This is a genomic window from Thermus scotoductus DSM 8553, from assembly GCF_000381045.1.
In the GTDB taxonomy this organism is placed as follows: Bacteria; Deinococcota; Deinococci; order Deinococcales; family Thermaceae; genus Thermus; species Thermus scotoductus.
This window is the reverse complement of the sequence record NZ_KB905740.1, coordinates 1-52,275: the sequence shown is the minus strand read 5'-3', so window position 1 is coordinate 52,275 and position 52,275 is coordinate 1. Positions and strand designations below refer to the sequence as shown.

Annotated in this window: 57 protein-coding genes, 3 tRNA genes and 3 pseudogenes; 30 read left to right on the top strand and 33 right to left on the bottom strand. The window is 64.8% G+C overall.

The window, feature by feature from the left end; genetic code table 11:
* The 3 genes and pseudogenes from F604_RS0105945 to F604_RS0105935 all read right to left on the bottom strand — a co-directional run.
* Nucleotides 1-196 (bottom strand): annotated as a pseudogene (locus tag F604_RS0105945) (IS607 family transposase); the annotation flags it as partial.
* 78 nt (nt 197-274) lie between these two features.
* A pseudogene (locus F604_RS0105940) lies at nt 275-508 on the bottom strand (MFS transporter); the annotation flags it as partial.
* Between the two features lie 41 nt (nt 509-549).
* The gene (locus F604_RS0105935) at nt 550-2,295 is read right to left on the bottom strand and encodes a hypothetical protein (RefSeq protein WP_019550834.1); all 1,746 of its coding nucleotides are present in this window, start codon (nt 2,293-2,295) and stop codon (nt 550-552) included.
* Between the two features lie 24 nt (nt 2,296-2,319).
* Between F604_RS0105935 and F604_RS0105930 the strand changes: the two genes are divergently transcribed.
* The 8 genes from F604_RS0105930 to F604_RS0105895 all read left to right on the top strand — a co-directional run bounded on the left by F604_RS0105930 (nt 2,320) and on the right by F604_RS0105895 (nt 13,064).
* On the top strand, nt 2,320-3,075 hold the full coding sequence (locus F604_RS0105930; RefSeq protein WP_019550833.1) for a protein phosphatase 2C domain-containing protein: 756 nt from the start codon (nt 2,320-2,322) through the stop codon (nt 3,073-3,075).
* Nucleotides 3,075-5,030: a protein kinase domain-containing protein gene (locus F604_RS0105925; RefSeq protein ID WP_019550832.1), complete on the top strand. Its 1,956-nt coding sequence runs from the start codon at nt 3,075-3,077 to the stop codon at nt 5,028-5,030. The genes F604_RS0105930 and F604_RS0105925 overlap by 1 nt, the downstream gene beginning before the upstream one ends.
* A complete protein-coding gene (locus F604_RS0105920) occupies nt 5,027-5,680 on the top strand; it encodes a response regulator transcription factor (RefSeq protein ID WP_015717993.1) in 654 nt (217 codons plus the stop codon). Before F604_RS0105925 ends, F604_RS0105920 begins: the two co-directional genes overlap by 4 nt.
* Nucleotides 5,655-6,959, top strand: a complete 1,305-nt coding sequence (locus F604_RS0105915; protein WP_019550830.1) for a sensor histidine kinase — start codon at nt 5,655-5,657, stop codon at nt 6,957-6,959. Before F604_RS0105920 ends, F604_RS0105915 begins: the two co-directional genes overlap by 26 nt.
* A 24-nt stretch (nt 6,960-6,983) precedes the next feature.
* Nucleotides 6,984-7,562: a hypothetical protein gene (locus tag F604_RS0105910; RefSeq protein WP_015717991.1), complete on the top strand. Its 579-nt coding sequence runs from the start codon at nt 6,984-6,986 to the stop codon at nt 7,560-7,562.
* Nucleotides 7,563-7,668: 106 nt separating this feature from the next.
* Nucleotides 7,669-8,106 carry a hypothetical protein gene (locus tag F604_RS0105905; RefSeq protein WP_019550829.1) on the top strand — a complete coding sequence of 146 codons (438 nt, stop codon included), beginning with the start codon at nt 7,669-7,671 and terminating at the stop codon, nt 8,104-8,106.
* A gap of 144 nt (nt 8,107-8,250) precedes the next feature.
* Nucleotides 8,251-10,449: a PD-(D/E)XK nuclease family protein gene (locus F604_RS0105900; protein ID WP_019550828.1), complete on the top strand. Its 2,199-nt coding sequence runs from the start codon at nt 8,251-8,253 to the stop codon at nt 10,447-10,449.
* Nucleotides 10,446-13,064, top strand: coding sequence for a UvrD-helicase domain-containing protein (locus F604_RS0105895; RefSeq protein ID WP_019550827.1), 2,619 nt, complete (start codon nt 10,446-10,448; stop codon nt 13,062-13,064). Before F604_RS0105900 ends, F604_RS0105895 begins: the two co-directional genes overlap by 4 nt.
* Here F604_RS0105895 and rpsI read toward each other — a convergent pair.
* Both rpsI and rplM read right to left on the bottom strand, forming a co-directional pair.
* The gene (gene rpsI, locus F604_RS0105890; protein WP_019550826.1) at nt 13,061-13,447 is read right to left on the bottom strand and encodes a 30S ribosomal protein S9; all 387 of its coding nucleotides are present in this window, start codon (nt 13,445-13,447) and stop codon (nt 13,061-13,063) included. The two genes, F604_RS0105895 and rpsI, sit on opposite strands and share 4 nt — an antisense overlap.
* The gene (gene rplM / locus F604_RS0105885) at nt 13,447-13,878 is read right to left on the bottom strand and encodes a 50S ribosomal protein L13 (RefSeq protein ID WP_019550825.1); all 432 of its coding nucleotides are present in this window, start codon (nt 13,876-13,878) and stop codon (nt 13,447-13,449) included. The genes rpsI and rplM overlap by 1 nt, the downstream gene beginning before the upstream one ends.
* A 136-nt stretch (nt 13,879-14,014) precedes the next feature.
* Between rplM and F604_RS0105880 the strand changes: the two genes are divergently transcribed.
* A complete protein-coding gene (locus F604_RS0105880) occupies nt 14,015-15,664 on the top strand; it encodes a CTP synthase (RefSeq protein ID WP_019550824.1) in 1,650 nt (549 codons plus the stop codon).
* On the opposite strand, the gene F604_RS0105875 is transcribed toward F604_RS0105880, so the two are convergent.
* The 5 genes and pseudogenes from F604_RS0105875 to F604_RS11960 all read right to left on the bottom strand — a co-directional run.
* Nucleotides 15,661-16,686 (bottom strand): DUF815 domain-containing protein, encoded by a 1,026-nt coding sequence (locus F604_RS0105875; RefSeq protein WP_169336153.1) that lies wholly within the window; start codon nt 16,684-16,686, stop codon nt 15,661-15,663. The genes F604_RS0105880 and F604_RS0105875 overlap by 4 nt on opposite strands.
* Nucleotides 16,687-16,733: 47 nt before the next feature.
* Nucleotides 16,734-16,809: transfer RNA gene (locus F604_RS0105870), tRNA-Lys, on the bottom strand.
* Nucleotides 16,810-16,879: 70 nt separating this feature from the next.
* Nucleotides 16,880-17,491, bottom strand: coding sequence for a thiamine diphosphokinase (locus F604_RS0105865; protein WP_019550823.1), 612 nt, complete (start codon nt 17,489-17,491; stop codon nt 16,880-16,882).
* On the bottom strand, nt 17,488-18,438 hold the full coding sequence (locus F604_RS0105860; protein WP_019550822.1) for an ABC transporter ATP-binding protein: 951 nt from the start codon (nt 18,436-18,438) through the stop codon (nt 17,488-17,490). Before F604_RS0105860 ends, F604_RS0105865 begins: the two co-directional genes overlap by 4 nt.
* 54 nt (nt 18,439-18,492) lie before the next feature.
* Nucleotides 18,493-18,833: pseudogene (locus F604_RS11960) on the bottom strand (c-type cytochrome); the annotation flags it as partial.
* A 78-nt stretch (nt 18,834-18,911) separates the two neighbouring features.
* On the opposite strand from F604_RS11960, the gene ccdA reads away from it, so the two are divergent.
* The 10 genes from ccdA (at nt 18,912) to F604_RS0105800 (ending at nt 26,662) form a co-directional block, all read left to right on the top strand.
* Complete coding sequence (gene ccdA, locus F604_RS0105850; protein ID WP_019550821.1) at nt 18,912-19,580, top strand: cytochrome c biogenesis protein CcdA; 669 nt, start codon at nt 18,912-18,914, stop codon at nt 19,578-19,580.
* A gap of 77 nt (nt 19,581-19,657) precedes the next feature.
* Nucleotides 19,658-20,227 (top strand): ABC transporter ATP-binding protein, encoded by a 570-nt coding sequence (locus F604_RS0105845; protein ID WP_019550820.1) that lies wholly within the window; start codon nt 19,658-19,660, stop codon nt 20,225-20,227.
* Nucleotides 20,224-20,946, top strand: a complete 723-nt coding sequence (locus F604_RS0105840; protein ID WP_019550819.1) for a heme exporter protein CcmB — start codon at nt 20,224-20,226, stop codon at nt 20,944-20,946. The genes F604_RS0105845 and F604_RS0105840 overlap by 4 nt, the downstream gene beginning before the upstream one ends.
* Nucleotides 20,947-21,017: 71 nt before the next feature.
* Nucleotides 21,018-21,704 (top strand): cytochrome c biogenesis protein CcsA, encoded by a 687-nt coding sequence (gene ccsA, locus F604_RS0105835; RefSeq protein ID WP_019550818.1) that lies wholly within the window; start codon nt 21,018-21,020, stop codon nt 21,702-21,704.
* Between the two features lie 91 nt (nt 21,705-21,795).
* Complete coding sequence (gene ccmE / locus F604_RS0105825) at nt 21,796-22,224, top strand: cytochrome c maturation protein CcmE (protein WP_015717963.1); 429 nt, start codon at nt 21,796-21,798, stop codon at nt 22,222-22,224.
* A complete protein-coding gene (locus tag F604_RS0105820) occupies nt 22,221-24,152 on the top strand; it encodes a heme lyase CcmF/NrfE family subunit (protein ID WP_019550816.1) in 1,932 nt (643 codons plus the stop codon). Before ccmE ends, F604_RS0105820 begins: the two co-directional genes overlap by 4 nt.
* 20 nt (nt 24,153-24,172) lie before the next feature.
* Nucleotides 24,173-24,709 (top strand): TlpA family protein disulfide reductase, encoded by a 537-nt coding sequence (locus tag F604_RS0105815; RefSeq protein ID WP_026329004.1) that lies wholly within the window; start codon nt 24,173-24,175, stop codon nt 24,707-24,709.
* Entirely contained in the window at nt 24,706-25,131 is a 426-nt protein-coding gene (locus F604_RS0105810; RefSeq protein ID WP_019550814.1) for a cytochrome c-type biogenesis protein, read from the top strand. The genes F604_RS0105815 and F604_RS0105810 overlap by 4 nt, the downstream gene beginning before the upstream one ends.
* A gap of 2 nt (nt 25,132-25,133) precedes the next feature.
* A complete protein-coding gene (locus F604_RS0105805) occupies nt 25,134-26,111 on the top strand; it encodes a c-type cytochrome (protein ID WP_019550813.1) in 978 nt (325 codons plus the stop codon).
* Complete coding sequence (locus tag F604_RS0105800) at nt 26,108-26,662, top strand: QcrA and Rieske domain-containing protein (protein ID WP_019550812.1); 555 nt, start codon at nt 26,108-26,110, stop codon at nt 26,660-26,662. The genes F604_RS0105805 and F604_RS0105800 overlap by 4 nt, the downstream gene beginning before the upstream one ends.
* On the opposite strand, the gene tyrS is transcribed toward F604_RS0105800, so the two are convergent.
* Nucleotides 26,659-27,963 (bottom strand): tyrosine--tRNA ligase, encoded by a 1,305-nt coding sequence (gene tyrS, locus F604_RS0105795; protein WP_019550811.1) that lies wholly within the window; start codon nt 27,961-27,963, stop codon nt 26,659-26,661. The genes F604_RS0105800 and tyrS overlap by 4 nt on opposite strands.
* Before the next feature lie 22 nt (nt 27,964-27,985).
* On the opposite strand from tyrS, the gene F604_RS0105790 reads away from it, so the two are divergent.
* The 3 genes from F604_RS0105790 to F604_RS11955 are packed head-to-tail and all read left to right on the top strand — an operon-like array spanning nt 27,986 to nt 28,808.
* On the top strand, nt 27,986-28,363 hold the full coding sequence (locus F604_RS0105790) for a hypothetical protein (protein WP_015717956.1): 378 nt from the start codon (nt 27,986-27,988) through the stop codon (nt 28,361-28,363).
* Nucleotides 28,364-28,420: 57 nt separating this feature from the next.
* Complete coding sequence (rpsT, locus tag F604_RS0105785; RefSeq protein WP_019550810.1) at nt 28,421-28,714, top strand: 30S ribosomal protein S20; 294 nt, start codon at nt 28,421-28,423, stop codon at nt 28,712-28,714.
* Nucleotides 28,715-28,724: 10 nt separating this feature from the next.
* On the top strand, nt 28,725-28,808 hold the full coding sequence (locus F604_RS11955) for a 30S ribosomal protein THX (protein ID WP_008632889.1): 84 nt from the start codon (nt 28,725-28,727) through the stop codon (nt 28,806-28,808).
* An 87-nt stretch (nt 28,809-28,895) separates the two neighbouring features.
* Here the strand turns inward: F604_RS11955 and F604_RS0105775 are convergent, their stop codons facing one another.
* A complete protein-coding gene (locus tag F604_RS0105775) occupies nt 28,896-29,636 on the bottom strand; it encodes a DUF4388 domain-containing protein (RefSeq protein WP_019550809.1) in 741 nt (246 codons plus the stop codon).
* Nucleotides 29,621-30,499: a homoserine kinase gene (gene thrB / locus F604_RS0105770; RefSeq protein WP_019550808.1), complete on the bottom strand. Its 879-nt coding sequence runs from the start codon at nt 30,497-30,499 to the stop codon at nt 29,621-29,623. Before thrB ends, F604_RS0105775 begins: the two co-directional genes overlap by 16 nt.
* 473 nt (nt 30,500-30,972) lie before the next feature.
* Here thrB and F604_RS0105765 point away from each other — a divergent pair, with 473 nt between their 5' ends.
* Nucleotides 30,973-31,341, top strand: a complete 369-nt coding sequence (locus F604_RS0105765) for a hypothetical protein (protein WP_014515028.1) — start codon at nt 30,973-30,975, stop codon at nt 31,339-31,341.
* A 20-nt stretch (nt 31,342-31,361) separates the two neighbouring features.
* On the opposite strand, the gene F604_RS0105760 is transcribed toward F604_RS0105765, so the two are convergent.
* The gene (locus F604_RS0105760) at nt 31,362-32,810 is read right to left on the bottom strand and encodes a bifunctional ADP-dependent NAD(P)H-hydrate dehydratase/NAD(P)H-hydrate epimerase (RefSeq protein ID WP_026329003.1); all 1,449 of its coding nucleotides are present in this window, start codon (nt 32,808-32,810) and stop codon (nt 31,362-31,364) included.
* Between the two features lie 44 nt (nt 32,811-32,854).
* Between F604_RS0105760 and F604_RS0105755 the strand changes: the two genes are divergently transcribed.
* From F604_RS0105755 to F604_RS0105745, 3 genes are read left to right on the top strand one after another with little or no spacing between them, the layout of a single operon-like run.
* Nucleotides 32,855-33,613: an SIR2 family NAD-dependent protein deacylase gene (locus F604_RS0105755; protein ID WP_019550806.1), complete on the top strand. Its 759-nt coding sequence runs from the start codon at nt 32,855-32,857 to the stop codon at nt 33,611-33,613.
* The gene (locus F604_RS0105750) at nt 33,585-33,785 is read left to right on the top strand and encodes a hypothetical protein (RefSeq protein ID WP_015717950.1); all 201 of its coding nucleotides are present in this window, start codon (nt 33,585-33,587) and stop codon (nt 33,783-33,785) included. The genes F604_RS0105755 and F604_RS0105750 overlap by 29 nt, the downstream gene beginning before the upstream one ends.
* A gap of 36 nt (nt 33,786-33,821) precedes the next feature.
* Nucleotides 33,822-34,121 (top strand): hypothetical protein, encoded by a 300-nt coding sequence (locus tag F604_RS0105745; protein WP_015717949.1) that lies wholly within the window; start codon nt 33,822-33,824, stop codon nt 34,119-34,121.
* On the opposite strand, the gene der is transcribed toward F604_RS0105745, so the two are convergent.
* Nucleotides 34,118-35,416, bottom strand: a complete 1,299-nt coding sequence (gene der, locus F604_RS0105740) for a ribosome biogenesis GTPase Der (protein ID WP_015717948.1) — start codon at nt 35,414-35,416, stop codon at nt 34,118-34,120. The genes F604_RS0105745 and der overlap by 4 nt on opposite strands.
* A gap of 80 nt (nt 35,417-35,496) precedes the next feature.
* Here der and F604_RS0105735 point away from each other — a divergent pair, with 80 nt between their 5' ends.
* Both F604_RS0105735 and F604_RS0105730 read left to right on the top strand, forming a co-directional pair.
* Nucleotides 35,497-36,069 carry a 1-acyl-sn-glycerol-3-phosphate acyltransferase gene (locus F604_RS0105735; protein WP_026329002.1) on the top strand — a complete coding sequence of 191 codons (573 nt, stop codon included), beginning with the start codon at nt 35,497-35,499 and terminating at the stop codon, nt 36,067-36,069.
* Between the two features lie 43 nt (nt 36,070-36,112).
* The gene (locus F604_RS0105730; RefSeq protein ID WP_015717946.1) at nt 36,113-36,478 is read left to right on the top strand and encodes a DUF4870 domain-containing protein; all 366 of its coding nucleotides are present in this window, start codon (nt 36,113-36,115) and stop codon (nt 36,476-36,478) included.
* Here the strand turns inward: F604_RS0105730 and acpS are convergent.
* Nucleotides 36,456-36,833 (bottom strand): holo-ACP synthase, encoded by a 378-nt coding sequence (acpS, locus tag F604_RS0105725; RefSeq protein ID WP_015717945.1) that lies wholly within the window; start codon nt 36,831-36,833, stop codon nt 36,456-36,458. The two genes, F604_RS0105730 and acpS, sit on opposite strands and share 23 nt — an antisense overlap.
* Nucleotides 36,830-36,958: a hypothetical protein gene (locus F604_RS13435; protein WP_015717944.1), complete on the bottom strand. Its 129-nt coding sequence runs from the start codon at nt 36,956-36,958 to the stop codon at nt 36,830-36,832. Before F604_RS13435 ends, acpS begins: the two co-directional genes overlap by 4 nt.
* Nucleotides 36,959-37,015: 57 nt before the next feature.
* Here F604_RS13435 and rsmF point away from each other — a divergent pair, with 57 nt between their 5' ends.
* On the top strand, nt 37,016-38,383 hold the full coding sequence (gene rsmF / locus F604_RS0105715) for a 16S rRNA (cytosine(1407)-C(5))-methyltransferase RsmF (RefSeq protein WP_015717943.1): 1,368 nt from the start codon (nt 37,016-37,018) through the stop codon (nt 38,381-38,383).
* 338 nt (nt 38,384-38,721) lie between these two features.
* Here rsmF and F604_RS0105705 read toward each other — a convergent pair whose 3' ends face one another.
* From F604_RS0105705 to F604_RS0105645, 13 genes are all read right to left on the bottom strand, one after another.
* Nucleotides 38,722-39,756, bottom strand: a complete 1,035-nt coding sequence (locus tag F604_RS0105705; protein WP_019550803.1) for a 3-dehydroquinate synthase — start codon at nt 39,754-39,756, stop codon at nt 38,722-38,724.
* Nucleotides 39,734-40,288 carry a shikimate kinase gene (locus tag F604_RS0105700; RefSeq protein WP_015717940.1) on the bottom strand — a complete coding sequence of 185 codons (555 nt, stop codon included), beginning with the start codon at nt 40,286-40,288 and terminating at the stop codon, nt 39,734-39,736. The genes F604_RS0105705 and F604_RS0105700 overlap by 23 nt, the downstream gene beginning before the upstream one ends.
* Before the next feature lie 17 nt (nt 40,289-40,305).
* Nucleotides 40,306-41,457, bottom strand: coding sequence for a chorismate synthase (aroC, locus tag F604_RS0105695; RefSeq protein ID WP_019550802.1), 1,152 nt, complete (start codon nt 41,455-41,457; stop codon nt 40,306-40,308).
* Between the two features lie 118 nt (nt 41,458-41,575).
* The gene (locus F604_RS0105690) at nt 41,576-43,825 is read right to left on the bottom strand and encodes a secretin N-terminal domain-containing protein (RefSeq protein WP_155984155.1); all 2,250 of its coding nucleotides are present in this window, start codon (nt 43,823-43,825) and stop codon (nt 41,576-41,578) included.
* A gap of 11 nt (nt 43,826-43,836) precedes the next feature.
* Entirely contained in the window at nt 43,837-44,790 is a 954-nt protein-coding gene (locus F604_RS0105685; RefSeq protein WP_026329000.1) for a hypothetical protein, read from the bottom strand.
* Nucleotides 44,787-45,410, bottom strand: a complete 624-nt coding sequence (locus F604_RS0105680; protein ID WP_019550801.1) for a type IV pilus inner membrane component PilO — start codon at nt 45,408-45,410, stop codon at nt 44,787-44,789. The genes F604_RS0105685 and F604_RS0105680 overlap by 4 nt, the downstream gene beginning before the upstream one ends.
* Nucleotides 45,400-46,023 (bottom strand): competence protein, encoded by a 624-nt coding sequence (locus tag F604_RS0105675; protein WP_019550800.1) that lies wholly within the window; start codon nt 46,021-46,023, stop codon nt 45,400-45,402. Before F604_RS0105675 ends, F604_RS0105680 begins: the two co-directional genes overlap by 11 nt.
* Nucleotides 46,016-47,149 (bottom strand): type IV pilus assembly protein PilM, encoded by a 1,134-nt coding sequence (gene pilM / locus F604_RS0105670; protein WP_019550799.1) that lies wholly within the window; start codon nt 47,147-47,149, stop codon nt 46,016-46,018. Before pilM ends, F604_RS0105675 begins: the two co-directional genes overlap by 8 nt.
* A gap of 179 nt (nt 47,150-47,328) precedes the next feature.
* Nucleotides 47,329-48,333, bottom strand: a complete 1,005-nt coding sequence (locus tag F604_RS0105665; RefSeq protein WP_019550798.1) for a homoisocitrate dehydrogenase — start codon at nt 48,331-48,333, stop codon at nt 47,329-47,331.
* Between the two features lie 72 nt (nt 48,334-48,405).
* Nucleotides 48,406-48,915, bottom strand: coding sequence for a DUF5317 domain-containing protein (locus tag F604_RS0105660; protein ID WP_038031272.1), 510 nt, complete (start codon nt 48,913-48,915; stop codon nt 48,406-48,408).
* A gap of 35 nt (nt 48,916-48,950) precedes the next feature.
* Nucleotides 48,951-50,093, bottom strand: coding sequence for an HD-GYP domain-containing protein (locus F604_RS11950; RefSeq protein ID WP_019550796.1), 1,143 nt, complete (start codon nt 50,091-50,093; stop codon nt 48,951-48,953).
* A gap of 216 nt (nt 50,094-50,309) precedes the next feature.
* Nucleotides 50,310-50,385: transfer RNA gene (locus tag F604_RS0105650), tRNA-Phe, on the bottom strand.
* 1 nt (nt 50,386) lies between these two features.
* Nucleotides 50,387-50,463 (bottom strand) — tRNA-Asp (locus F604_RS0105645).
* A gap of 65 nt (nt 50,464-50,528) precedes the next feature.
* Here F604_RS0105645 and F604_RS13235 point away from each other — a divergent pair.
* Nucleotides 50,529-50,894 (top strand): SRA domain-containing endonuclease, encoded by a 366-nt coding sequence (locus F604_RS13235; RefSeq protein WP_019550795.1) that lies wholly within the window; start codon nt 50,529-50,531, stop codon nt 50,892-50,894.
* On the opposite strand, the gene F604_RS0105635 is transcribed toward F604_RS13235, so the two are convergent.
* The 3 genes from F604_RS0105635 to F604_RS13105 form a co-directional block, all read right to left on the bottom strand.
* Complete coding sequence (locus tag F604_RS0105635) at nt 50,857-51,615, bottom strand: type III pantothenate kinase (RefSeq protein ID WP_019550794.1); 759 nt, start codon at nt 51,613-51,615, stop codon at nt 50,857-50,859. The genes F604_RS13235 and F604_RS0105635 overlap by 38 nt on opposite strands.
* Before the next feature lie 5 nt (nt 51,616-51,620).
* On the bottom strand, nt 51,621-52,049 hold the full coding sequence (locus F604_RS0105630; RefSeq protein ID WP_026328999.1) for an OsmC family protein: 429 nt from the start codon (nt 52,047-52,049) through the stop codon (nt 51,621-51,623).
* 23 nt (nt 52,050-52,072) lie between these two features.
* Nucleotides 52,073-52,275 (bottom strand): hypothetical protein (locus tag F604_RS13105; protein ID WP_019550792.1); only part of this gene is annotated, 203 nt, incomplete at its 5' end.

Below are 52,275 nucleotides of genomic sequence, written 5' to 3'. Positions count from 1 at the left end.
TGGCCTCGTGCACCGAGACCCGGGTGTAGATGGCCGCAGCATCCTGGGGGAGCCTAACCTCTTCCTCTTCCTCAAGAACCAGGATGGTGCCCGTGGGTAGCTGGATGGCCCTGGCAGGCAGAATCCCTTGCTTGAACCACTTCCAGGCGGTGCGGTAGGGAATCCCGTGCTTTCTGGCCCAATGGGACAGCTTCACCCCTATCTCTCCGCCTTTACCTTAACACAGAAGAGGATAGACGTCAATAACAGACCACAACTTTGGCAACCGGTATCAGGACCACACCAGGAGCCGCTTGCGGTCCTGGGTATCAGCCCAGGCAGAAAGGAGGGGGGAGAAGACCACGGTGCCCACAAGCTGGACTCCCAGGACCAAGGAAACCCAAAGGGCCTTTTCTGTGAGCAAATAGACCAGCACCAGGAGGGCCACCCGGTGTACCTTGCTCCCCGCCTGGGAAACCAGGTAGGAGAGGATTAACCGGGCAAAGGCTTTGTGCCCCAAAACTTTCATACTACCCCCTTGCCCGGGAGTATACCAGGAATGGCTTTAAGTCAAGGGTTTTCCATCACCAGGTACGCAAGCCGCCTTCCCTCTCGGGCCAGGATCACGGTTCCTTCAGAGAGGCGGTAGACCAGAAGGTCCTTGAGCCTTTGGGGTATCTCGCCCGCCTGGCCCACGTAAAGGACGTCCTCCTGGAGGTCTCCAGAAGGAGCGTTCCTGGGGCGCAGGGAGAGGACGGTTTGCCCCACCTTGAGGGCCAGGGGCTCGGCCCCGATGGAAAGCAGGTGCACTTCCCCCCCCAGGGTTTCCCGGGTGGGGGGGCGGCGGCCCAGGTACTCCCTTAAGGCCTCCGCCAAAACCAGGGCTTCCCGCTCCTGCCCCAGGGCTTGGCCCACCTCCTTGAGGAGGGGGGTGGGGTCCGCCCCACCCAGGCGCTTCAGGGCGAGCTCCAAAACCTTGCGGGCGAAGTCCTGCAGGGCTTCCCAGGGGGCCTGGCGGTACTTCTCCGCCAGCTCGGGGCCAAAGGCCTGGGGGCTGAACTCCCCCTTCAATCGGGCATAAAGGGCCCTGAGGAGGCGCAGGTAGATGTAGTCCTGGTTGGGGCTTAGGAGGAGGGCTAGCATCCGCCCCTCGGCCAGGAGCTCGTAGAGCCTGATTCCGCTTCGGGCCTCGAGCCTCAGGTGGAGGAGATCCCTCTCCCGCACCGCCAGGACCTCGAGGTCCTCCCAAGGGATCACCAAGGTGTCCTCCAGGACATGGTCCTCGCCTGCCATCCCCAGGTGCCAGCTACCCTCCACCTGGCTTAGGGTGAGGGTAAGGGGTCCTAAGGCGATGCGGCCGGGCTTCAGGGGAAGGGTAACCAGGCTTTCCTCCCCCTGGCCGGGCTCGGGAACCCGGGGCCAGGGGGTTTCCCCTTGCGGGGTGGGAAGCAGGTTCAGGAGGGCGATGACCTTTTCCAGGGCCACGCGGAAGCGGCGCCGCTCCTCTTCCAAGAGGAGTTCCCGCCGCCTTTCCTCCTGGGCCTCTTTCCTGAGGCGTTCTTCCAGCCTGGCAATCTCCAGGGCGCTTGCCCCCAGACGCTTGGCTTCCTCCAGGGCTTTTTTCAAGGGCATGAGGTCCCGCTTGGGGGGAAGGCCGTAGGCGTCGTCCCACTCCAGGATGCGGTTCAGGAAGCGGCGGATGTAGGTGCGGGTTTCCTCAGGGGGCAGGGGAAGGTCCTGAGGAAGGTGCAGGGCGGTTTCCAAAAACTCCATCACCAGGGCCTCGGCCACCTTGGGGTCCTCGAGGTCCATGAGGCTATCGGAAAGAGAGGGGATGGGGTGGGTGGGGTGGAAGCGGGAGAGGTTGAAGTCCCGCTTGAAGGTTTCCTTTTCCCGGTACTCCAGGTAGTTCTGCAAGAAGGCGTGGATGAGCCTGAGTTCCTCCCGCCTCCCCGTCAGAAGGTCCTTGGCCCGGGCTTTGGCCTCCCGCTCTGCCAGGAGGTGCCACACCTTTAAGGCGATGGCCCGCAAGGGGGAAGGCTTGGGGGTGGGTTCTTCCAGGTGCTCCAAGGCCTGGGCAGGAAAGTCCGGGGAAGGGGTCTCTACGGGTGGGGGAGGGTTCGGGCTTTGCCGCAGGGCTTTGAAGCGAGCATCGGCCTGGCGGAAGCGCTTGGCCAAGGGCCCTGGCAGGCGGGTTTGGATGAGGAAGGCCCTCAGTTGCAAAAGGGCCCTCTTCCCCCCCTTAGGGGTGCGGCCTGCGGCCAGGTCCTCCACCCGGTACTCGTAGAGGTCCACCAGGTCGGCCAGGTGCTCCACCCATTCATCACTATAATGGGTCCGATGCGCCTTGCTCCCCGGTACAGCGTGGCCGCGGTCTCCCATGTGGGCCGCCGCCAGAACAACGAGGACTTCCACCGGGTGATGCGCCTCGAGGTCCCCCAGGGTAACCTCCTCCTCCTGGCGGTGGCCGACGGCATGGGGGGGATGGAGGCAGGGGAGTGGGCCAGCAAGGTGGCCATAGAGGCTATTTCCGAGGCAGCGCGGGCCTATGCGGAGCACCTGAAGGGAGGCCGGCCAGCGGTGGGCCTCTCCAAGGTGATGGAAAAGGCCTTCACTCTGGCGGCCAGGCGGGTGGAGAAGGAGGCGGAAAGGCTTGGGAAGAAGGGCATGGGCACCACCCTTACCGCCTTCCTCTATGCGGACTGGCTCAAGGAGGGGGTGGTGGGGCACATCGGGGACTCCCGGGCCTACCACCTCACGGCAAAGGGGCTGAAACGGCTCACCGAGGACCACTCCTGGGTGGCGGAGCGCTTGAGGGAAGGGGTTCTTACCCGCACGGAGGCCGAGCACCACCCTTACCGCAACATCCTCACGCGGGCCCTGGGTTTGCCCGAGGCCCGCTTTGACCTGAAGGAGGTGCACCTTGCCCCTGGGGAAGGGGTGCTTTTGGTCACGGATGGGCTTTACGGCCTGGTGCCCGAGGAGGAGTGGGTCTTGGGCAAGGACCTGCAGGCGAGCCTCGAGGGCCTTCTGGCCGAGGCTTTGCGCCGGGGTGGGGACGACAACGTCACCGCCGTGGCCTTACGGGTGGAGTGATGCAGGGGCTTCTGGCCTTCCTCCTGGTTCTCCTCACCGCAGCCCTGGCTTCCCGCCTTTCCCCGTGGGCCCTATGGTTCCTCCTGCTCCTCCTCTCGGGAGCCGCCTGGGCCACGGGGGCCCGGGCGGAGGTGGTTTTCCCCTGGCTGCTTATGGGCCTGGGGCTGCTGGCCTCACCCCGGGTCTACCTGGGTCCCCGGCGGAGGGTCCAAAGGCGTTCCCGTACCCAGGGACGGGCTTCCTCCGGTTCCAAGACCACGGAGGAGGCCCGGGCTCTGGAGAAGCAGTACGAGATCCTGGAGAAGGTGGGCGTGGGGGGTATGGCCACCGTGTACAAGGCCAAGGATAGGAAAACCGGCCGCCTGGTGGCCCTCAAGGTTCCCCAGGAACGCTTTGTGGGCGACCCCCGCTTCGTGCGCCGCTTCCACCGGGAAGCGGAGGTCCTGGCCAAGATGGACCATCCCAACATTGTTAAGGTCTACGACCATGGCCAGGTGGATGGAGTGCACTTCATCGCCATGGAGTACCTGGAGGGGGAGGGTCTGGACAAGCTTATAGAGGAAAGGCGCCTTTCCCTGAAGCAGGCGGCAGCCATCCTCGCCCGGGTGGCCGATGCCCTTAAGCACATCCACGCCCAGGGAATCGTCCACCGGGACATCAAGCCGGGGAACATCATGGTGCTCAAAGGGGCCCTCAAGGAGGATGGCGTGGACCCCAGGGGGGTGCGGCTCATGGACTTTGGCATCGCCGCCGGCAAGGTGCTCACCCGCCTTACCATCACCGGTGCCCGCATCGGCACTCCGGTATACATGAGCCCGGAACAGGCCAAGGGCCAGAAGCTGGACCACCGCTCGGACATCTACTCCCTGGGCATCGTTCTCTACGAGGCCCTCACCGGCCAGCCCCCCTTCACCGGGGGGTATGAGACGGTGATTCACCAGCAGATCTTCCAGGTGCCCACCCCTCCTAAGCAGCTCAATCCCCAGATTCCCCAGGTTCTTTCCGACCTGGTCTTGAAGATGCTGGAGAAGGACCCAGCCAAGCGCCCGTCCTTGGACGAGGTGATCCGGGGCCTTTCCGCCTCCTGGGAGGAGGAGCGGGGCCTGCCCCACCCCTTCTACCTGCTGTTGGGGGTGGAGGCCAAGAAGGGCACGGTGCGGCTTCTGGACCTTTCCGGTACCGCTGCCCGGCTCCTTTCCGGCATTGGCTCCGGTCCGGGCTACTTCCCGGCCCCTCCCCTCTCCGTGGCCGCCGATGGGGAGGGGGGCATCTGGATCTCGGTTTTTGAGCACGGGGCCAAGCTCCTTCACCGCTTTTCCCCGGAAGGGGAGCACCTCCTTTCCGCCGGGCCTTACGGCATGAAGCCCGGGGAGTTCCTCTTTCCCGCGGCCCTGGCGGTGGCCAACGGTAGCCTGTTTGTCCTGGACTCGGAGACCGCCACGGTGAGCCGGCTCGATTTGAAGGGGCAGTACCAGGAGCGCTTTGGCGGCCAGGGGCCGGGCCGGGGCACCTTCCAGGATCCCAAGGCCCTGGCGGCCACGCCGGAGTTCCTTTTCGTCCTGGACTACGGCAACCGCCAGGTGCAACGCCTGGCCCTGGATGGGCGCTACCTTTCCCGTTATGCCTTCCGCCGTTCCAAGGAAAGCGAGGAGCTGAGGCTTCTCGGTGGGGTGGGGGTGGAGGGGGAGAGGCTTTACCTCTACGATGTGGAGGCGGCCAAGGTGCGGGTGCTGGATCTGGCGGGATCCCTTCTCGCCTCCCACACCCTGCCCCTGTTGGAGGGGGAGGACCGCATGAGCCTGGTGGAGCTTCTGCCCTTTGGGGGCATTCTCTATGCGGCCAGGCGCGGGGCGAGCCGCATCCATCGCATAGACCTGAAGACCGGGGAGGCCCTGCCGCCCTTGGAGGTGTACGCCCCCGTGCGGGCCCTGGCCCTTTGGCGGAACCCGGCATGAGGGTGCTTCTGGTAGAGGACGACCCAGGAGTGCGGGAGGCCTTGGAGCTTGGGCTTTCCCTCGAGGGGCACGAGGTCAAGGCCACGGAAAGCCCAAAGGAAGCCCTAAGCCTCCTTCCCTGGGCGGAGGTGGTGATTTTGGACGTGCTTCTGCCCGAAAGAGATGGCTTTTCCCTGCTTAAGGATATCCGGGCTCGCTCGGAGGTGCCCGTGCTGATGCTCACCGCCTTGGATGCGGTGGAGTGGCGGGTGAAGGGCCTCAAGGAGGGGGCGGACGACTACCTGGTCAAGCCCTATAGCCTCTCCGAGCTCCTGGCCCGCCTCGAGGCCCTCTGGCGCCGCGCCCATAGGGGGAAGGAGGCCCCGGAAGTTTTGGCCTACAAGGACCTGAGGCTTTATCCCAGGCGCATGGAGGCCTTCCGGGGGGAGAGGAGGCTTTCCCTTCCCCCCAAGGCGTTCCTCCTCCTGAAGGCTTTTCTGGAGTCCCCGGAGGAGGTGCTTTCCAAGGAGGCTTTGATGCTGAGGGTCTGGGGGGAGGAGGTGGACCCCGCCACCTTGGAGGTGCACCTCTCCCTCTTAAGGAAGGCCCTGGGGGAGCCCAACCCCATCCAGACGGTGCGCGGCTATGGCTACCGCCTTTTCCTCCCTTAGGGGGAGGCTTTTTGCCCTTCTCTTCCTGGCCCTCTTGCTTCTGGCCCTGCCCCTGGCCTTTCTTTCCGCCAGGGAGGCGGAAGGAGCGGCCAGCGAGGACCTGCGCCGGGCCCTTTACACCCGGCTTTACCTCCTTGGGGAGGAGGGACCCAAGGAAGAGGAGGCCCTTCTTCTTGAGCTTTTCCGCCTGGCCCAGGTCTATGGGGGCGGCACGGGCTTCGTGATAGGGAAGAAGGGGGTGGCCTTCACCGAGGTGCCCTCCCCCGACCTTCCCCCTGGTCTCCTCGAGGCCCTTGCTCAGGGACGAGCCTACCAGGGAGTGTGGCGGGGGGTGCTTTACGTGGCCCTGCCCCGGGAGGAAGGAGGATTCGGCATGGCGGTCCCCTTGGAGGGGGTCGCCGGTCTGGGGCGGAGGCTTCTCCTCCTCTACGCCACCTGGGGTGGAGGGGTGCTTTTGGCCATCTTTCTGCTTTCCGCCCTGGGGCTCGCTTGGGCCCTGCGCCCCCTGGGGCAGCTGGCCAACCTCCTGGAGGCCCGGCGGCCTGAGGACCTAAGCCCCCTTCCCGACCCGGGCCTGGCGGAACTGAGGCCCTTGGTGGAGGCCTTGAACAGCCGCCTGGCCCAGGTGGGGGGGCTTCTTAGGGAGCTTTCCGAGAAGGAGGAGGCGGCCCGCCGGTTTGCCCGCCATGCCTCCCACGAGCTCCGCAATCCCCTGGCTGCCTTGAAGGGGTACTTGGAGGTGCTCCTGCGCAAGCCCGAACCCAGGGCCCTCGCCGGGGCCTTACGGGAGGCGGAAAGGATGGAGGCTTTGCTCTCCGGGCTCCTCAGGTTATCCCGCCTCGAGGCCACCTCCTCCAGGCTCATCCCCCTGGACCTGCGGGCTTTCTTGGGGGGATGGGGCCTGGAGGTGGAAGGGGAAGGCCAGGTTCTGGCGGACCCCGAGCTTCTCGCCCTGGCGGTGGAAAACGTGTTGGACAACGCCCGCCGCCACGGGAAGCTTCCCCTTAAGGCCAGGATCCAGCGGGACAGGGAGGGGGTTTGGCTTTGGCTTGTGGACTCCGGGCCCGGCTTCCCCAACGAGCTTTTGCCCCGGGTCCTGGAGCCCTTTGTCCATGGGGGAAAGGGCACGGGCCTGGGCCTCGCCTTGGTGGCGGCGGTGGCCCGGGCCCATGGGGGAAGGGCGTGGGTGGACAACCAGGACGGGGCGGCGGTGGGGCTCTACCTGCCTTTGGCTTCCCTTAAGGTTTCGCCCGATGCGCCCTTTAGCCAGAGGGAATAGCCTCCAGTTCGGAGGTGATAGGGAATGAAACAGGTGCTCATGGGTTTGGTTCTCCTGATGGCGGGCCTTTCCTTGGCCCAAGGCACGGATTACCAGCAGGCGGCGGTAGCCTCGGCGGCCTTGGCCAGGCTCCAGGCGGTGGCCCAGGGGGCCACGGGGGAGGAAAAGCTTCTCGCCTGGGCCAAGGAGGTGAAGGCCCGGGCGGAGAAGAGCTACGAGGCCAAGGCGTACTTCAAGGCGGCGCGGGAGGCCCAGGCCGCCCTTCTCCTTTTCCGGGCAGCCTCAGGGGAACCCCAGGTGCAGGCCCGGGGGCCGAGGCCAGCCCCCCGTATGGGGATGGGGATGCACCATCCCTTTGGACCCAGGGGCCATGCCTTTGCCCCGTGGGGTAAGGGGCGGCCGGGCCCGGATGCCCGCTTGACCCAGCGGGTCCCGAGTGTGGTGGACCGGGCGGAGAAGGAGCTCGCCTACTACCGGGCCCAGGACAGCCTGGTGAAGGATCTGGTGGCCGAGGCCAAGAATAGGCTTTCCAAGGAGCCCGGACGGGCCTTCCTGTTGGCCCGGGCGGCCTTGGCCCTGATCTCGGCGGAGCGGGGCTTCTAAGCCCACCCCACCCTGGCCAGGCCAGGGTGGGGACCCTGGTTAACCCCATCCCGGGACGGATATGGGCGAGAAGGGGTACAAGGCCAGATCGGTCAAACTGGGAAGGATGCGGTGGCTTGGGGTCTCCCTCCTCCTGGCCCTCGGGGGCTGGGCCCTGGGGGAGGAGGGCCCCAAGGGCTTTGGCCCCTCGCCCGAAGAGGTGCTGACCCAGTGCTTTAAGGTGGTGCGGACCCTCGAGGTCCAGGCCCTCTACCGGGAAGGGGATACCCTGGTCCTGGTCCTGGGCCAAGCGGTGGGGGAGAGGCCCCTGCTTCTCTTGGCCCTCGAGGGGGGCAGGCCCATGCCCTACATGGGCCCCATCCGCGGTAAGCCCATGCGGATGCGCCCCTTCTTCTTCCTGCGGGAGCTTTCCCTGGCCCGGCGGGTGCTGGTCCTGCCGGAGGGGTACCGCTGTTTTGTCCTCCACCGGGGGCGGGTGGTGGGGGTGTTGCGCCTGGGCTTGGATCTCATTCCCCTGCCCCTTTCCCCGGAAGCCATTCCCTGATATAGCGCCAACCTGGTTTTCGCCAGGTTGGAGGCCCCGGAAGATCCCTTCCACAAGTCTTTTTCTTGGAGGGTGTAAGGGGTAGGGTTCGGCACGAAAGGGTATCACGGGTTCCCGGGCTTTCCGGTTTTAAAATGCCCCCATATGAAGCCGGGCCTCTATCCCCTCCTGGGCCCCCCCGCTTCGGGGAAGACCACCCTGGCCCGGGAATGGGCCCTGGAGGTCCTGAAGCGGCGGGGGAGGGTCTACTGGGTGGGCCTGCCCCACCAAAGGGCCTATGTGTACCGCCTTTTCGGGGGGGAAGGGGCGGTGCTGGGCCTGGAGTTCATGTCCTTCCAGGCCCTCTACTACCGGGTATTGGCGGAGGGGGGGCGGCTTGGACCTTTGCTTCCCGGGGCGGCAAGGGTGGCCCTGGTGGGGGAGGTCCTTAGAGACCTCTACGGGGAAGGGGTTGCCCCCGGGGAAGCCCGGCTTTTCGCCCGGGCCATTGCGGAACTCAAGCGCTATGGCCTTTCCCCCTTCGCCCTGCCCAAGGAGGGGGAGGCGGGAAGGCTCAGGCGGGTTTACTTCGCCTACGAGCGCCTGAAGGAAAAGGCCTTGGACTACGACGACTTCCGCCACCGGGCGGGCCGCGTGCCCCTTCGCCTTTTCCCGAGGCCGGACCTGGTGGTGGTGGATGGCTTTAGAGAGGTGGGTCCTTTGGACCTCCGCTTCCTTAAGCGCCTGGCCCGGGAGGTACCCGTCCTCCTCACCCTGGAGCTTCTTCCGGAGGGGCTGGAACCCTGGCAGACCCTTTCCCAAAGGCCGGTGAAGAAGGAGGTCTGGGTCCTGGCCAACCCGGTGGAGGAGGCTCGCCACCTCCTGAGGGCCCTCAAGCGGGCTTTGGCCTCGATGGACCTGGGGGGCGAGGGTTTGGACCCCTTTGAGGTGATGGTGGTGGCCCCGGAGGACCGCATCCCTGGGCTTCTCCTCTTTCAGGACGAGTACGGCTTGCCCCTTTACGACGGGCGGGAGGGGGCCTTGGCGGACACGGAGGAGGGGGAAAGGGTCCTGGCCCTCCTGAACCCCATGCCCACCGGGCGGGACCTTCTGGCCCTGGGGTTTTCCGCCCTGGGCCGGAGGGCCCTGCGGCTTGGGCTTGCGGGGGAAGAGGCCCTGGCGCTTTTGGCGGAAAAGGAGGGCTTGCTTCAGGAATGGCAGGCGTTTTTGGCCCTGCGCACCCCCGGGCCTAACCTCCTGGCCTGGGCGGAGGAGGTTTTGGAGCGTTTGGGGGTTTTGGCCAAAGAACCCTTCCTTTACCGCCTCCGCTTGGCCTTAAGGGCCGATAAGGGGAATCCCCTGGCCTGGTGGCGGAGCCTTTTGCTGGATGAAAGCCTGCCCCCTGAGCCAAACCGGGGGGTTGCCGTGCTTCCCCCCTTACGGGCCTTAGGCATAAGGGCCAAGAGGGCCTATGTGCTGGACTGGGTGGCGGGGCGCTACACCCTGGGAGAAGGGGAGGACTACTTCCTTTTGGAGGAGTTGCGGGAGCGGGGGCTTCTCAGGAGGCTACCTCGACGCCTTCGGGGCCTTGACCCCCTTTTCCTCCAGGCGCTTTCCACCCGGGGGGATGAGGTCTATCTCCTCTACCCAGAGGCGGGGCCTTCGGGGGCCTACGAACCCCTGGAGAAGGGAATGAGGCCCGAGCCCCTGCCGCCTTCAGGCCGCCTCGAGGCCCTGCCGGAGGAATCCTTCACCCCGCCCCTCCCCACCTCCCACGCTCCCCCGGCCCACCTGGAGGTCCTCCGCCGCCACGGGGAGTGCCCCTTTCGGACCTATCTGGAGCGCTTTCCCCTTCGCCTGGAGGATGGGGCCCTGGGCTGGCACCTCCTGCCAGAGGAGCGGGAACGGCTGTTGCGTGACCCCGAGGTAGGCCCCTGGCTGGAAGCGTATAGAGAACATTGGCAAACCATGCAGTTTTGGAAACTGTGGGAACGAAAGCCCCTGAACCTGCGCCTGGATGGAGTCCGGAGGGAAGGCGACATCATTCACCTTTACCGCCTTCTGCCTCAGGGAGGAGAGCCCGACCTGGGACCCCGAAAGCGTTGGACTGAGTGGTATGCCTTGGGGGTTTTAGTGGAGCGCAGGGATATCCGTGAGGTCCACCTATGGACTTGGCCCTGGATGGGGAGGCCTACCCTTTACCGCCGCCAGCGGTCCGCTCAACTTCCCAAAGCAGTGGAGGAGGTGCGGCGACAAGTGGAGGAAGCCTATTCGCTTTGGCAGCAAGGGGCTTTCCGCCCAACACCTGGGAACCACTGCTACGCCTGCGGTCTGGCGGACATCTGCCGCAAGGAGGAGGTATGAGGCTCTACGTGGCTTCCGCGGGCACGGGCAAGACCCACGCCCTGGTGGGGGAGCTCCTGGCGCTCTTGCGCCAGGGGGTGCCCCTCCGGCGTATGGCTGCCGTCACCTTCACCCGCAAGGCGGCGGAGGAGCTGAGGCGGCGCATCCAAGGCGAGGTGGCCAGGCTCTCCTCCGCTTCTTGGGCAGAGGAGGCGCAGCGGGAGGTCTACGGGGCAGTCTTCACCACCATCCACGGCTTTATGGCCGAGGCCATCCGCCACACCGCTCCCCTCCTCTCCCTGGACCCGGACTTTGCCCTATTGGACGAGCTTTTGGCCGAAGCCCTCTTCCTGGAGGAGGCGCGAAGCCTCCTTTACCTGAAGGGCCTGGACCCAGCTCTGGAGGGGTCCCTCCTCGCTCTTTACCGGAAGCGCTCCCTGGCGGGGGCGTTTCGGGCCCTGCCCGGGGCGGAGGGGCTTCTTGAGCTGTTCCAGGAGGTCCTTTCCGGCTACCACCGGCGCACGCGGGAGGCCCTGGGGCCAGGGGACCTCGAGGCCCTGGCCCTTCGTCTCCTGGAACATCCCCAGGCGGTGAGAAGGGTGGTGGAGCGTTTCCCCTACCTCCTGGTGGACGAGTACCAGGACGTGAATCCCTTGCAGGGGCGGTTCTTCCGGGTCCTGGAGGAGGCAGGGGTGCAGGTGGTGGCCGTGGGGGATCCCAAGCAGTCCATCTACCTCTTCCGCAACGCCCGGGTGGAGGTCTTCCGCCAGACCCTCAAGGAGGCGGCGGAGGTCCATCGCCTCGCCGAAACCCGGCGCCACGCCAAGGCGGTGGCACGCTTCCTGAACCGTTTTGTGGAGCGCCTTTTCCCCGAGCCCGAGCGGGTGCCGGTGGTGCCCCTAAGGGAGGAGGAGGGCCTGGTGGAGGTCCACTGGGTGGTGGGGGAGGGGGGCTTGCCGGAAAAACGGGAGAAGGAGGCGGCCCTTCTGGTGGAACGGCTTGCGGCCCTTCGGGGCCAGGGCTATGCCTACCGGGAGATGGCGGTCCTGGTGCGGAGCCGGGCAAGCCTTCCCTTCCTGGAAAGGGCCTTCCGGGCCCTGGGGGTTCCTTACGTCCTCAGGCGGGGGCAGAGCTTCTTCAAGAGGCCCGAGGTGCGGGATGTCTACCACGCTTTGCGCCTCGCCCTGCTGGAGGGTCCCCCAAGCCCTAAGGAGCGCATTTCCCTCCTGGCTTTCCTGAGGGGTCCTTTCGTGGGGGTGGACCTCGGGCAGGTGGAGGAGGCCCTGCAGGCGGAAGATCCCCTTCCCCTCCTTCCCCCGGAGGTGCGGATGCGCCTGGATGGGCTCAAGGCGCTTGCGGGCTTGCGTCCCCTCGAGGCCCTGAAGGCCCTTGTGCGGGACGAGGTCTTCCTAAGGCGGCTTTCCCGGAGGGCCCGGGCCAATCTGGACACCCTTCTCCTCCTGGCCGCGGAGGAGCGCTTCCCCGACCTCGAGGCCCTTTTGGAGTGGCTAAAGGTGCGGGCCGAGGACCCGGAAACCTCCGAGCTTCCCGAGGGGGGAGAAGGGGTGCAGCTCCTCACGGTCCACGCGGCCAAGGGCCTGGAGTGGCCGGTGGTGGCGGTCTTTGACCTCGCCCGCCACGAGGGAGGGAGGTCCGAACCCGTGCTGGTGGGCTTAGACGGCGAGGTGGCCCTGGAGGGGACGGAGGGGTACCAAAACTTGAGAAGGACCCTGGCCCGCGCCCAGGAGGAGGAGTCCCTGCGGCTCCTTTACGTGGCCCTCTCCCGGGCCAGGGACGTGCTTCTCCTCACGGGAAGCCGTTCCGAACGGCCTGGACCCTGGGCCGAGGCCCTCATGGACCTGGGCCTGGGGCCTGCGGACCAGGACCCCCTGGTGCACCGCCACCCCTTGGCGGGCCTTCCTCCCTTGCCCTCCCCCCCACTTCTTCCTGAACCCCAGCCCCCCGCCCCTTATGCGGAGCACCTCATCCCGTCCAAGCGCTTTCCCCCGGTCTTTTCCCCCAGCGCTTACCGCAAGGGGGAGGGGGAGCCTTTGGCTCTTTCCCAGGCCCTCGAGGCCGAAACCCTCCCCGAGTACCCCCGGGCCCTGGGCACCCTGGTGCACTACGCTTTAGCCCGCAACCTGGACCCGGGGGACGAGGGGGCCATGCGGGCCCTCCTCCTGCAGGAGGTGGCTTTCCCCTTCCCCGAGGAGGAGCAAAAGCGCCTTCTTGCGGAGGTGCGGCTCCTCCTTTGGAACCACCGGCGCATGCTGGGGGAAGTCCTCCCCGCTTTGGAAAACCGGGAGGAGGACCACGCTGAGCTTCCCCTGGTCCTGCCCCTTGCGGGCACCGTCTGGTATGGGGTTCTGGACCGGCTTTACCGGGTGGGGGACAGGTGGTACCTGGAGGACTACAAGACCGACCAAAGGATGGCCCCGGAGCATTACCGCCTGCAGTTAGCCCTCTACTGGGAGGCGGTGCGGCGGGCCTGGGGGGTGGAGGCCGAGGCCCGTTTGGTCTATTTAAGGCACGAAAGGGTTCACGCCTTCTCACCAGAGGAGCTTCAGGAGGCCCTTCGGGAGTTGGAAAAAGCCCCCGGGATCCTCTCCCAGGGGCTTGAGCCGGACCTGCTTTAGCGCTTGGAGTACTGGGGCGCCCGGCGGGCCTTGTGCTTGCCGTACTTCTTCCGCTCCACCACCCGCGCATCCCGGGTGAGGAAGCCCAGGGGCTTCAGCTTGGCGCGGTAGTCGGGGTTGTACTGGAGAAGGGCCCGGGCCACCCCCAGCTTGATGGCGTCCACCTGGCCGCTCTTGCCGCCCCCCTTCACGGTGATGTAGGCGTCAAAGCGCCCCAGGGCATCCACGGCCCTCAGGGGATCGAGGGCCGCCACCGCCCTTACCAAGCCCTGGAAATAGTCCTGGAAGTCCTGGCCGTTCACGGTGACCTTGCCGCTTCCGGGCCTCAAAAAGACCCGGGCCACCGCCTCCTTGCGCCTACCGGTGCCGTAGTACTGCTCCATCACTTGACCTCCAGCTTAACGGGTTTCTGGGCCTGGTGGGGATGGGTGGGGCCGGCGTAGACCTTGAGGCGCTTGAAGAGCCTCCGCCCCAGGGGTCCTTTGGGGAGCATGCCCTTTACCGCATGCTCCAGCACCCTCTCCGGGTGGGTGGCCAGCATCTTTTCCGCGGGGATCTCCTTCAGCCCCCCCTGGTAGCCGCTATACCGGGTATAGATCTTCTGCTTCAGCTTCTTGCCGGTGAGGCGGATCTTGTCGGCGTTGATCACCACCACGAAGTCGCCCATGGGAAGGTTGGGGGTCCAGTCGGGGCGGTGCTTGCCGCGTAGCAGGATGGCGATCTGCGTGGCCAGCCGCCCTAAGGTTTTGCCCTCGGCGTCAATGAGAACCCACCGGGGTTCGATCTCCTTGGGTATGTACGTCTTGGGCTGCATGCGTTTGGGCCCTCCTTCAACTCTGTGTGCCAGGCACCATGTTCTTGCCGGGGGATCGGGGGACCCCGCAAGAACGCCAAAGAAAACTCTACCATAACCCCAGGGTCTTTTGCCAGATGTGGTAGGCTGAAGTCCCGTGAACGGGGTTTCCGAGAGCACGCAAAGGCCGAGGAAGTACGTGTTTGTCACCGGGGGTGTGGTGTCCAGCCTGGGCAAAGGCATCCTCACCTCTTCCCTGGGAGCCCTCTTTCGGGCCCGGGGGTATAGGGTTACCGCCATCAAGATTGACCCCTACGTGAACGTGGATGCGGGGACCATGCGTCCCTATGAGCACGGGGAGGTCTTCGTCACCGCCGACGGGGCGGAAACCGACCTGGACATCGGCCACTACGAGCGCTTCCTGGACCTGGACCTCTCCCGGGGCAACAACCTCACCACGGGCCAGGTGTACCTTTCCGTGATCCAGAAGGAGCGCCGGGGGGAGTACCTTTCCCAGACGGTGCAGGTGATTCCCCACATCACCGACGAGATCAAGGACCGCATCCGCAAGGTGGCGGAGGAGCAGGGAGCCGAGGTGGTGGTGGTGGAGGTGGGGGGCACGGTGGGGGATATCGAGAGCCTTCCCTTCCTGGAGGCCATCCGCCAGTTTCGCTTTGACGAGGGGGAGGAGAACACCTTCTACATCCACCTCACCCTGGTCCCCTACCTGGAAACCAGCGAGGAGTTCAAGACCAAGCCCACCCAGCACTCCGTGGCCACCCTGAGGAGCGTGGGTATCCAGCCCGATGCCATCGTTCTCCGCTCGGTGAAACCGGTGCCGGAGGAGGTGCGTAGGAAGGTGGCCCTGTTCACCAATGTGCGCCCTGGGCATGTGTTCAGCAGCCCCAATGTGGAGCACATTTACGAGATACCCCTCCTCCTCGAGGAGCAGGGCCTGGGCCGGGTGGTGGAAAGGGCCTTAGGCCTCGAGGCCGTCTTCCCCAACCTTTCCTTCTGGCAGGAGGCGGTGAGGGTGCTGAAGCACCCCGAGCGCACCGTGAGGATCGCCATCGCCGGCAAGTACGTGAAGATGCCGGACGCCTATCTCTCCCTTCTGGAGGCCTTGAGGCATGCGGGCATCCGGCACGGGGCCCGGGTGGAGGTGAAGTGGGTGGATGCGGAGAGCCTCGAGGGAGCCGACTTGGACGAGGCCTTTAGGGATGTTTCCGGCATCCTGGTCCCCGGGGGGTTTGGGGTGAGGGGCATTGAGGGGAAGGTGCGGGCGGCCCAGTACGCCCGGGAAAAGGGAATCCCCTATCTGGGCATCTGCCTGGGGTTGCAGATTGCGGTCATCGAGTTTGCCCGGCATGTGGCCGGGCTCAAGGGGGCCAACTCCACGGAGTTTGACCCCTACACCCCCCACCCGGTCATAGACCTCATGCCCGAACAGCTGGAGGTGGAGGGGCTGGGGGGCACCATGCGCCTTGGGGACTGGCCCATGCGCATCCGCCCGGGTACCCTCCTCCACCGCCTCTACGGCAAGGAGGAGGTTTCGGAGCGCCACCGCCACCGGTACGAGGTGAATCCCCTCTACGTGGACCAGCTGGAGCGGGCTGGGCTGGTGATTTCCGCCACTACCCCGGGGATGCGGGGCCGGGGGGCGGGGCTAGTGGAGGCCATCGAGCTCAGGGACCACCCCTTCTTCCTGGGCCTGCAAAGCCACCCCGAGTTCAAGAGCCGCCCCATGCGCCCCTCCCCTCCCTTCGCGGGCTTCGTGGAGGCGGCGTTAAAGCACGCGGGGCTTTAAAGCAGGCTTCGGGCGAACTGCCGGGCCACGCGCCCGGAGAAGGCTTTTTGCAGGGCAAAACGCAGGGCCTCCCTTTCCTCCTCCGGGGTCAAGGAGCGGCCCAGGTGGTGGGCCACTGCCTTCAGGTAAAGGGTCTTGTCAAAAGGCGGGAAGGTGAGGACCAGCCCGAAGCGCTCGGAGAGGGCCAGGGTGTCCTGAAGCTCATCCCAGGCGGTGGGGTCGGCCCCGGGTAGGGGGTTTTCCCCGGTTTGGCGCACCAGGTGGCGGCGGTTGGAAGTGGCCAGCAAGAGAACGTTCTCCGGAGGGCCCTCCAGGCTTCCTTCCAGGAGGGCCTTCAGGTGGTGGAAGGATTCCTCTTTGGGATCCAGGGAGAGGTCGTCCAGGAAGAGGAAGAAGCGATGGGGAAGGAGGGTCAGCCTTTCCAGCAAGTCTTCCAGGTGGGCCAAGGCCTTGGGCTCCACCTCCACCATGCGGGCTTCTCTGAGGTGCAAAAGGCTTTTGGCGGCGGTGCTTTTGCCCGTGCCCCGGGCCCCGTAGAGGAGGGTGTGGAGGGCGGGTTTCCCCGAGAGGAAGCGGCGGGCGTTGGCCCTGAGGGCCTTAAGCTGTTCCTCGTAGCCCAGAAGTTCGTCCTCCCGGGGCAGGCGGTAGCGTTCCAGGGGGCGCACCTCGCCAGCGAAGCGGAAGGCCCGGTAGAGGGCAAAGGGATAGGGTCCGTGGGCTTGGAGCACCCGAGCCAGGGCCTCGGGGTCGCGGGTGAGGAGGGCGGCCAGGGCCCCTTCCTCAGCGGGGTGGGGAGGGCGTTCCCCCAGGTCGGCTAAAGGGTACTCCCTCCGCCTTCCCTCCAGTTCCAGGGAGAGGACCTCGAGGTCCTGCCGTATCAGCTGGAGAAGCCCCGGGGTGGGCCTTAAAGCCCGCCAGGCCCAGGGGGCTTTGAGGAGGCTTTGGGCGAAGGCATAGCCCCAGGGTTCACCCCGGGGCAGGTCCAGGTCCAGGAGGTCCAAAGGGGTCTTGGGAAGCCTCATGGGCCCCATGCTAAAGGAAAACCCCCGGGGAAGGCCCCGGGGTTCTGTGGTGGGCCGCACAGGACTCGAACCTGTAACCCACCGATTAAGAGTCGGTTGCTCTACCGGTTGAGCTAGCGGCCCAAGGTGTGCACGGCGTCGGCCTTGACGCCAAAAGCCAGTGTAGCCTTCCCTCAAGGCTCTGTCAAGGCGGCTACAACAGGTAAAGCACCGCCCGTCCCCTTTCCACCCGCACCCGGATGGGCCCGAGGGCCTGATTTTCCAGGGTGAGGGTGGTGGCCTTAAGGGAAGTGGGGGGGAGGTTCCAGCGGGCTCCTTCCACGGCCAAGGTGGCCTCGGGGAAGGGCAGGAGGCTGAAGGCAGTCCCCTTTTCCAGGGGGAAGGCGTGGAGTCCAGCAAGGAGGGGGAAGGCCCGGGTAAGCCCGTCGGTGAGTTCTACCCTTACCCCCTTTTCCGCCAGCAGAAAGGCCAGCTCCAGGTGGGCCAGGGTGTGGTCCAGGCGGCCCCCAATGCCCCCTAGGAGGAGGACTTCCTCGGCCCCCAGTTCCAGGGCTTTTCGCACCAGGGCTTCGCCGTCCGTAAGGTCCTTATCCCGGGTAAGCACCTCCTTGGGGGCGGGAAGGATTTGCTGGAGCCAAGGGGGACTTGAGTCGAAGTCGCCAAGCCATAGTTCCAAGGGAAGCCTCAGGGCCAGGGCGTGCCGTCCACCGGAGTCCGCCGCCAGGAGGCGGAGGCCCCTTAGGCGTTCCCGCAAAGCCTCCGTCACCAGGAGCGGGCCGCCTAGGAGAAGGGCGAAGCGCCTCATCCCTCCAAGGGTACCGCCTGGGAAAGATCCAGGTGAAGGTGGACCTGGGCTCCCTCCGGGGGGCCTTCCAGGGCCTCGAGGTAAAGCCGCACCTTCCCAAGCCGCACCCAAAGCCCCACCCTGTTCCCGAAGAAAAGCCGTTCCTCCACCACCCCTGGGTGCTCCCCTCCCAGGCGGAGGGCTTTGGGCAGAAGAAGGTGGGGTTTAGCAGGCAAGCCCAGGGCCTGGCTTTCCTCCGGGGAGAGGAGGTTCTTGTGCCCGAGGAAGCGGGCAGTCCAGAGGTCCTTGGGCCTTGCGTACACCTCTTCCGGAAGCCCCACCTGCACGAGCCTTCCCTGACGCAGGAGGGCCACCCGGTGGGCCAGGAGGAAGGCCTCCCCCTGGTCGTGGGTGACCACCAGGGTGGTCACCCCTTCCGCCCGGAGGGTCCTGCGCAAAAAGAAGAGGAGCTCCTCCCGTAGCCTCAAGTCCAGGGCTCCCAGGGGCTCGTCCAGGAGGAGAAGCCTTGGCCTTGGTGCCAGGGCCCGGGCCAGGGCAACCCGTTGCTGTTCTCCCCCGGAAAGCTCCTGGGGGCGCTTTTGGGCATGGGGGGTGAGCTCCATGCGCTCAAGGAGCTCCTTCACCCGTGCCTCTCGCTCCTTCCCAGGCCAACGGGCCTCCACCAGGCCAAAGGCGATGTTTTCCGCCACGGTGAGGTGAGGGAAGAGGGCATAGTCCTGGAAAAGAAACCCTACCCCCCGCCTTTCCGGGGGCAGGGGGGTGAGGTCCTGCCCGCGGAAGCGCACGAAACCCCGGTCGGGGGAAAGGAGGCCGGCGATGAGCTTCAGCAGGGTGCTCTTTCCGCTACCCGAGGGTCCCAGGAGGGCCAGGACCTCTCCTTCCTGGACAGCAAGATCTAGGGCCAGTCGGAAACCGGGAAAGCGCTTTTCCAGGGCAAGCTCCAGCACCCCTCCATTAAACAAGGAACCTGGGGCGTGCCCCGGGTTCCTTGCGGGCCCGCCTTACTTCAGACCCAGCTTTTTCCGTTCCTCCAGCACCTGCTGGGGAGTGAGCTTCTTTTCCCGCAGGGCCTTGACCTCGGCGGCGGTGAAGGGCTTGAAGCCCTTGACCTTCTTGTCGTCGCCCCAGGCGGTGGCGATGTGGTTGAGGAGGGCGGCGATCTCCTCGTCCTTGAGGCCGTTATAGGCAGGCATGGCCCCGTTGTACTTCATGCCCTTTACTTCAATCGGTCCCTGGAGGCCCCAGAGGAGAACCTTGATCAGGTACTCCCGCCCGCCTTGGACAGGATATCGGACACATGTCCGGCCAGGGGCGGGAAGGCCCCGGGGAGCCCCTGCCCTGAGGATGCCCGCTCGGGAGCTTTTGGATCTGGACCCCCAAGCGCCGTTTTCCCTGGCTCACCTTGCCCTAGGATGGAGGCATGAGCGTTTCCTTGGCGGCAGCTTTTTTGGCGGGGGTGCTCTCCTTTCTCTCCCCTTGCGTTCTTCCCCTGGTGCCCACTTACCTTTTCTACCTGGGGGGAGAGCGGGGGCGCCCCCTTTTTAACGCCCTCTTCTTCGTGCTGGGTTTCGGGGTGATATTCTTCCTCTTGGGCTTACCCTTTACCCTTCTGGGGGGACTTCTCTTTGAACACCGCCAGACCTTGGCCCGGGTAGGAGGTGTGGTTCTAATCCTCTTTGGCCTTTACATGCTGGGCCTGAGGCCCCGGTGGGGGGTAAACCTCCGGTACGAGGGGGAGACAGCACGCCCCTTAGGGGCCCTCCTCCTCGGGGCTACCCTGGGCCTGGGTTGGACTCCTTGCATCGGGCCCATCCTGGGGGCCATTCTCACCCTGACGGCGGTGGGGGGCGGAGTGGAGCTTCTTTTGGCTTATATCCTGGGCCTGGCGGTGCCCTTTTTGTTGGTGGCCCTTTTCGCCGACCGGCTTAAGGGGTGGCTGAGGAGGGCCAGGCGGCTTTCCCACTACGTGGAGTTGCTGGCGGGGGTGGTGCTCCTGGTGGTGGGGGTTTTGCTTGTCACGGGGACCTACACCGCCTTGAACTCCTTTTTCCTCCGGATTACGCCGGAGTGGCTGCAGAAGAACCTGTAGGGGTGAGGGAACCTCGGGGGTCTTTTCCTCTAAGAGGGACGAATGCCCCTCGAGGATACCCCTAAACTGGTATAGGCATGCTGCTTCGCTTGCAGGGGATCTCCAAGCGCTTCGGCCGGGACTGGGTGGTCCGGGACCTTTCCTTTACCCTGGAGCGGGGGGAAGTGGTGGCCCTCTTGGGGCCCAACGGCTCGGGGAAGACCACCCTCTTGCGCCTCATGGCCGGGCTTCTCAAGCCTACCCGGGGGCAGGTGGAACGGGCGGGCAGGGCCCTTTTCCTGCCCAACCCCCCGGCCTTCCACCGCCACCTTACCGCCCGGGAGCACCTCCTTTACGACCTGGCCTTCCACCACCAGGGTAAAGAACCTGAAGAAGCTCTGGATCGCTTTGGGCTGCCCGGGGACCTTCCCCTTTACGCCTTCTCCAGCGGCATGAAGAAGAGGCTCGCCTTGGCCCGGCTTACCCTTCTCTTCCCCGACATCTGGCTGTTGGACGAGCCCGAAACCGCCTTGGACAAAGGGGGAAGGGAGCTTCTTCTTTCCACCTTGGCCGAGGCCCGGAAGAAGGCGGGGGTGGTGCTGGCCACCCACGACCGGACCCTGGCCGAGCGGGTGGCGGACCGCACCCTGGAGCTGGGGGTGGCATGAAGCTTCCCGTGGAGGGGTGGCCCGAGGCTGCCGGGCAGGGTAGGGTAGGGGTGGTGCGCCGGGTGGTGTTGTTGGCTCTAAGGGATCTTCGCCTCGAGGTGCGCGACCGCGCGGGGCTTCTTTCCATCCTGGCCTTTTTTGCGGTGATGCTCTTCATCATGGCCCTGGCCCTGGGGCCGGAGGAGGCTCCCTTGCGCCGGGCTGCCCCCGGGGTGCTTTGGGTGGCCTTGGCCTTCGGGAGCACCCTGCTTTCCACCCGGGCCTTTGCCCTCGAGGTGGAGGAGGGCACCTTGGACGACCTCCTCCTGGCTCCCGGGGGCAAGGAGTGGATCTACTTCGGCAAGCTTCTTTTCCAGATGCTCCTTCTCCTACCCCTGGCTGTCCTTGCCCTTTTGATGGCGGCGGGCCTCTTCTACCTGCCCCTGGAGCGCCTTTTCCCCCTCTTCCTGACCCTGGTCCTGGGGGTCTTGGGCTACGCCAGCGTGGCCACCTTTTACGCCGGCCTCCTGGCCCGGCTCCGGGGACGGGAGGTGCTTTTGCCCCTGCTCCTCTTCTCCTTGGTGGTCCCCGTGGTCCTGGCCTCGGTGCGAGCCACCACGGGCCTAGCGGAGGGCCTTCCCGTGGCGGAGATCTCTGATTGGTGGCAGCTTCTTTTGGTCTTTGATATGGTCTACCTCACCGCCAGCGCCCTCCTTTTCCCTGTGGTTATGGAAGGTTAGGTTTGGCGGTATGGAGGCCACAGATTTTGAACCCTTCCCTTGGTTATGCTAGGGGCTGTGGAGGTACAAGCATGCTGAAGGTTGCGCAACCCGACCGCCCGGACGCCCTCACCTGGGTTTTCCTGGGGCTGGGGCTTCTGCTCCTCCCCGTGGGGCTCTACCTGGCCCTTTCCGCTCCCCCCGACGTGAACCAGGGGTATCTGGTCCGCATCATGTACCTGCACGTGCCCGGGGCCTGGCTTGGCTATCTGGCCTTCTTCGTCACCTTCCTCTACTCCCTCCTCTACCTCTTCCGCCAGGACCCCCGGTACGACCGGGTGGCCAGCTCAAGCGCCGAGATCGGCCTGGTCTTCATGGGGCTGGCTCTGGTGACGGGGATGCTCTGGGCCCGGCCCACCTGGGGGGTCTACTGGACCTGGGAGCCCAGGCTCACCACCACCGCCATCCTCTTTGCCGTTTACGTGGGGTACTTCCTCCTTAGGGGGGCCATAGAGGACCCCGAGCTCAGGCGGAAGGCGGCGGCGGCGGTGGGCATCCTGGGCTTCATCAACGTGCCCATCAGCTACATGTCGGTGAAGTGGTGGCGGAGCCTGCACCAGACCCAGTCCATCGACCTCACCACGGGGAAGATCCACATGGACCCTGCCATGCTCCAGGCCCTCCTCTTCAACCTCCTCGTCTTCACCCTCCTCTACCTGGGCTTCGTGCGCTTCCGCTCCCTGTTGGCCGCTTTGGAGGCCAGGAAGGAGGAGGCATGAGCGAGGTCTTCGTCACCTGGGTCTATGCCCTCACCTACCTCACGGTCTTCGGCTACCTGGCCTACCTCTTCTGGCGCTACCGGAGGGCGAAATGAGGGCCAAGTACCTGATCGGACTCGGGGTCATCCTGGGGGCCTTGGCTTACCTGATCTTCGGCGGCCTGGGGCAGAACCTGGTCTACTTCCTCACCCCCTCCGAGTACCTGCAGGACCAGGGGCGCTACCAGAACCGTCCCGTGCGCCTGGGGGGCTTGGTCAAGCAGGGTACGGTGCACTACGACAAGGATCAGCTGGAGCTCCGCTTCATCCTCACCGATGGGGTGGCGGAGGTGCCCGTGGTGCACAAGGGCACGCCCCCGGGCATGTTCAAGGAGGGGCAGGGGGTGGTGGTGGAGGGCCGCTTCCGGGAAGGGGTCTTCCACGGCACCAACCTCCTGGTGAAACACTCCGAGACCTACCAGGCTCCCAAGGCGGGCTGGACCCCGGAGGAAGTGCGCAAGCTCATTGAGGAGGCCAAATGACCCCTGCTCTGCTGGGCAACCTGGGTGTCAGCCTGGCCCTGGCCTTTAGCCTTCTGGGCCTGGCCCTTTCCCTACTGGCCTACTCCCAAGGGGATGGGCGCTTCCTCAAGGGGGCCAAGGCCTTGGTCCTTCCCGCCTTCCTGGCGGCCTTGACGGCCTTCTTGGCCCTGGAATGGGCCCTTCTCACCCACGACTTCAGCCTGGCCTACGTGGCCCGCAACCACTCCACCCAGGATCCCCTCTGGGTTACCCTGGTGACGCCTTGGGCAGCCTTGGAGGGAAGCATCCTGCTTTGGGGCCTCCTCCAGACCCTTTACACGCTTTTGGCTAGCCGCAAGTCGGTGGACCCGTGGCGGGCGTCTTTAGTGTTGGCGGTGCTTTTTGGCATCCAGGTCTTCTTCTTCGGGGTCATGGCCACCATCGCAAGCCCCTTTGAAACCCTGCCCAACCCGCCAGCGGATGGTACCGGGCCCAACCCCCTCTTGCAGAACCACTGGATGATGGCCGTCCACCCGGTCCTCATGTACCTGGGCTTCGTGGGCCTGAGCGTGCCCTTCGCCTATGCGGTGGCGGCCATGGTGGTGCGCCGCTACCAGACCTGGGTGGGGGAGACCCGGTGGTGGACCCTGATCGCCTGGGGTTTCCTCACCGCGGGTAAGGTGGCGGGGATGTGGTGGAGCTACGAGGTCCTGGGCTGGGGTGGATACTGGGCCTGGGACCCGGTGGAAAACGCCAGCTTCATCCCCTGGCTGTTGTCCACCGCCTTTTTGCACACCGCCATCGTCCAGGAAACCCGGGGGGCTTTCAAGGCTTGGAACTTCGCCTTCGTAACCCTGGCCTTCGCCGCCACGGTGCTGGGCACCTTCCTCACCCGGAGCGGGGTGATCCAGTCGGTGCACGCCTTTGCCGAGGGGCCGGTGGGGCCTGCCTTCCTGGGCTTCTTCCTCCTGGTTACTGGCTTGGGGCTTGGCCTTCTTTCCCGGGTCAGCCGGGAGGTGCGGGACACCGTGGTTTTCCGGCTCCTTTCCCGGGAAGGGGCTCTTCTCCTCGGGGCCTTTTTCTTCGCCGGATGGGCCTTGGTGGTGGTGCTCGGCACCTTCTATCCCCTTTTGGTGGAGGCCTTCACCGGGGCTAAGGTGAGCGTGGGGGCCCCTTTCTTCAACCAGGTTTCCGCTCCCATTGGGGTGGGTATCCTCCTCCTCATGGGGGTAGGGCCCATTTTGCCCTGGCGGAGGCCTAGGGCGGAGGTTTTCCGAAACCTCTACATGCTCCTGGCTGTCCTTCTCCTGGGTACCCTGCTTGGGCTTCTTCGGGGCTACACCTTCGGGGCTTCCCTGGCGGTGGGGCTCTTCCTTTACAACACCGCGGCCATTTTCCTCCTGGTGCGGGAGGGGGTGTTGGCCCGCCTTAGGGCGGGGCTTTCCCCCTGGGGGTTTTTGGAAAACCGCAGGCGGGTGGGAAGCCTGTTGGTCCACTTCGCCGTGGCCCTCATGGGCCTCGGCATCGCCTTCAGCCAGACCTACCGCCTGGAGAGCGAGAAGACCCTTTACCGGGGCCAGGCCTGGGAGGTGGGGGGGGTGCGCATGGAGTTTTTGGGGGTGCGGGCCTTGGATGAGGGCCGGCGGTTTGCCGTGGAGGCTTCCTTGCGCACGAACCGCTTTGGGGAGGTGCGGCCAAGGCTTCACTTTTACCCGCAGATGAACTCCCCCTTACCGGCCCCCAAGGTGGTCTACACCCCGGGCAACGACTACTACTTCCTCCTCATGGACTTTGACCGGGAGAAGGGGGAGTGGGCTTCCCTCCGCCTCATCGTTACCCCCCTGGTCTTCTGGATGTGGGTGGCGGGTGGGCTCATGGCCCTGGGTACCCTGTACATCCTTTGGCCTGCTCCCAGGCGGGAGGAGGTTAGGGGGGTGAGCCCAGCGTGAGGTTTCCCGCAGGGAACACCTTGAGGAGCTGGCTATGGCTCCTTGTGGTCTTGGCCCTGGGGGGGCTTTTCTACTGGGGGATGCAGCGAAACCCCAAGGAGCTTCCCTCGGTGCTGGCCAAGGAGCGCCGCCCGGCCCCGGACTTCACCCTGCCGGTGCTTTCCCCTTACCAAGAGGAATGGGGGAAAACCTTCAAGCTTTCCGACCATCTCGGTGGGAAGCCCATCGTGCTCAACTTCTGGGCCAGCTGGTGCTACCCTGCCTGCTACGAGGAGGCCCCGGTATTGGAGGCCACCTGGCGGCGTTATCGGGATCGGGTTCTCTTCCTGGGCATCAACACCCAGGACAAGGAGGGGGATGCGTTGCGCTTCATAGAGCAGTTTGGCCTCACCTTCCCCCAGGTCTTTGACCCCAGGGGCCGGGTGGGGGTGGACTACGGGATGTACGGGGTGCCGGAAACCTTCGTCATAGACCGGGAGGGCCGGGTGGTGGTCCGCCACGCCGGGACCATTGACCAGGCCACCCTGGAGAGGTACCTGAAGGAGGTGTTGCCGTGAGGGTTTGGGCGCTTTTGTTCTTCCTGGTCCTAGGGGTTTGGGCTCAGGAAAAGCCAGCCTCCCCACCCCCCGATCTCTCCCCCGAGGTCTTCGCCATCGCCCGGGAGCTCCGCTGCCCCGTGTGCCAGGGGGAGTCGGCAGCGGAGAGCAACTCCGGGGTGGCCACGGAGATGCGGCGGATCATCGCCGAGATGTTGCAGCAGGGTAAAACCAGGGACGAGATCAAGGCCTTCTTCGTGGAGCGCTACGGGGAGTGGATTCTCTACGAGCCCCCCAAGCAGGGGATAACCCTGTGGGTCTGGTTGCTGCCGGTTCTGGGCTTAGCCCTCTTGGGCCTGGGGCTATTCGCCTACTTCCGCCCCAAGAAGCCCTTGCCTCCTGAGCTTTTGGAGGAGGCGGAGCGTCGCCTAAAGGAGCCTTAACGATGGCCACCGTTATTTTCCTGGTTCTTTTCCTGGCGGTGTTGCTTCTGGCCTTGAGGCCGGTTTGGGGCCCCAAGGAGCCTTTTCCCGAGCCCCCCAGGCGGGAAGAGCTTTTGAGGGAGCTCGAGGTCCTAAAGGAGGAGGTGAAGAGCCTGGAAGGGGAGGAGAAAAAGCTGGCCATGGCCCGGATGGTGGAGCTGGAACGGGCCTTGGACGGTTGGCGCCCCCCCGAGCCTCGTCCCTTCAATCCCTGGCCCGTGGCCCTGGCCTTAGGGGTGGTGGTCCTCCTGGGCGTGGGGCTTTGGCGCTACACTTTGCCCAGGCTTCCCGGGGAGACCACGGTGACCGCCCGGGCCGAAGCCCGGGAGCTTAAGGCGCTTCAGGACAAGGCCAAGCGCACCGGGGAGGTGGCGGACCTCCTGGCCTGGGGAAGGCGGGCCTATGAGCTTCAGGCCTTCGACCAGGCGGCGGAGGCCTACCTGGCGGTGCTTAAGAAGGATCCCACCAACATCGAGGCCGTGCGGCGGGTGGGGATCCTCCTCTTCATGGGGGGGCGGCTGGAGGAGGCCCAGATGTTCTTGGAGATCGCCCAGAACGCTGACCCCAAGGCTGCGGAGGGCTGGCTTTTCCTCGGGAACATTTACTTCCAGAGGGGCCAGGCGAAGGAGGCCATCGCCGCCTGGGAAAAGTATCTGGAGGTAGGCGGGGAGGCCAGGGAAAGGGTGGAGGGCCTCATCGCCATGGCCCGCGCCCAGGCCCAGGGGGGAACGGACGGGAAAACGGTCTACCAGGCCCGCTGTGCCGCCTGCCACGGAGCCGAGGCCCAGGGGGGAGTGGGGCCCAGGCTTAAGGGAAACCCCATCCTGAAAGCCCCAGAGGCGGTGAGGGAGATTGTGCTCCAGGGCCGGGGCCAGATGCCGGCGGTGCCCTTAAGCGAGGGGGAGCTGAAGGCCCTTCTGGACTACCTATCCGGCCTATGAGGCGGCGGGACCTTGTCTTCTACATCCCGGTGGCGGTGGCCGGCGGGTTTTTCCTCTGGCTTGGGGTGCGCACCTATAACCTCCGCTTCCGCCCAAGGCCCGGGGTAGGGGAGCCCGTGTGGAAGGAGGGGCCGAAGGTGGCGGTGGCCCGGCTCGGGGAGATGGGGGTGTGGCAGGCGAAGCCCTTCCTCTATCCCCTCCCTTTGGGGGAGCTCAAGGCCCTCCTCCTCCGCTTGCCCGAGCCCGCCCCCGGGGGGCTTTCCCTGGGGGAGGAACACTACCTGGCCGTAAGCCGCATCTGCACCCACCAGGGTTGCACCGTGAACTATGTGCCCGATCCCGAGGCGGCTTCTATCCTCTACAACTTCCGCTACGAAAGACCCTTTTTGGGCTGCCCGTGCCACTTCGGGGCCTTTGACCCTCTCCTTGGGGGGAAGGCAGTGTACGGCCCCCCCCGTTACCCCCTGCCCCGCTTGCGCCTCGAGGCGGAAGGGGATACCCTCTACGCCACCGGGCACGAGGTGCCCTTGAGGCCCATGGAGGGCTCTTAGTCCGAAAGCCGCACCCGCACGAAGCGGTCCTTTCCCCGCTGGAGTATGCGGGGGCGGGAGAGGTCCACCTCGAGGCCTGCATCCTCTATAAGTTCCCCATCCAGCCTGAGGCCCCGGTTCTGGATGAGCCTCCGGGCCTCGGCGTTGGAAGGGGTGAGGCCCGCCAGGGTGAAAAGCCTCGCCACCCAGATGCGCCCCTCTTTGAGCTCGGAAGCGGGGATGACCACCTCGGGGATGTTCTCGGGAATGGCTCCCTTGGCCACCTGATCGTAGCGGGCCTCCGCCCGGCGTACGGCTTCCGGCCCGGCTTCCTTGTCCTTGCCCAGGGCTTCAAAGCTGTAGCCAAGGCTTTCGTAAAAGGCCCGGTCGATGCGGGCAGGGATGGTGGGAAGGGCGTAAGCGGCGGTGAGGAGGCGGGCCAAGACCCGGTGAGCGGGGACGGGACCCGCCTTTAGAAGGGTTTGGATTTCGGCCTCCTCCAGGTCGGTAAGGAGGCGGAAGTAGCTTTCCAGAAGGGCGTCAGGCACCCACATGAGCTTCTTGAACATCACCTCGGGGGGCTCCGCCACCCCGATGTAGTTGTCCAGGCTCTTGCTCATCTTCTCCCGCCCGTCCAGGCCCACCAAAAGGGGCATGAGGAAGGCCACCTGGGGGGGCTGGCCGTAGGCCCGTTGCACCTCCCGGCCCACCAGGAGGTTGAACTTCTGGTCCGTGCCCCCCATCTCGATGTCCGCGCGGATGGCCACGGAGTCGTAGGCCTGGGCGAAGGGGTAGAGGAACTCGTGCAAGGAGATGGGGATGCCTTCCTCGTAGCGCTTCTTGAAGTCCTCCCTTTCCAGCATCTGGGCCACGGTCATGAGGGAGGTGAGGCGCACCACCTCCTTGAAGCTGAGGCCTTCCAGCCACTCGGAGTTGTAGCGGAGCTCAAAGAGGTGGGGCTCCTGCCTGAGGATCTTCCCCGCCTGCTCCACGTAGGTTCTGGCGTTTTCCCGAGTTTCCTCGAGGGTCAGGGGAGGGCGGGTCTTACTCCGCCCGGAGGGATCCCCGATCATGCCCGTGAAGTCCCCGATGATGAGCACCACCTTGTGCCCAAGCTCCTGGAACTGGCGCATCTTCCTCAGGACCACCGCATGCCCCAGGTGCAGGTCGGGCCGGGTGGGGTCGGCTCCCAGCTTGACCACCAGCGGACGGTCCTCCTTTAGCTTTAGGAGGAGTTCCTCCTCGGGGATGATCTCCTCGGCCCCCCGCTTGAGGAGGGCCAAGGCTTCTTCCGGAGAAGGCTTGGTGTCGGCGCCTGCCATGAGCCCAAGTATACTTAAGGCAATGCGGACCCTGCTCCTTTTGGCCCTGCTGGCCCTTGGCCTTTACTGGTATGCGGAGCGGTATGGCCTGGCCGTGGGCTACCCTCCTTTCCTGCCGGTCTTCTACTGGAAGTACACCGGGGAGGCCCAGTACCCCATCCGGGTGAGCGGCCTTTACGATGCGGTGAAGGTCAAGGTGTCCGGGGACCTCGAGGAGGGGCGGCTTTCCGTGGCCCTTCTCCGGGACGGGCGTGTGGTGGGGGAAAGGGTCTACTCGGGGAGCTTCCAGGAGGAGGCGCGGTTTCCCGCAAGCCCCGGGGAGTACCTCCTCCGCTTCCAGCTTCAAGGAGCCAAGGGCCGGGTGCGCTACGACTGGGTCACCACCAAGTTTGCCCCTTGAGGCGGGGTATGCTACACTTAGGCCTGGTCTGCCCCTAAGGGGCACGAGGGGAAAACGATGGCAGAGAAGAAGCCCAAGAAGAACCTTTCCGCTCTGAAGCGGCACCGGCAGTCTTTGAAGCGCAGGCTTCGCAACAAGGCCAAGAAGTCGGCCATCAAGACCCTGAGCAAGAAGGCCGTGCTTCTGGCCCAGGAGGGCAAGGCCGAGGAAGCCTTGAAGATCATGCGCATGGCGCAGAGCCTGATCGACAAGGCGGCCAAGGGGTCCACCTTGCATAAGAATGCCGCTTCCCGGAAGAAGTCCCGGCTGATGCGCAAGGTGCAGAAGTACCTCTCTGCGGTGAGCGCCTAGGAGGACGGGGATGGGCAAAGGCGACCGTCGCACCCGTAGGGGTAAGATCTGGCGGGGCACCTACGGCAAGTACCGCCCGCGCAAGAAGAAGTAATCCTCCACTAAACCTGGGCCTTGGGGGTTTCCTCGAGGTGTTCCCCTTTGGGGAAGCACGCGAGGTGTTCCCCTTTGGGGAAGCACGCTAGGCTCCCTCTTCTTTTTCCATCTCCCAGGTGAGGTCCCTGAGGAGCCAGCCCCGGCCCGGGGGGGTAAGCTCCCCCGAGGCCAGGGCCTGCACCAGGTAGCGGCGCACCAGGCTCACGGGCACCCCCGAGGCGATTACCTCCCCCAGGTTGCGGGTGCCGTCCAGGAGGGCCTGGATTGACTCGAACTCCTCCAGGGTCTTGCCCTTTCTTCCCTGGTATTTGATGCGCAGGGCATACCAGGCGTAGCGGCGGAGGGGGTAGAGGTCGCCTTCCCGCACTCCCATATAGGCCCTTTCCATGGCGATGAGGAGGGGAACACCCCAGGCTTTGGCGGCGGCCCGCACGCTCTTCCCACCCTGGAATACCTCGTAGGGAGGTTGGGGGCGGATGGCCTCGAGGACCCGGCTGGGAGAGTCCACCAGGGTACGGAACCGGTCCCACTCGTCGTTTACCCGGGCCCATTCCCCGAGAAGGGCGGAGAAGGGCATCAGGGGGGGGTCCGGGATAGCCGGGCCCACGCTAAAGCGGAAGGCTCCTTCCCCTGGGTGCAGGGGGAAGGTGAAGAGGGCCTCGAGGCCCTCCCAATCCAGGATGGCAGCTCCCACCACCTCCCCTCCGGAAAACCGCAAGGAGAGGGGCAGGGGGCCTACGGAAAGCTCCAGGATTCCCGAGCGCCGATGGCCGTGAATAAGCTCCAGAAGCTCCACCAGAGGGATAGCCTTCAGGTTTCCTTCCAAAAGAGTCCCTCCCCTATCCGCAAGACCAAGGTACGCCCTTCTCCCCGGTAGGCCTCGAGGGCCCCAGCTACTTTTTCTATATCCTCTTCCCGGACCAAGGCGGCCAAGGTGGGTCCGGCCCCGCCCACGAAGGCCGCCAAGGCCCCGGCTTTCAAGGCGGCTTCAATGGCTTCCAGGACCCCGGGCATCAGGTGGGCCCGGTGGGGCTGGTGGAGGCGGTCCCGGCAGGCTTCCCGTAAGGCCTCAAGCCTTCCTGAACAAAGAGCCGCAGGCCAGAGAGCGCTCCGGGCCAGGTTGAACACGGCATCCTTTAAGGGGACCACCTCGGGTAAGGCGGCCCGGGCTAAGGGGGTGGGCACCTCGTAAGGGGGCACGGCCAGAACGAAATAGACCCCTTGGGGCCTGGGCAAGGGGATGGCCAAGGGGGGGCTTGCCAGGGCGGCCACAAACCCCCCGTAGACGGCTGGGGCCACGTTGTCGGGGTGGCCTTCCAAGCTGGCGGCTACCCGAAAGACCCCCTCACGTCCCAGCTTTCCCCCGGAGAACCGGTCCGCCAGAGCCACCCCGGCCACCAGGGCTGCCGAAGAACTCCCCATGCCCCGGGCCAGGGGGATGGGGTTGAAGGCCCGGATGGTCAAGGACTCAGGATGGAGTCCCAGGGCCTCCATCCCCGCCCGGTAGCCCTGGTGGATGAGGTTGTCCGGGCCTTCCACCTGGCCTTCTCCCTCGTAAAGAAAGGCGTCCTCCTGGCCGGGCTCGGCCTCCACCTCCAGGTAGAGGTCCAGGGCCACCCCCAAGGCGTCAAACCCCGAGCCCAGGTTAGCCAGGGTGGCGGGGACATAGAGGCGGGTTGGGTGATCCATACGTCCTACACCGCCCCCAGAATACCAGGAGCTTTCTGGGGTCTTGACAAGAAGAAGAAGCCCTATCCTTGGAATGGAGGTGATATAATGAGGCTGGCCATTCTAGGAGGGCTTGTGTTTATGGTCTTGGGTTTGCCGGTGGCCATGGCTCAGGCCATGCCCTTCCCTCAAGAAGGGCCTTCTTGCCCATTGCCGGGCGATGAGATGGTGAAACCTTTTGAGAAAGCGGGGGTGGAGGAGCAGGTTTCGCCCCTCAGCTGTGGCGCCCAGCCTTGTCTGGATCCGGGGGATGGCGGGGGTGGCGGAGGTGGATCAAGCCTCAATCCTGTCTGCTTCCTTGTCTGTCGACAGGTTTGCCGACCGGTTGTTGAGTATGCTTGTAGGCGCGTTGGGGGTGCGTGGTCTTGCGAGGCCGTTTCGCGAATTGTTTGTACCGAGGTTTGCCAAAATGTTTGTAGGTAGGCGGTGCTGCTATGGATAGATTTCAAAGGCTTTGGGGTTTTGCAAAGAGAACGCTAGCCTTGGGCATTTCTGTTGGGCTAGGGCTCTTAGCCCTCCGGTTTGAGGGCGTCCTCGGACCCGCTACCTTTGCCCTTGGGGTTATCTCCGGGGCCCTGTTGGACTATGTCTCCCTTGGGCAGGTGCGCTTAACGAACAGGAAAGAAGTGGTGGCTCTCCTAGCAGCCACTTTGGCGGTTGGTTATTTCGTTGAGCTGGTTAGCCCGGGGTACTGGACCCGTTTCCTTCAAGGACCCGCCGGTACCCCGTATTTTTTGGGGCTTTTCCTGGGCGAGCTCCTTTTCTACTCATATAGCAAGGCCGAGGGTAAGGTTATCCGCTGAATGAGGGCAGGAGGAGGCGCTCATACCCGGGAAAAGGGCCAGGGCGCCTGCCCTCCTTCCAAAAGCCTCCGCGCCCGGGGAAGAGCCTCCGCCACCTCCCGGGCGAGGAGCCCCACCCCCTTTTCCCCGGCCCGGAGGTCCCCGGCCAGGCCGTGGAGGTAAACCCCAAGCCGGGCGGCGTCAAAAGGAGGAAGGCCTGCCGCCAGGAGGGCGGCGATGGCCCCTGCAAGCACGTCCCCCGTTCCCCCGGTGGCCAGGGCGGGGTTGCCGGTGGGGTTTAGGGAAAGCCGCGTGCCTTGGGCCACCACCGTGGGGTTACCCTTGAGCACCACGGCGAGCCCCGTTTTCTCCGCCAGGGTCCGGGCGGCCTCGAGGGGGTCCCGGGCCACCGCCTCCGGGGCCACCCCCAGGAGCCGCCCCGCTTCCCCGGCATGGGGGGTGAGGATGGCGGGGATGCCTGCGCGGCGGTAGAGCTCCACCACCTCGGGCTGGAGGGCATCGGCGTCCAGCACCGTGGGAAGCCGGGCTTCCAGGGCTTTTAGGGCCCATTCCCGTCCCCAAGGTCCCCCGCCCATGCCCACCGCCAGGGCCTCCACCCGCACGGACGGCAAGGCAGGCGCCTGGACAGGGTGGAAGACGGCCTCGAGGGGCTCCAAGGGAATGCCCTCCGGGGCCACCAGGTGCACCAGCCCCGCCCCCATGCGGTACGCTCCCAAGGCGGCCAGTACCGGGGCCCCGGCGTAGCGGAGGCCTTCGCCCCGAAAGCCCCCCAGGATTCCCACCCGGCCCACGCTTCCCTTGTGGGCGGTGAGGGGACGCTTGGGAAGAAGGGGAAGAAGCCCCTCGGGGGTGGCGATCTCGGGGAGGTCCTCCCGCTCCAAAAGGGCCTTGGGCAGGCCGATATCCGCCAGGAAGAGCTTTCCGCAGGCTTCCCGGTGGAGGAAGTGGGGCGTCTTAAAAGCAGCAAAGGCCACGGTGGCGGTGGCCTGCACGTGGGGGGAGTAGGGAAGCCCCGAGGGCAGGTCCAGGGCCAAAATGGGAAGCCCGGAGGCGTTCATCCGTTCCACCAAACCTGCATGGAAACCCTCTAAAGGGCCTTTCAACCCGGTGCCGAAGAGGGCATCCACCAGCACTTCTTCCCGGTTCCAGATGGCTTCCTCCAGGGGGCGGATCTCCAGGCCGTGGGCCTCGAGGGCCCTCCGGGCCAAAAGGGCATCCCCGCCCTGGCCTTCGGCGGCAAAGACCCGTACCGGCACCCCGGCCAGGTGGAGGTGCCGGGCCAACACCAGCCCGTCCCCGCCGTTATTCCCCTTGCCGGCGAGAACCACGGCGGGGCGGTGGCCGAAAAGCTCCTGGTAGACCCGTGCTGCCTTCATCCCCGCCCATTCCATGAGGAGAAGGGAGGGGTAGCCCATTTCCACCGCCTTCTGATCGGCTTCCCGCATGGCCTCGGGGGTGAAGAGCCGCAGGGAGGTGATCATGAACCCCAGAATACTCCTGGTAGCATGGGCTTATGGGTTTAGAGGAGGCCCGGTCAAGGCTGAAGGAAGCCAGGCGGGTGGCGGTCCTGACGGGGGCGGGCATTTCCAAGCCCTCGGGAATTCCCACCTTCCGCGATGCCGAGGGGCTTTGGAAGGAGTTTAACCCTCTGGACTATGCCACCCCGGAAGCGTATGCCAGGAACCCGGAAAGAGTCTGGGAATGGTATGCCTGGCGCATCGCCAGGGTGCGGGAAGCCAAGCCCAACCCCGCCCATCTGGCCCTGGTGCGGCTGGAAGAGGAGGTGCTTGGGCGAGGGGGGGCGTTCCTCCTGGTGACCCAGAACGTGGACGGCCTCCACGCCTTGGCGGGAAGCCGGAACCTGGTGGAGCTCCACGGCAATATCCTCCGAGCCCGCTGTGAGGCTTGCGGGCACCGGTTCTTGCTCCCCGACCCTTTCACCCCTCCACCCTTCTGCCCCCTGTGTGGACATAGGGCCCGGCCCGATGTGGTCTGGTTTGGGGAGCTTTTGCCCGAGGGAGCGTGGGAGAAGGCGGAAAAAGCCTTTGCCGAGGCGGATGTTGCCCTGGTGGTGGGCACCAGTGCTGAGGTGGAGCCTGCGGCTTCCTTGGGACGCATTGCCTTCACAGGCGGGGCTTATCTGATTGAGGTCAATCCCCAACCCACCCCCCTTACTCCCTTGGCCCACCTCTCCTTGCGCATGGGGGCGGTGGAGGGTTTGCAGGCGCTGGGATATGGGGAAAGTGGAGCCCTTCCTTCGGCTTCTGGCTGATCTGGCCACCTTGGCCCGGGGTGGAGTGGTAGCCCTGGTTCTCCTCCGGGTGGGGGAGGGACCCGAGGCCTTGGCCGGGGTGGTGCGCCTTTTGCTTCTGGGCTGGACCCTGGATGTTCTGGATGGTTGGCTGGCCCGCGCCTCGAGGCGGCCTTCGCCCCTGGCCGCCTGAGACTATCCCCTGGATGCCGGGCTCGCTTGGGCGGGCTTGGCCTACCTGGTGGGGGCGGGGCTGGTGCCGGAAGGTGTCGCCTGGAGTTGGGCGGTGGGGAGTCTGGTGCTTCTCCTTCGCTATCCCAAGAAAAGCCTTTCCATGCTCCTGCAAGTACCGGTCACCTTCGCCCCTTTCTACTACGCCCAGAAGCTGGCACCGGAGGCTTTTTGGGAGGCAGCCATCTGGGCCTTTCTCATGCTTCTTCTGGATGGAAGGCGCTTTTTAGGGGTGGTGGTGGGGTTTATGGTGGACGCGGGCCTCCTGGCTTCCGCGCGCCGGGAAAGCCGTCCCTAGCCTTCTTCCCGACGTCCGCGGAAGACCAGGCGGAAGGGCACTTCCTTAAGACCCAGGTCCTCACCGATACGGTTTTTCAGGTAGTTCTCAAAGGCCCGGGTCACGAACTCCGGGTGGTTTACGAAGAAGACGAAGGTGGGTGGGGCCACCTCGGGCTGGGTGGCGTAGAAGATCTTCAAGGGTTTTCCCTTGAAGTTGGGAAGCTGCACCTTCGCCGTCCAGACGGAAAGCCAGCGGTTGAGCTCGGCGGTGGGGATGCGGGTGTGGTTGAGCTCGAATAGGCGCACCGCCTCGCTGAAGATCTTATCCAGGTTCTGCTTGGTGAAGGCCGAGGTGTAGACCCGGGGAAGATGCTCCAGGTGCGCAAGCTTTTCCTTGAGCTCCCGGCGCACCTTGGGGGCCTCCTCCTTCCTTACCAGGTCCCACTTGGTGATGACCAGGAGCACGGGCTTGCCCGCTTCCAGGGCGTGGTTGGCCAGCTTGAGCTCCCGGTCCCCCACCTGGAACGGGTCTACGACCAGAAGAACCACGTCGGCTTCCTCTATCGCTTTAAGGCTCCGCCTGATGGCCAGCTCCTCCACCAGGCTTTCCGGGCGCTTGCGGATGCCGGCGGTGTCCACCAGGACGAAGGGCTGGCCGCGGAAGGTGAAGTGCACGTCGATGGCGTCCCGGGTGGTGCCGGGCTCCTCCGACACGATGACCCGTTCCTCCCCCAGGATGGCGTTCAGGAGGCTGCTCTTTCCGGCATTGGGTCGGCCCACGATGGCGAGCTTGATGCCCGCCACTTCCGGCTCCGACTCGATGTGCCGAACAGGAAGCTTTTCCCAGATGGCTTCCAGGAGTTCCTCGAGGCCCCTTGCATGCTCGCTGGAGGTGGGGATGGGATCGCCGAAACCCAGGGCGTAGAGGGGGCCCAGGTAGTGCTCGTGCTTGGGGTCGTCCACCTTGGTGGCCACCAGGATCACGGGCCTTCCCTTCTTCCGCAGGTACTCCGCCACCTCATAGTCCGCCTGGGTGAGCTCTGAGCGGCCGTCCACGGCAAAGAGGACCACTTCGGCGTCCTCCAACGCCTGGTCCACCTTTTCCTGGATCTTCTTTTCCCAGCGGTCCCCCGACCAAAGCCCCCCGGTGTCCACCAGGAGGAAGCGGCCCTTCTCGCTTTCCACCACCCCCTCCTTGAGGTCGCGGGTAACCCCGGGGACATCGGCCACCACCGCACTCCTTTTGCCCAGGAGGCGGTTGAAGAGGCTGGACTTGCCCACGTTGGGTCGGCCTACGATGACTACCTTATGCATCCTCACCCCAGCAAACTGGGGTGGGGGAAGCCCCCACCCCGCCTTTGAACAGTGTACCACAGGGGGTATACTTTCAGGGTATGCAGAAACTGGCAGGCCTGGTTTTGCGAAGCCTCGGGTGGCGGTACCATATGCCGCCTCCTCCCAGCCGGAAGTACGTGCTGATCGGTGCCCCTCACACCTCCAACTGGGATTTCCCGGTGGGCCTCCTGGCCCTATGGGCTTTGGGGATTCGGGCCCGGTGGTTGGGGAAGAAGGAGCTTTTCCGGCCCCCCTTGGGCTGGCTCTTAAAGCTTCTTGGGGGTATCCCCGTGGACCGCTCCCGCCGGAACAACCTGGTGGACAGCGTGGCGGAGGTTTTTCAACAGGAGAAGGAGATCGCCATCCTCATCGCCCCGGAGGGCACCCGGGGGAAGGCACCTTACTGGCGGAGCGGCTTTTACTACATGGCCCTGAAGGCTGGGGTGCCCATTGCCCTCGGCTACGTGGACTGCCGGAAAAAGGAGGTGGGGATCGGGGGCTACCTCTGGCCTACCGGAAACCTCAAGCAGGATTTTGAGGTCATCCGGGCCTTTTACCAGGACAAGGTGGGTCTGAGGCCCGAGAGGCAAGGCCCCATCCGCATCCGCGAGGAAGTGGAGGAGGTGGCTTAGGCAGAAGCCAGCCTCTGGCCCATCTTCTTGATAAACTGGCTTTATGGAACAACCCACCCCTTTGACGGATGCGGACCGGACCTGGGCGGCGGTGGTTCACCTGGCTCCCCTGGTGGGGTACTTCATCCTTATAGGCCAGATCCTTCTGCCCTTGGCCATCCTGCTTTGGGGTCCGAAAAGCGCCTTCGTCCAGGCCCACGCCAAGGAGTCCCTAAACGGCCAGATCAGCTACACCCTCTACGGCTTGGCTCTCCTTCTTCTGGCGATGACCGTGGTGGGGCTGGTGATAGCGGTTCCCCTGGCCTTTGCCCTGGTGGTCCTGGTCCTTTGGAACATGATCCAAGGAGCCCTGGCAGCCGGCAGGGGAGGGACCTATGCCTATGTCCTTATCCTGCGCCTGGTGCCCTAGCTTCCAGGATTACCACCGCCAGGGCGTGGCTTTTCTCGTGGCTTAGGGAGAGGTGGGCGAAAAGGTTTTCCGCCTCGAGGCGGGCCTTTACCTTTGGGGCAAAGCGCAAGACCGGTTTCCTCCCCTCCATCCCCACCCAGACTTCCTTCCAGGAAAGGCTTTCGGGCCAGCATTTCTGGAAGGCTTCCTTGGCGGCGATTCGGGCGGCAAGGCTTGGGGCAGGGTCCTGGTGGCGGAGGGCGTAGGTTAACTCCTCCTCGGTGAAAAGCCTTTTTAGGGCCTTTGCCCCGTGCCGTCCCAGGAGCCTTCGCACCCGGTCGATTTCCACCAAATCGGTACCGATGGCTTGAATCATGGGAGGTGAGGTTCCTGATTGTCCCCCGCCATGGCCAGGAGCTGACCTTCCCGGTACCCCAGGCACTTCTTTCCCTTGAGGGCCAGGTAGGCCCGGGGGGCAAGCCTTTCCGCCACAGGATCCATAGGGCCATTTTAGCCCGGCTCCTTGAGCCAGAGGTTTTTTCGTGCTAGGGTACTCGGGTGTTGCCCAAGGCCTTCCTCTCCCGCATGGCGGAGCTTTTGGGGGAGGAGTTTCCCCTTTTCCTCAGGTCCCTTACGGAAGGGGAAAGGACCTATGGCCTTAGGGTGAACACCCTGAAGATAACGCCGGAAGACTTTACAAGGATCGCCCCCTGGTCCTTGAGACCCATCCCGTGGTGCCCGGAGGGGTTCTACTACCCAAAGGAGGCCCGGCCGGGACCCCACCCCTTCTTCTACGCCGGGCTTTACTACATCCAGGAGCCGAGCGCCCAGGCGGTAGGGGTGCTATTGGACCCTCAACCTGGAGAGCGGGTTTTGGACCTGGCGGCGGCTCCTGGGGGGAAGACCACCCACCTCCTGGCCCGCATGGGGGGAAGGGGTCTTCTTTTGGCCAACGAGGTGGACGGTAAGAGGATCCGGGGCCTTTTGGAAAACGTGGAGCGCTGGGGGGGCAGGCTCGCCGTGGTACAGGCCCCTCCCCGATCTCTTGCGGAGGCCTTTGGGCCGTACTTTCACCGGGTTCTCCTGGACGCTCCCTGCTCCGGGGAGGGAATGTTCCGCAAGGACCCCGAGGCCATCCGCCACTGGGGTCCTGGGGCCCCCAGGCGGGCTTCCGAGGTGCAAAAGGGGCTTCTCTCCCAGGCGGCAAGGCTTTTGGGGCCGGGAGGGGTTTTGGTCTACTCCACTTGTACCTTCGCCCCGGAGGAGAACGAGGGGGTGGTGGCTCACTTCCTACGGGAGCATCCGGAGTTCCACCTGGAGGATGCCCGCTACCATCCCCTGTTTGCTCCCGGGGTGCCGGAGTGGGGAGACGGGAACCCGGAGCTTGAGAAGACCGCCAGGCTCTGGCCCCATCGCCTCGAGGGGGAGGGGCACTTCCTGGCCCGCCTCCGCAAGGAGGGGGGTAGCTGGGGCACGCCACCTAAGGAACGCATTCCCCCCTTGAGCCAGGAGGCCCGGAAGGCCCTTGCGAACTTTCTGGGGGAAGCGGGCTTGGACCTGGAAGGACCCATCTGGGAGCGCTCAGGCCATCTTTACTTGGTTCCGGAGGAGCTTCCCTCCCTGGCTGGCCTTAAGGCCCCAGCCCCCGGGCTTTACCTGGGTCTGGTGCAAAAGGGACGCTTCCGCCCGGCCAAGGCCCTCGCCCTGGCCTTCGGGGCTAGCCTTCCTTGGTCCCGTCTTCCCCGGGTGGCCTTCCCCCCAGAGGACCCCCGGGCCTTAGCCCTGGCCACGGGGGCAGGCGTGGCGTGGGAAGGGGAGGACCTTCCGCTAGCCCTTCTGGTCCTAAGGACGGAGGTAGGGGAGTTTCCCTTGGATTTCGGCAAGGCCAAGGCCGGGGTGCTCCGGCCAGTGGGGGTGGGGCTTTAGGCTTCTCACCCTACGATGGCCGCACCCAGGCTCTTCAGGGCTTCGTCATGGGATACAAGGAGTGCCCTTTCCAAGAGGCTTTGGGCTACCAGCATGCGGTCAAAGGGGTCCCGGTGGTTTCCGGGTAGGGAAGGGGCTAGGAGGGCGTGAGGACCCTTTATGGGGAGCTCCTGGGCTTTCAGGGGTTCCAGCCAACCAGGATAGGCGGATAGTACGGCCTCGCCCTGGGGAAACCGGCCTAGCCGGGATTTGATGGCTATTTCCCATAGGGAAGCCGCGCTTACCAGGCGGGTGTTCTGCGGGTCTCCTGGCGTGAGGGGAAAGGCGCTCTAGTTCTATCAAAGCGTAGAGAGGACCTCCCGCCAAAGGCCGAAGGCCTCCCTTAGGGTTGTTTCCGGAAGGGGCTTCACCGTGAGGTTCCCCAGGCCCAGGGGCACCACCCAGTGGAGGCTTTCGGAAACCTTCTTTTTGTCCCTGAGGAGGTAGGGAAGGAGGTCCTCCCAGGAAACCCGGGGGAGGGGAGGAGGAGAAAGCCACCTCAGGAGGCGGAGGACCAGGGGGGTGAGGTCCTCCCCTCCCAGGAGTTTGCCGAGAAGGGCAGCGTAGAGGAGGCCGTAGGCCACCGCTGCCCCGTGGGGCAGGGCGTGGTGGGTGTAGGCCTCCAGGGCGTGCCCCAGGGTGTGGCCCAGGTTTAATAGCCTCCTTTCCCCCTTTTCCGTGGGGTCCTGCTCGGTGATCCTCACCTTCACCGCCACCGCCTGGGCCAGATAGGCCTCGAGGCGGGGGCTTTCCGGCGTGAGGTCCTCCACCTCCAAAAGCCCTTCCTCCCCGGAGATGATCCCGTGCTTGAAGGCTTCCACCAGGCCCTCTTTGAAGGTGAAGGGGGGGAGGGTTTTGAGGGCCTCAAGCTCCGCATACACCCCTTGGGGAAAGTGGAAGGCTCCCACCAGGTTTTTCCCCTCAGGAAGGTTGATGCCGGTCTTACCCCCCACGCTGGCGTCCACCACGCTTAGGGTGGTGGTGGGGAAGGAGAGGTAGGGGATTCCCCGGAGGTAGGTGGCGGCCACAAACCCCCCCAGGTCGGTGAGGGTCCCTCCCCCCACCACCAGCAAGGTGGTGTTCCGGGGTAGGCCCTTTTCCGCCAGGAAGGAGAGGACCCGGCCGTAGACGGCCAGGGTCTTGGCTCCCTCGCCCCCTTCCAGACCTAGCTGGTGTTGAACCCCGAGGCGTTCTGCCAGCTTCAGGGCAAAGCCTTCCACCCGCCGGTCGTAAAGAAGGGCCGAAGGACCTTCGGGGGTCCGGACCTCCTCGAGCACGCCTTCCCCAATCAGTATGGGGTAGGAAACAGGGTTACGGACGATGAGCCTTCGCATAGCTCCAAAGCTTCTCCACGATCTCCTCCACCACCTCCTCCACCTTCCGGTTGTCGGTGGAAACGTGCACGTGGGCCTCCCGGTAGATGGGGGTGCGGGCCTCGAGGAGGGTCCTTATCCTTTCCAGGGGGTTTTCCCCTTGCAAAAGGGGCCTTTCCCCGGGCTTGCGCAGGGTGCGCTCCAGGATGGTTTCCGGGCTGGCCCAGAGGGCCACCACCGGGCCTCTGGCCAAAAGCTTCCTGCGGTTTTCCGGATCCACGAAGGTACCCCCGCCCAAGGAGAGAACCAGGTACTCCTTGCCGAGAAGCTCCTGCACCGCCTCTCTCTCCATCTGCCGGAAGGCCTCTTCCCCCAGGTGGCGGAAGATATCGGGGATGGATAGCCCCGTGCGCCTTTCTATGTAGCGGTCCAGGTCGATGAAGTGGAGCATGAGGGTGCGGGCCAGCTCCCTACCGATGCGGCTTTTCCCCGCCCCCATGAAACCGGTGAGGCTGATGAAGGTGGCGGGGCGGGGAATCTCCAGGCGGGTCATGGAGCCATCCTACGCCTTTAGTAGGTTAGGACCCGAGCCTTGTACCGCTCCACCCGTTCCTGTATCTCCTCCATGGTGTCCCCGCCGAACTTCTCCAGGTAAGCCTGGGCCAGGACGATGGCGGATAGGGCGCAGAGGATCACGCTGGCCGCGGGCACGGCGGTGACGTCGGAGCGTTCCCTGGCGGCATCGGCGGGCTGGTGGGTCACCACGTCCACGGTGGGGAGGGGTTTCATCAGGGTGGCGATGGGCTTTAAGGCAGCCCTGAGGATGAGTTCCTCCCCGGTGGTCATGCCTCCCTCGAGGCCCCCCGCCCGGTTGGTGGTGCGGTAGAACCCCTTCTCCGGGCTCCAGTAGATGGGATCGTGAACCTCCGAGCCCCGCTTCATGGCGTTTTCAAAGGCGGGGCCGATTTCCATCCCCTTCACCGCGGGAATGGAAAGGGCCATCTGGGCCAGACGGCCATCCAGCTTGCGGTCCCACTGCACGTGGCTTCCCAGGCCCGGCACCAGGCCCCGGAAGCGGGCCTCGATCACCCCACCCAGGGTGTCCCCTTCCGCCTTGGCCTGGTCTATGCGGCGGATAACCTCGGCCTCGGCCTCGGGATCGGTCATGCGCAAGGGGCTTTCCTCTATGCGGGGTACCAGGTCCCAGGAGAAGGGAACCTGGGCCCACACCCCCGCCATACCCGGCACGTACCCAGTTCCCTCAACTCCAAGAAGGCTCAGGAACTTCAAGGCCACCGCTCCCACCGCCACCCGCATGGCGGTCTCCCGGGCGCTGGCCCTTTCCAGCACGTCTCTTAGGTCCTTGTGGCCGTACTTGATGCCCCCAGAAAGGTCGGCGTGGCCGGGGCGGGCGGCGGTGAGGGCCTTCTTGCGGGGCTCGTTCCCCGGGGCGGGGTCCATGATCTCCACCCAGTTCCGGTAGTCGGCGTTTCGGATGGCCAGGGCCACCGGGGCTCCCGTGGTGCGCCCGGCCCGAACTCCGGCCCGGAACTCCACCCGGTCGGTTTCTATGACCATGCGCCTTCCCCGGCCATAGCCCTTCTGACGCCGTTCCAACCAGGGGTTGATGTCCTCCTCGGTGAGGGGGATGCCGGCGGGCAGGCCCTCAATGATGGTGAGAAGCTCAGGGCCATGGGACTCGCCTGCGGTCAGGAACCTCATGGGCCCATTGTAGGGCAAGCGACCTGGGATGGACCCAAGCCAGGGGATCAGCAAAGCCCAGCTTTGCAGGCTTGCCTCCCCTGGCTGGGAGGGGTAAAGGAGCTTAGCGGCTTGCGGTTTACTTCAAGATGTCGGCGGTGATGACTACCAGAAGCTCCCGGTCGGTAGTTTCCTGGCTCCTTTGCTTGAAGAGTTCCCCAATCAGGGGGATATCCATGAGAAGGGGCACGCCCTGTTGCACCTGGGTGTTTTCCTGGGAGGTGAGACCCCCGAGGACCACGGTCTGCCCGTCCCGCACCCTTAAGGTGGTGGTTACCACCTGCTTGGTGAACCGGTCCACATCCCCGTCCACGGGGTTGCGCTGGACATTCCCGGAAACCTCCGCCTTGATGTTGAGGAGGATCTGCCCGTCGGCGGTGATCTGCGGGGTGACCTCCACGATGATGCCGATGTCAAAGGGTACCCGCTCCACCCGGTCATCCACCACCCGGCGGATGAGGAAGGTCTCCCCGGATTGCAGGCGGGCGGTCTGGTTGTTGAGCACAGTTTGGTTCACATCCCTAAGGGCTCGGGAAAGACCCTGGCGCTGGAGGGCCTCGAGGGTGGCGATGATGTTCAGGGCAGCCAGGCTCCGGGTGCTGTCAAAGATAAGGGAAAGCCCTGTGTCCAGGATGCTGGCCGCCACATTTCCCCCGGCAATGGTGTTCCACTTGAGACCCAGGTTTCGGCTGAAGTTGGACTGCACCTCTTGGATGCGCACCCTCAGGTTCACCTGGGGCACCGCCTGGTCCAGCTTGGGGATGAGGCCCTCCACCAGGGCTAGGTCCTCCTGTGTGCCCGTGACGATCAGGGTATTGGTGCGCTCGTCCGCCACCACCGTGGCCTGGCGTGTGGGGGCTTGGGGCTGGGCCTGGCTCTGGGGAACCTGGGCCTGCCGGGCTTGCAAGGCCTCCTGGAGCACCTTGGCTAGCTCGGTGGCCTTGGCGTTGGAGAGCTGGTAGGAACGCTGGAAGACAGGTGGCCCCTGCTCGGGAGCCCGGTCGATCTGGGCCAGGAGGTTCTCCACTTCAGAAAGTTGTTTCTCCGTTCCCCGCACGGAGAGGACCGGTTGCCCGGGCACCGTCTGCACCACAATCCCTGGCACCTCCCGAGCCAGGAAGGGAGCTACCTTTTCAGCATCGGCGAAGCGCAAGGGGTAGAGCCTCCGCACCGTGGCCTCCTGGGTGGGCGGGGCCACCTGGGGAGGCACATCGGCGGCCTTGAGGATCTCGGCGAAGAAGGCCTGGTCGGCTTCGGTAGCCTCCAGAAGAAGGGCTTTGGGGTTACCCGGGACACCTTCCAGGCGGGCCCCTTTCAACTCCCTTTCCAGGACGGGCTTAAGCCTTTCCTGGGCTTCCTGGAAGGTGAGGTTCTGCAAGGCGTAGACCCGGCGCACCACGGGAGTGGGCTTGGGTACATCGGCCACCTTCAGGAGTTCGGCGATGCGGGCGTGGTCCTCCTCGGTGGCGGTGATGAGGGCCCGTTTGGGGTCGGTGGGTACCACGGCCACCTGGGCGTTCGGGACCTGTGTTTGCAGGAAGGAAAGGATCTCCGGGAAGGTGGAATGGGTCAGGACATAGGTGCGCTCTACCCGAGGCTTGGGCAGGGTGAGGGCGGGCAAGGGGCGGAAGTCAATCCCTGCCCGCTGCAGGATGTCCGAGAAGCGAGTATGCTGTTCGGGAGTGGCTAGAACGGAGAGAAGGGCTCTGAGTTTGCCCCCTTCCTCCACCACAATCCAGTTCACGCTAAGGCCCGCTGCTTCCCGGGAAAGGAAGGGCAGGAGATCGTTTTGCACCCAGGCCTTGGCCCCATCTATGTTCACCACGGTGCGGGCCTGGCCCTGGGCGTCGGTTTCCGTGCGCCGATAGGCGATCTCGGGGATGGCCACCAGGTAGGGCTTCCGCTCCATGGCCCCGGTGCGGCTTGGAGCGTCCACCAAGGCGGTGATCACCTGGGTGGGGGCCACCACCACCACGTCGGGAGGCAGGAAGAGGTAGTCCAGGTTGAACTGGGTGCCGTAGGTGGCGAAGAGGAGGTCCCAGACTTCCCGGAAGGGTTTGCCCTGGAAGTCCAACTTGATGTTGGGTAAGGGGGGCTGGGCCTTGGCTGGATCGCCGGAGGCATCGTAGGCCCGGTAGATAAGGGGCTGAAGGCCCACGCTCCGGGCTAGGGCTTCCAGGACCACATCCAGAGGCAGGGTGAGCCCGGCCCGCACCTGGCTTTCGGATACCTTCAGGTCCACCTTGGCGTCAAAGCGGGGTTCCTGGGGAAGGCTTCCCGCCCATGCCCCGGCACCCAGGGCCAAAAGGGTGGGGATCAGAAGTTTCATAAGGGCTTTTCTCACTGGCCACCTCCTGCTTGCATGCTGTCTAGGACAATCTCAAGGCTTTCATCCTTCAAGGCCAACACCACGCGGTCGCTTTCTATGCGGCGAAGCACCGCCTCGCTACCCGGAAGAAGGCTACCCACGGGTAGCACCAAGTAACCCTCCTTGCTTTCCAGGATAGCCACGCTCACCGGACCCAGAAGGGTGCCGGTTAGCTTGAGACCCCTTTCCTCCACCAGGGTCTGCAAGGGGGTTTTGGGAGGCGGAGGGGGTTCCGCCTTCTCCCCCTCTTTTTTCTGAACCGGCAACGGGGTTTCCACAAGCCCGGACGGGGGAGTGAGGACGGGTGGGGTTCCACCCAGCTCGGTCTTAGGGGCCTCCGCCTGCAATACCGTGGCCAGCACCTTGGGAGCGGGCAGGGCTCCTTGGCTTCCCGGGAGAGGCCGGGGTGAAGCTTGAACGCTTGGGGTGGGCAAGGGTGTTCCCTGGGTTACCCGGACAGGGGCCCCTGTGGGTACGGGGGTGGGCCTAGGTGCCGGGGCAGGGGAGGGCACGGGGGGAGAAGGTGGAGCTTCCACCACCAGGGGCACAAAGGGGTTTGGAAGCGGGGCCTCTTGTTGCGTTTTGGGGATGGGCAAGGCTGTGGTCAAGACGGGCTCGCCTGCTTTAGGGGCTTTCTGGGAAGGAGAAGCCTCGGGGCTAGGCTTCACCGCTTGGTCTTGGGGGGCAGTTTCGGCAAGGGGCGGGATGGGTGGGGCTTCTATGGCCTTGGGAGCCTCCGCTCCCTGGCTGGGCACCTGAGGTTGGCCGGGGGTGGGTTGCACCTCCATGGGCGCCTGGGTGGGCAGGTAGAAACCCACATACCAAAGCGCCACGGCGCTCACCAGGAGAAGGCCCGCCAGGAGGAGCTTGGTGGACTGGGGTAGGTTGCGCCAAGCCGTGGCCAGGCGCGCTAGAAGGGCTTTCACCGACCACCTCCTTGGCCTGTTTGCGGCGATGGGGTTGCTTGCGTCTTTGTGGTTCCTTCAGACTGGCCTAGGTCTTTGGCCAGAACGTAGAGGGTGAGGGTCAGGCTGGTGTTGAGGCTTGGGTTAACCTCCTGACCCTGGACGCTCAGGTTCAGCCCGGAGATGGAGCTGAAGCGGGAAAGCCCTTCCAGACGCTGTAGGTAGGCGTAGGTTTCGGGGAAGGGGGCCTCGAGGGAAAGGGCCAGGGAAAGCGCCCGCACCTCCGGCACCGGGGCCGAGGTGGGGGAGCGGGTGAAGGAACGCACCGTGACCCCGCTCCTTAGGGCTTCGGTCAGGATCTCGTTCAGAACCTGGGAAAGCCGTTCCTCCTTGGGAAGCGCCCTCAGAAAGGCTTGGCGCTCGGCTTGTAGCTCAGCGATGGTGGCCCGGAGTTCTGGAAGGGCGCGCTGGGCTTGCCTTCCTTTATCCCGTTCGGGAATAAGGGCGTTGATCTCCTGGCGCACGCTTTCCGTTTCCTGGCGTATGGGGACGATGAGGAGGAAGTACCAGAGGAGGGCCACCACCAAGGTGAGGGCGATGGCGATCAGGGCCCATTCCCGCTGTCCAAGTCTAGCGAGCACTTTCCCCACCTCCCACCAGGCCCACCCGGGCGCTGAAGGTATAAAGCCCCCGGTTCGGGTCCAGGGAAGCCCCCTGGAACTCTATGCCGAATCGGGGTGAGGTTTCAAAAGCCCGCACGAAGTTCACCAGGGCGTTTTGGTTCAGGGCTTCCCCCTGCACGGTGAACTCCACCTGCACCTTCTTGCCATCATAGGTCCCGGCTTGAGCCATCCGGTTAGCCTCGTCCTCGGGAATGGCCCGGGTACCCACGGAGCGCAGGGCCACGGGGAGGCGTCCGCCTTGCTGGGGGATTTGCCGGATAAAGGCCGCCAGGTACTCGGACCAGGGGACGAAGTTCTTCTTAAGGCCTTCCCGGATGGCGAGGAGGGCCTCGAGGGCCTTCCTCTCCTGCACCAGGCGGTTTTGTTCGGCAATAAAGGGTTTTAGGGCCTCTACCTCAGCTTTCAGGGCATCCCTTTCCTGCTTGGCCAGGGTAAGTTCGGTGTAGGCGGTGTAGTGGAGAAAGCCCAAAAAGGAAAGGGTCAGCAGGGCAAAGGCCCCCGCCGCCAGGCGCCACCAACCCGGTTCAATGCGGCGGCGCAGGTTTTTGGGGAGAAGGTTAAGCCTAATCAAGGGGCATCACCCCCCGTAAGGCCAGGCCCACGGGCACCAGAAACTCCGGTCCCATCTCCTTGATCTTGTCCAGGTCAAAGCGCCTGGGATCCACCTGGATGCCCTGCCAGGGGTCGGGGACGGTGAAGTTGACCCCCAGGGTATCGGTAAGCAGGGTGGACAGGCCCCTAAGCCGGCTTCCCCCGCCGTAGAGGTACCCTACCTTCGGCTGTATGTCACCCAGTTGCACGCGGAAAAACTCCAGGCTCCGACGGATCTCCTGAGTGAGTTCCACCAGGATGGGCCGGATGGCATCGTAGATTTTGGCGGGGCTGTACCGCTCCCTCTCGGCGTCAAAGTCCAGAAGAAGCTCCTCGTCCTCGGTGGGGATGGCGGCGAGGCCGTAGGTGCGCTTCACCTCCTCGGCGGTGAGGAAGTCCAGGCCAAAGCTTTTCCCGATGGCTTCGGTGAAGTCCTTGCCGGAGAGGGTGAGGATCCGCACCGCCAAGGGACGGTCTCCCTTAAGGAGAACCAGGCTGGTGCTTTCTGCCCCGATTTCTACGGCCACGGAAACCCCTTCCGGGTCGCTGCTGAGCTGGGCTTCCAGGGGATAAAGCCCGGCAAAGGGCTTCACATCCAAGATGATGGGGGTCAGACCTGCTCCCCGCAGGGCTTCCAGCAAGGAGGCCACTGCTTCCTGCCGGGCGGCCCCCACCATGACCTCCACCTGCTCCCCATCGGCTACCTCGGCCAGGGGATCCAGGGGGGCGAAGTCCAGGACCACCTCGTCAATGGGGAAGGGGATGTACCGCTCCGCTTCCCAGCGAACCGCCTCCTCCATCTCCTTGAGGGGCATCTTGGGCACCTGAAGGGTGCGCAGGATCACGCTGGGATTGGGCACGGCAGTCACCACGTAGCGCTTTTTGGTCCGGGCTTCAGCGAGAAGTTCCTTAAGTTCCTGGGCCAGGGCCTGGGGTTCGGCGATCACCCCTTCCACCAGCATTCCTGGGGGAGTGGGCCGGGTGGCCAGGGCTCTGAGGGCGGGGGGATTTCCGGAGAGCTCCACCAGCTTTAGGTTGGCGGCGCCGATCTCCAGGCCCAGCGCCTCCACGCGGGGTTTGAATAGCTTGCTAAAACCCGAAAACACGTTGCCTCCTTAACACGGGGCGGTGTAGCTGCTATACGCCATAGGCTAAGCTACACGCAGCATACACGTTTTATCGTGGATTGGGAAGAATGCCTTAGGAGTGCACTTGATTGTTGCACGCCTGCAAAAGCGCAGATCCCCTCGAGGACCTCCCCTCGAGGGGCGCTCAGGTGAAGGCCTTAAAGGGCCTTTAGCGTTTCCACCACTGCCTTGGTAAAGGTTTCCGTGGTGGCGGTTCCCCCCAGGTCCGGGGTGCGGGGGCCCTTTTCCAGCACCAGGTCCACGGCCTTTTCCACCCTTTTGGCGGCTTCCTTCTCGCCCAGGTAGTCCAGCATCATGGCCGCGGAGAGGATGGCGGCGGTGGGATTGGCGATGCCCTTGCCGGCGATGTCGGGGGCGGAACCGTGCACGGGCTCAAAGACCGCCGCAGTATCCCCGATGTTGGCGGAAGGCGCAAGGCCCAGGCCCCCCACCAAGCCAGCAGTGAGGTCGGAGAGGATGTCCCCCAGGAGGTTGGTGGTGACGATCACGTCAAAGCGCTCGGGGCGCATGACCAGCTGCATGGCGCAGTTGTCCACGATGATGTCCTGCACGTTCACCAAGGGGTAGTCCTTGGCCACCTCCCGCACCGTATCCAGGAAAAGCCCCTGGGTCACGGGGAGCACGTTGGCCTTGTGGGCGATGTGCAGGGTTTTGCGGGGGCGGCTTTCCGCAATCTTCAAGGCCACGCGGCCGATGCGTTCGCTGGCCTTCTTGGAGATCACCGCATCGGCGATGGCCACATCCAGGTAGCGGCGTTCCTGCTCCACGTAAAGCCCCTCGGTGTTCTCCCGCACGATGATGAGGTCCACTCCGCTCCGGCTTCCCGGCACGGGGCGGCTTTTGGCAGGGCGCACGTTGGCGTAGAGGTCCAGCCTGCGCCTGAGGTAGCGGATGGCCCCGAAGAAGCCCGGCACCTTTCTTGTGGGGCTGGTGGCAGCCCCGAAGAGGGTGGCCTGGCAGGAAAGGATTTTCTCCACGGTTTCCTCGGGCACGGAAACCCCTCTTCGCTCAAAGGTTTCCCAGCCCGCTTCGGCCTCCACGAACTCCAGGGGAAGCCCGGTGGCCTCCAAGACCTTCCTGGCCGCAGGGATCACCTCGTGGCCGATCCCGTCGCCCTCAATCAAGCAGATGCGATACGCCATATTGCCTCCGGACTTAGGGGTAAGCCCCCTCCTTGGGAATATACACTACACCGGGCCTAGATGGTGCCGGCCTCAAATGCGAAGGGCAAGTAGAAGAAAGACCAGCAGGAGAAAGGCCAGCACCCTAAGGGCTGCCTGGCGCCTGGGAAGCCGCCTTCCCCCTGCCCTCAAGGCTCCTTCCACCACCACCCCGGCGATTCCCGCCAGGATGAAGAGGTCCCCCAGGCTCGCCGCCTTGCGCAAGGGGGGAAGAGGAATAACGTCCCCCAGGAAGGGAAGGCGGGTGGATTCGTCTAGGAGGGTATGCACGGCATCGCCCTTGTTCCTTAAAAGTTCCTCCCAGCCTTCTATGCCTGCCCTCCTCAGGGTTTCCAGGCTCACGGGCATGTGGCCCCCGTTGGCGAAGATGACTAAAGTGTTGAGGAAAAGGCCCAGAAGGACCAGGTAGAGGCTTTTCAGGTGCCGGTTCCGGTAAAGCCCGTACCCCACCAGGAGGAGGACCAACACCTTGGCTAGAGGGCCTGCCCACTCGGGTCGGAACAGGCCCCGGTAGGTGCCATAGGCCAGGCCCCCTTCCACCAGGGCGGCCAGGAGAAAGGCCCAGGCCGCCTTGAGCTCTATCCCTCCGAGGTCCTTGAGCCGGGCTCCCAGGGCGAGGGCGAGGCCGAATCCGAAGAGTGCGGCGAAGAGGTAGAGGCTGATACCGATCCCTCCTTTGCTGCCAGGTAGGCCTGGCGGTCGCGCCAGATAGGGTTCTCTTTCCAAAGTTCGGTGAAAGCCTCCACCAGCCTAGGGTCAAACTGGTGGCCGGAGAGCTCCTGGATCTCCCTTAGGGCCTCCTCGGGGGTCTTGGCTTCCCGGTAGGGGCGGGGTGCGGTCATGGCCTCGTAGGCGTCGGCCAGGCCCACGATGCGGGCCTCCTCGGGGATCTCGTGCCCGGCGAGCCCCCTGGGGTAGCCCCGGCCGTCCCAGCGCTCGTGGTGGTAGAGGAGGACGTTGTAGACGAGCGGGTCAAAGGCCACCTTCCGGGCCGGGGAGAGGAGCTCGGCCCCTTTGGTGGTGTGGCTTTGGATGAGGCCGTACTCCGCCGGGGTTAGGTTTCCCGGCTTGAGGAGGAGGGGCTCGGGGATGGCGATCTTGCCGATGTCGTGGAGCCGGGCGGCCCGGTAGATGTCCTGGGCCTTGGCCTCATCCTTGTAGAGGGCCCGCGCCAGGTCGCGGGCGATATCGGCTACGCGCTCGGAGTGCAAGCGGGTTTCCGGTTCCTTGGCCTCAAAAGCGTGCATGAGGACTTCCAGGGTGGCGTCAAAAGCTTGCTCCAAGCGCACCTTCTCGTCCCAGTAGAAGCGGCTGTAGTAGAGGGGAATCAGGAAGAAGAGGACCGTCCACCCTCCCCAGCCGCCCAACAATGGGGTCTCGTAGGCCCGGGCCAGGAGGAGGGCTAGGGCGGAGAGGAGGAAGTAGCTGACCGTAAGCCAGCCGAAGTTTTTTCTCCATACCTCCCTCAGGGGGGTACCGTTGGCCAGATGGATGGCGAGGGAAACCAAGCTGGTGTTGACCAAGAGAAGCGTCATTGCCGCTAGGCCAATACCCACGCCGGTGCTTAGGTCCAAGGTCCTCAGTAGGAGGGAGTTAGCCTGGAAAAACTGCCAGACCAGGGCCGCGGCCAAGGTGGCGAGGGGGAACCTTCCGGGTTTGAGGGGGAATGCCCTTAAAAAAACAGGGAAGCCGGAGGGCCAAAGCCCCCACAGCCTACCCAATGCACCTGCTTGAATACACCCCGAAAATTCACCGGCAATACCCTAAAATGAATTCCTTCAGCGCCGAAAATTCTCTATCCGAATACCCACCCGGAATCTAAAGGGTTTTCCTGCAGGTTCCCACCTCCTTCAGGGATAGTGAAGTAAAGAGGGCAGCCCGGGGTGGGGTAAAAGAAGAAAGCCGTCCTCCAGGTGAGGACGGCTTGCGTTGCCCGCTGGTGCCGAGGGGCGGAATCGAACCGCCGACACTGCGATTTTCAGTCGCATGCTCTACCAACTGAGCTACCTCGGCCTGGCGGCCCCGACGGGACTCGAACCCGCGATCTCCCACGTGACAGGCGGGTGTGTTAACCAACTACACCACGGGGCCTTGGGTTGTTGCCGGGTCGGGGGCGTCCGACCGGGCACTTAGGATGATAGCCGGGGGAAAGGGCGGTGTCAAGCTTAAGCTGGAGCGAGGTCTTCGCCTACCACAGGACCCGGAAGGGCATAGGGAAGCGTAGCCTCTTGGTGGACCGGGGGGAGTCGGGGTACAGGAACCTCTTTCTGGCAGATGGCCGCATCCTCTACCAGGGGGAGGGCAAGCGGGGAAACCAGGAGCCCGTTGGGGGAAATCTTTGCCTGCTTTTGGCCCAGAAAAGAGGCACCCCGCTTAGGGTCTTCCTCCGGGAGCGGCCCGGTCTCTGGCGGGACCTGGGGTGCTACCGGGTGGAAGGTCACCGGTACAGCCTTCTCCCTGAGGAGGGTCGGTGGGTGTACTGGTTTACCCTTGCCCCTTGTGGATGCGAAGAAGGCCTTTAAGGGTTAGGTCCTCGTCCACCACGTCAAAGGAAGGGCAGAGATCCCTTAGGGTTTCCGCAAAGCCCCCGGTGGCGATCACCAGGGCTTCTCCGGCTTCCTCCTTGAAGCGGCGCACCATGCCCTCCACCAAGGCGGCATAGCCCAGGACCAGGCCCGAGCGCAGGGCGTCCAGGGTGTTCTTGCCCACCACCTGGGTGGGAGGGACCAGGTCTATGCGGGGGAGCTTGGCGGTCCTGGCCGCCAGGGCGTCGGCGGCGGTCTGGGGGCCGATGGTGATGGCCCCGCCCAGGTAGCGGTTGGGGGCCTCTACCAGGTCAAAGGTGGTGGCGGTGCCGAAGTCCACCACGATGTAGCGGCCCGTGGGGCTTTCGTAGCCCAAAGCGCCCACGGCGTTCACCAGGCGGTCGGTGCCAGCTTCCTTGGGGTTGTCTATGCACACCTCGAGCCCTGTGGCCCCGGCATCCACCACCTGGGCTTTGATGCTGAAGAGCTTCTCTATGGCTTCCTTCATCTCCCTCTCCACGGGGGGCACCACGCTGGAGAGGAGGGCGGCATTGGGAGGGGGGAGGTTTTCCAGGGCGAAGAGATTTCTTAGCATTACCCGGTACTCGCTTTCCATGCGCATCCGATCGGTGTGGATACGGAAGTGGGCGACGAGCTCCTCCCCGGAGAAGACCCCAAGGGCGGTGGAGGTGTTGCCGATGTCTATGGCCAGGAGCATGGCGCTTAGCCTTGGGTCTCTTGGCCTTCTTCCCAGGGCTCCAGCACCACCTTGACGGTGATCTCGGCGTTGAGGCTGGCGGAAACGGAGCAGTACTTGGTGTGGGAAAGGTGGGCGGCGCGCTCGAGGGCCTCCAGGGTCACGTTGGGCCCTGAGGCGATGTGGGTCACGGTGATGTGGGTGTAGCGCCTGGGGTGGGTTTCCGCCCGGATACCCTCCACCTCCACCCGGTAGCGGGCCAGGGGTTGCTTTTTCTTTTTCATGATGTCCACCACGTCGTAGGCGGTGCAGGCCCCTAGGGCCATGAGGAGGAGCTCCATGGGACGGGGGCCGGTGGCGGGCTGGTCTCCGTCGATCATCACCTTGTCCCCTTGCTCGTTCATTCCCAGGAAGCGGTGGCCTACCAGATGGTGGATCACGACCTTCTTCGTCATGAGCCGGATTTTATCACAGGGCTTTACCCAAAACTCCTTCCTCGCCCTCCCTTAGCCTGCTTCAAGAGTTCTTGGGTGACTTCATAGTTGAGCAGGCGAACCAGGCCCCTCAGGAGCAGGTACGGACCATCCCTCTCGCTGGGCAGCCCCAGCTTGCCCCCGAGCTGCAAAAGAAACCCCTTGAACGGATCCCCCAACCGCTCAACTTCCCAAAGGAACACCGCCA

Bases quoted from the DNA above. Each gene is read 5' to 3' on its own strand.
- F604_RS0105915 (WP_019550830.1), top strand. From the start codon at position 5,655: ATGGCTACCGCCTTTTCCTCCCTTAGGGGGAGGCTTTTTGCCCTTCTC.
- F604_RS0105630 (WP_026328999.1), bottom strand. From the start codon at position 52,049: ATGACGAAGAAGGTCGTGATCCACCATCTGGTAGGCCACCGCTTCCTG.
- F604_RS0105930 (WP_019550833.1), top strand. From the start codon at position 2,320: ATGCGCCTTGCTCCCCGGTACAGCGTGGCCGCGGTCTCCCATGTGGGC.
- F604_RS0105805 (WP_019550813.1), top strand. From the start codon at position 25,134: ATGGCCACCGTTATTTTCCTGGTTCTTTTCCTGGCGGTGTTGCTTCTG.
- acpS (WP_015717945.1), bottom strand. From the start codon at position 36,833: ATGATTCAAGCCATCGGTACCGATTTGGTGGAAATCGACCGGGTGCGA.
- F604_RS0105700 (WP_015717940.1), bottom strand. From the start codon at position 40,288: ATGACCCGCCTGGAGATTCCCCGCCCCGCCACCTTCATCAGCCTCACC.
- F604_RS0105705 (WP_019550803.1), bottom strand. From the start codon at position 39,756: ATGCGAAGGCTCATCGTCCGTAACCCTGTTTCCTACCCCATACTGATT.
- rpsI (WP_019550826.1), bottom strand. From the start codon at position 13,447: ATGGAGCAGTACTACGGCACCGGTAGGCGCAAGGAGGCGGTGGCCCGG.
- F604_RS0105910 (WP_015717991.1), top strand. From the start codon at position 6,984: ATGAAACAGGTGCTCATGGGTTTGGTTCTCCTGATGGCGGGCCTTTCC.
- F604_RS0105755 (WP_019550806.1), top strand. From the start codon at position 32,855: ATGGGTTTAGAGGAGGCCCGGTCAAGGCTGAAGGAAGCCAGGCGGGTG.
- F604_RS0105845 (WP_019550820.1), top strand. From the start codon at position 19,658: ATGCTGCTTCGCTTGCAGGGGATCTCCAAGCGCTTCGGCCGGGACTGG.
- F604_RS0105765 (WP_014515028.1), top strand. From the start codon at position 30,973: ATGGATAGATTTCAAAGGCTTTGGGGTTTTGCAAAGAGAACGCTAGCC.
- F604_RS11955 (WP_008632889.1), top strand. From the start codon at position 28,725: ATGGGCAAAGGCGACCGTCGCACCCGTAGGGGTAAGATCTGGCGGGGC.
- F604_RS0105635 (WP_019550794.1), bottom strand. From the start codon at position 51,615: ATGCTCCTGGCCATAGACATCGGCAACACCTCCACCGCCCTTGGGGTC.
- F604_RS0105895 (WP_019550827.1), top strand. From the start codon at position 10,446: ATGAGGCTCTACGTGGCTTCCGCGGGCACGGGCAAGACCCACGCCCTG.
- F604_RS0105865 (WP_019550823.1), bottom strand. From the start codon at position 17,491: ATGAGGCGCTTCGCCCTTCTCCTAGGCGGCCCGCTCCTGGTGACGGAG.
- thrB (WP_019550808.1), bottom strand. From the start codon at position 30,499: ATGGATCACCCAACCCGCCTCTATGTCCCCGCCACCCTGGCTAACCTG.
- tyrS (WP_019550811.1), bottom strand. From the start codon at position 27,963: ATGGCAGGCGCCGACACCAAGCCTTCTCCGGAAGAAGCCTTGGCCCTC.
- F604_RS0105800 (WP_019550812.1), top strand. From the start codon at position 26,108: ATGAGGCGGCGGGACCTTGTCTTCTACATCCCGGTGGCGGTGGCCGGC.
- F604_RS0105925 (WP_019550832.1), top strand. From the start codon at position 3,075: ATGCAGGGGCTTCTGGCCTTCCTCCTGGTTCTCCTCACCGCAGCCCTG.
- ccdA (WP_019550821.1), top strand. From the start codon at position 18,912: ATGAGCGTTTCCTTGGCGGCAGCTTTTTTGGCGGGGGTGCTCTCCTTT.
- der (WP_015717948.1), bottom strand. From the start codon at position 35,416: ATGCATAAGGTAGTCATCGTAGGCCGACCCAACGTGGGCAAGTCCAGC.
- rpsT (WP_019550810.1), top strand. From the start codon at position 28,421: ATGGCAGAGAAGAAGCCCAAGAAGAACCTTTCCGCTCTGAAGCGGCAC.
- F604_RS0105665 (WP_019550798.1), bottom strand. From the start codon at position 48,333: ATGGCGTATCGCATCTGCTTGATTGAGGGCGACGGGATCGGCCACGAG.
- F604_RS13435 (WP_015717944.1), bottom strand. From the start codon at position 36,958: ATGGATCCTGTGGCGGAAAGGCTTGCCCCCCGGGCCTACCTGGCCCTC.
- rplM (WP_019550825.1), bottom strand. From the start codon at position 13,878: ATGCAGCCCAAGACGTACATACCCAAGGAGATCGAACCCCGGTGGGTT.
- ccmE (WP_015717963.1), top strand. From the start codon at position 21,796: ATGAGGGCCAAGTACCTGATCGGACTCGGGGTCATCCTGGGGGCCTTG.
- F604_RS0105790 (WP_015717956.1), top strand. From the start codon at position 27,986: ATGCGGACCCTGCTCCTTTTGGCCCTGCTGGCCCTTGGCCTTTACTGG.
- F604_RS0105920 (WP_015717993.1), top strand. From the start codon at position 5,027: ATGAGGGTGCTTCTGGTAGAGGACGACCCAGGAGTGCGGGAGGCCTTG.
- F604_RS0105730 (WP_015717946.1), top strand. From the start codon at position 36,113: ATGGAACAACCCACCCCTTTGACGGATGCGGACCGGACCTGGGCGGCG.
- aroC (WP_019550802.1), bottom strand. From the start codon at position 41,457: ATGAGGTTCCTGACCGCAGGCGAGTCCCATGGCCCTGAGCTTCTCACC.
- F604_RS0105905 (WP_019550829.1), top strand. From the start codon at position 7,669: ATGCGGTGGCTTGGGGTCTCCCTCCTCCTGGCCCTCGGGGGCTGGGCC.
- F604_RS0105900 (WP_019550828.1), top strand. From the start codon at position 8,251: ATGAAGCCGGGCCTCTATCCCCTCCTGGGCCCCCCCGCTTCGGGGAAG.
- F604_RS0105875 (WP_169336153.1), bottom strand. From the start codon at position 16,686: ATGAGGCTTCCCAAGACCCCTTTGGACCTCCTGGACCTGGACCTGCCC.
- F604_RS0105840 (WP_019550819.1), top strand. From the start codon at position 20,224: ATGAAGCTTCCCGTGGAGGGGTGGCCCGAGGCTGCCGGGCAGGGTAGG.
- F604_RS0105690 (WP_155984155.1), bottom strand. From the start codon at position 43,825: ATGAAACTTCTGATCCCCACCCTTTTGGCCCTGGGTGCCGGGGCATGG.
- F604_RS0105735 (WP_026329002.1), top strand. From the start codon at position 35,497: ATGCAGAAACTGGCAGGCCTGGTTTTGCGAAGCCTCGGGTGGCGGTAC.
- F604_RS0105820 (WP_019550816.1), top strand. From the start codon at position 22,221: ATGACCCCTGCTCTGCTGGGCAACCTGGGTGTCAGCCTGGCCCTGGCC.
- ccsA (WP_019550818.1), top strand. From the start codon at position 21,018: ATGCTGAAGGTTGCGCAACCCGACCGCCCGGACGCCCTCACCTGGGTT.